The organism is Nocardia sp. NPDC057440, assembly GCF_042802915.1.
Taxonomy (GTDB): Bacteria; Actinomycetota; Actinomycetes; order Mycobacteriales; family Mycobacteriaceae; genus Nocardia.
In genome coordinates this window covers 1-42,827 of sequence record NZ_JBHVDF010000003.1, presented here as the reverse complement: position 1 = coordinate 42,827, position 42,827 = coordinate 1, and the positions used below count along the sequence as shown (strand labels likewise).

Sequence of the window (42,827 nt, the reverse complement as noted above, 5' to 3'; positions counted from 1 at the left end):
CACACCGCCCCCGTCGGCTTCAAACACCAGCGTATTTCGGGGGGGCCGACGCACCAAGCGCGCGCGCCGCCCGCTTTTATGCCCGTACCGCGCCTCGACGTCGTCTCCTTCCGGAAGTGCGTCAGAACCCATGGACGCGAACCTAGTCATCTACGGGCGTCCGCGTCATCCGCGCTGTTCGCGGCGGGCGTGTCAGGTCTCGTTCGGTGCGGCAACGGCCTTGGCCCTGTCCAGGAAAGGTGGTAGAACTTGTTCTAATTCGGCGATGGGAGCGCGTACGGTGCGGTACGGAATTGTGTTGTTCACCAGTGACCGGGGCATTACGCCCGCCGAGGCGGCAGCAGCCGCCGAACAGGCCGGCTTCGACGCCTTCTACGTGCCGGAGCACACCCATATCCCGGTGGTCCGTGCCGCGGCGCATCCCCGCACCGGCGATGCGAGCCTGCCCGACGACCGTTACCTGCGCACGCTCGATCCGTGGGTCGCTCTGGCCACCGCCGCCGCCGTCACCAGCAGGATCACCCTGTCGACCGCGGTGGCGCTGCCCGCCGAGCACCATCCGATCACCCTCGCCAAAACCCTCGCCTCGCTGGACCACCTGTCCGGCGGCCGGGTCAGCCTCGGCGTCGGATTCGGTTGGAACACCGACGAACTCGCCCATCACGGGGTGCCGGCCGGGAAACGCAGGACGGTGTTGCGCGAGCATCTGGACGCCATGCGGGCCATCTGGTCGGAGGAGGAGGCGAGCTTCGCCGGACAGTTCGTGAACTTCGGTCCGAGCTGGTCGTGGCCGAAGCCGGTGCAGAAGCGCATTCCGGTCATCCTGGGTGCGGCGGGCACCGAACAGTCCTTCACCTGGCTGGCGAAGAATGCCGACGGCTGGCTCACCACGCCGACCGAGGACGGTCTGGATACCAAGATAGAACTGTTGCACCGGGTCTGGCGTGAACACGAACGAACGGGGACTCCGGAGATCATCGCGCTCGCCGGACGCCACGATGCCGCCCAGCTCGCGCATTGGGCCGAACTCGGGGTCACCGAAGCGGTATTCGGAGTGCCGGACCGCGACGCTGAGGAAGTGCGTGGGTACCTGACGCGGCTGGCTGGAAAGCTCGGCATCGAAGCTGCTCGCTGATCTGATCAGCGGTTCTGTCGCACAGATTTTCCGCCCGCCGCACCAGGGTCGCAGACCCGGTGCCGCGGGCGGAATCTCTTCTGAGTGCTAACCGCGCCGCCTCCGTGCGAACAGCCAGCCACCGATCGCGCCGAGCACACCGATGCCCGCGCCGCCGACAATGGACACCACGATCAACGCCGAGGATTTCGATTCGGTCGCGCCCGCCGCACTCGCGGCCGCGCCGGGGGTGCCTGCCCCCGTAGACTTTCCGCCGCCCGCCGGGGTGTTCTCACCGAAGACGCCGTCGGTGGCCGAGGTCGAATACTTCGGCCCGCCCTCCTGAGCGCCGGAGACGGTGAGATCGAGGCGAATCGGAACCGGGGTGCTTCCGCGGTCCGCGGAGGTGGAGCCGAGTTTGACCGCGATGTAGTACCAGCCCGCGACGGCCTGCGTGCGAATGTCGTGGTCGTCGGCATTGCGATTGTTGTACCGGATCGGCACGGTCGCCATCGCGGGGTCGTTGGACGGCAGCACCTGGTCGGAACCGGTGTACACCATGGTGTCATTGTCGATTCTCTCGCGGATGGGGGAGTACAGGGTGGTGGTGATATTCGAGAAGTTTTCGCTTTGGTGGTTGCCGGTCGCGCCGAAGTGCACCCGATACGCCAAACCCTGTCCCCAGTTCAGTCGAACTCGGTAGAAGACGAACTCGCCGGGCCGCACGGTGTCGGTGTAAGTGCCGCTGGCAGGCAACTCAGCGGCGACATTGAAGGACCCACCGCCCGTTGCCGCGGTACGCGCGCCGGTCGGCTCGATGAAGGTCGAAGCGGGTCGCACGGCGACCGGGCCGGGATCGGTCGCGGCGGGTTCGATGCCGACGAGCAATTCGATCGGCAGTCGCTCCGGCACCCCGGTCGAGACGTGATCCCAGGTCAGCGCGAAGTAGTACCGGCCGCCGCCCCTGCATTTGTCGGCGCTTGTGTCGCCCTTGCGTTCCTTGGTCGCGCCGTCGAAGGCCCGGGCGACGGTGAGCGCCACGCCGTCGCTGGAACTGGTCGTCATTTCGGATTCGGATACGTTGCAGTCCCTGCCATCCCTCCCGTAGACGTGCATCCGGAGGGTGTTGATGTCGTCGGTGGAGGAGATGTTCGGCAGCCGAGGGAAGGACACGGTGCCGCTGAAGTAGGCGGTGGCGCCTGCGGGCACGTCGACGGACCAGTAGCGCTTTTCCTTCTGGCCGATGGTGTCCAGGTATTGGCCCGGTGTCGCCACCGGCGCGGTGTTATAGGTGGCGGTGCCGGTGATCGGCGCCCCTGCCGCCTTGTAGTTGCGCAATGCGGCCGAGGTGACTCGTGGCAGCGTCCGCTCGAGCGCGGGGCCGTCGGCGGCGTCGGTGTAGGTGCCGCCGGTGGCCTGGGCCATACAGGTGAGCTGGGCGCGGGCCTTGGCATCCACCGCGAAGCCGATCGCGTGCATGACCAGGTCGAGGCCCTGCTGCTTCAATTCCCTTGCGACCTCACACGGGTCGGGCGGTGAACAGGTGTCGTCGCCGTCGGAGACCAGCACGATCGAGCGCGGCCCCGACTTGGGCAGGGTGGCCGCGGCCTCGCGCAGCGCGGTGCCCATCGGCGTCCAGCCGCTTGCCTTGATGCCGTCGACCGCGCTGGTGAGCGCGGCCTTATCGAGCGTGTCCGGCTTGTGCAGCACCTGCACGTCCCGGCACCCGGCCGGCTTGTCGGTCTCGGCGTTGCCGGTGCTTGTGCCGTAGACAGTCAGCCCCACCTTGGATTCGGCGGGCGCGGAACCGACGAAGGTCCGTACGGCGTTCTTGGCGGCATCCATCATGGTGCCCGCCGGGTCGGGACGCTGCATGGAACCTGATGCGTCCAGGATGAGCATGGTCGGCGCGTATTGCGGGGCCTGCTCGGGGCTCTCGTCGGCGTGTGCGGGTAGCGCGGCAACGGACAGGCTTGTCAGCACGATAGCTATCGCGGCGGTGAGCTCGGTCAGTCGCTTGGTAACTGTGGACATAGTCCTCGTCTGCTTGTGTCGCCTGCGGTATTGCGAGTCGGACAGTACAGACGGCAACCAGTCGGTTCCCTTGTTCAAAAGCTGACCGGCATGACAAATCTTCTATTGCTGCTGGTTATCGCACCAGGTCGGTGCGTGCGCGACGACCCACCAGGAGTGGGAACCCCTGGCGGGTCGCTTCGCGCTCAGCGCAGGTCGCGGCGACGGAAGGCGAGGATGCCCACCGTCAGCAATATGGCCGCGATCCCGAGCAGCCACAGCACCGGGGCCAGGTGGAAGGCCGCACCGGGCAGCTTCGGCGGATGGACGAACGGCACCAGGTCGACCAGCCACTGCGGCAGCCCGTCGAGCGAGCCGAGGAAGAAGATCACCAGCATGACGCTCAGCACGCCCCAGGCGACCGGCGTGAATCGCGGCGTGATGCCGTAGATCGCCACCGCGATTCCCGTGACCACCCACACCGCGGGCAGCTGGACCGCCGCCGCGCCGAGTCCGTCGCCCAGCTTGGCGGCCAGGTCGCCGTCCATCGCGCCGTAGACGATGCCGATCGCCGCGCCGGCGACCATCAGGACCACCACCGGACCGAGCAGTGCGAAACCGATGTGGCTCACCGCGTACCGCACTTTGCTCACCGACCCGGCCAAGGTCGCCTCCGCACGCTGACTGGATTCCTCCTCGTGCAGGCGCAGCACCGCCGAGATGGAGTAGGCGGCTGCCGCGACGGCGAGCATGGCGATCGCGAAGGTGATGAAGGAATTCTGCAGGACGTCCGTGCCGCCGACGCGGGCGAGCATGTCGCGGATCTGCTGGCTGTTGTCGAGCATGTTGCCGACGGAGTCGAGGGCGCCGCCCATCAGCATGCCGTAGAGTAGGAAGCCGATGGACCAGGCCAGCAGTGAGCCGCGCTGCAACCGCCATGCCAGCCCGGTCGGTCCGGACAGTGTCGGCGCCGCGACGGGTGGGCCGGGGCGCTCCGCAAGCAACCCCGAGCCGGTGTCGCGACGGCTCAGCAGAATATAGGCGGCCGCGGTGGTGGCCACGGCAACCGCCGCGAGCGGGATCAGCACCCACCACCGTTCATCCGCGAACGGCCGCATCTGGATGCACCAGCCGAGCGGCGAGATCCAGGACAGCACACCGTTTCCCGCGTCGCCGACCGCGCGCAGCGCGAACGCGGCACCGAGCGCGCCGAACGCGACGCCGCGTGCGATTCGCGCGCCGGTGCTGACCTGGGCCGCGACCGCGGCGACACCGGCCCAGGCCAGACCCGATGCGGCCATCGCCGACCCGAAGGCCAGCGACCCGGTGGCGGGCAGGTCGTTGGCGGTCAGCAGTAGCGTGCACAGGATTCCGGCGACCAGGCAGCCTGCCGCGGTCATCAGCATGGCCGCGGTGAGTCCGGCATAGCGGCCGATGCTGGTCGCGCCGACCAGCTCGGCGCGTCCGGTTTCCTCTTCGACCCTGGTGTGCCGGATGATCGTGAGGATCGTCGCGATCGCGATGATCGCGAAGTAGGGTCCAGCTTTCCACAGAGCGATAGAGCCGATTTCGGTGCTGAACACCGGCCCGTACATGGCGACGAGCGCCGGGCTCTCGGTGATGGACCTGGCGTAGTTGTCGAGCTCGGCTTGGGTGTCATAGACGCTCTTGGTGCTCGCGACGTAGGAGGCGGGCAACACGCCGAAGGCGAGTACCCACAGCGGCAACACGATTCGGTCCCTGCGCAGGTAGAGACGAAGCAGCTGAGCGGTCCCCGCGAAATCTGCCGAGCCGCGTACGGCCGGGGCCGCATGGCGCCTGCCCGCGACGGCGGTGGTCATGCCCGCACCTTCTCTCCGGAATGCGTGGCGGCGGGCTGCGCACCGTTGCCGTCGACGTGGTAGTGCCGCATGAACAGTTCTTCCAGCGTCGGCGGCGCGCTGACGAGGCTGCGCACGCCGGTGTCGCCGAGCACTCGGATCAACTCGCCGAGGTGCTCACCCTCCACCTGGCAGCGCAGTGTCCTACCGTCGAGTTCGAGGTCCTCGATGCCGGGGATGCGGGTGAGATCGCCTGGGTCGCCGAGCAATTCGGCGGTGATAGAGGTGCGCGAGAGGTGTCGCATATCCGCCAGCGAGCCGCTCTCCACGGTGCGGCCGGCCCGGATGATGGTCACCCGGTCGCACAGCACCTCGACCTCGGACAGGATGTGGCTCGACAACAGGACAGTGGTGCCGCGCTGGTTGGCTTCCTCGACGCATTCACGAAATACTTGCTCCATCAACGGATCCAGGCCCGAGGTCGGCTCGTCGAGCAGCAGCAGGCGCACGTCGGAGGCGAGCGCCGAGATCAACGCGACCTTCTGCCGGTTGCCCTTCGAATAGGTCCGCGCCTTCTTGCGGGGATCCAGGTCGAACCGTTCGATCAGCTCGGTGCGCCGCGGTGTGTTGATGCCGCCGCGCATTCTGGCGAGCAGGTCGATGGTCTCGCCGCCGGACAGCGACGGCCATAGTGTGACATCCCCTGGTACATAAGCGATTTCGCTATGTAGGGCGACCGCATCGGCCCATGGGTCGCGGCCGAGCAGCGCGACTTTCCCCGAGCTGGCTCGCAGAATGCCGAGCAGGATGCGGATCGTGGTCGACTTGCCTGCCCCGTTGGGGCCGAGGAAGCCGTGGATTTCACCTGCTCTGACGGTGAGATCGAGTCCGTCGAGCGCGGTGAAGTGGCCGAAGTTCTTGTGCAGATCATGAACTTCGATGATGTCGGACATCAGGTCTCCTTGGTGAGTGTGTCCAAAATCGAGGGGTCGGTGAGCAGGCCCTGGGTGTAGAACTCCAGGGCGGGTGGCGTGAGCTCTTCGGTGAGCTCACGGGTGATCTTGCGGAAGTCGAGCTTCTCGCCTCGTCGTTGACGCATCTGCACGTAGAGCAGGGTCGCGCCGAGGTTGAGCGTCATCAGATATCTGGCGCGCGCGGCCGGGTCTCGGCTCGGCTTGATGCTGCCCGCGTCGACTCCGGCCTGGATGTACACCTCGGCATCGGAAACCATGTGCTCGAAAAGGGATTCGGCCAGCGGGCCGCCCGATTGCAGGCTGCGCACCATGTAGGCGACCAGCGGTCCGTATTCCTCGATATCGGCCAGCGCGGCGAGCATGCCTTTCGCGAGGCTCGGTGCGGTGATCGCCTTGGCCTTCTCATCCCTGGTCAGCTCCAGCACCCGCTCGTCGCAGGCGGCCCGCAGGCCGTCTTTGGAGCCGAAGTGATGGTTCACCAATCCGGGGGAGACGCCGGCGGCGGCGGCGATGACGCGGACTCCGACCTGGAATCCGTGCTCACCGAACACCTCGATCGCGGCATCGCGAATTCGGGCGGCGGTCGTGAGATCTGAGAAAGGTGTCACGGCGAATTCTATCTCGGCGGGTCTTTGCGGTAGGGCTCTTCGGTTAAACGCATGTTCAATATATTAAACGCCCGTTCAGTCGTGGGCAAGAGTTTGGTGCGGGATGTCGTGTCAACTGTCACGGTTTGCCGGGGCCGGGGCGGGCTAATGTCGAGTCATGACTACCGGCACCACATCGACGGCAGATCACCTTCGCGCAGCACTCGACGGATCGTGGGGCGCGTTCCGGGAAGAAGCCCGCGTCCAGCTCGCCGACGAGAAATTCGCCGGGGACCCCTCTCTCGACTACAAGGCAGCGCGGGCGCGGGTCCTCGACCAGATGCGGGCCATCGCGACCATGGGGATCGCCGAGCGTGGCTTCCGGCTGGAGAACGGCGGTACCGGAGAACCCGGCGCGGCCGTCGTCGCCTTGGAGATGCTGGCCTATGCGGACCTGTCACTCTGGGTGAAATCGGGTGTGCAGTGGGGCTTGTTCGGCGGTGCCGTGGAGAACCTCGGCACCGAGCGCCACCGCGACGTGGTCAAGGCCCTACTGTCGCTGGATCTGCTCGGTTGTTTCGCGATGACCGAATCCGGGCACGGCAGCGACGTCGCCAACCTGGAAACCACCGCCACCTATGACCCGAAAACCCAGGAATTCGTGGTGCACAGTCCCACGCCGTCGGCGCGCAAGGACTACATCGGCGGCGCCGCCGAACATGCCAGGATGGCGGCGGTTTTCGCACAGCTGATCACCGAGGGCAAAAGCCAGGGTGTGCATTGCCTGCTGGTGCCCATCCGCGACGAGCGCGGCGTCGATCTGCCCGGTGTGACCACCTTCGACGACGGGCTCAAGGGCGGCCTGCCCGGTGTCGACAACGGCCGCATCGTGTTCGACAACGTCCGGATTCCGCGTGAGAACCTGCTCAACCGCTACGCCGACGTCGCACCGGACGGCACCTACAGCTCCGATATCGAGAACCCGAGCCGCCGGTTCTTCACCACCCTCGGCACCCTGGTGCGCGGACGGGTCAGCGTGGGCGGCGCGGCGGCGGCAGGCGCGCGGGTCGCGCTGAGTATCGCCACGCGCTATGCCTTGAAGCGCCGCCAGTTCGCGGACCCGGACGACGGCAGCGAAACGCTGTTGCTGGACTATCGCAGCCATCAGCGCAGGCTGCTGCCGCTGATCGCCCGCTCCTACGCTCTTGCCTTCGCGCAGAACGATCTGGTGCGCCGGATGCATCTGGTGCAGACGGGCCAAGATCTCGATCCCAGCGCGCAGCGGGCGCTGGAGAAGCGGGCAGCCGGTCTGAAGGTCGCCCAGACCCGGCACGCCACCCGGGCCATCCAGGAATGTCGCGAAGCCTGCGGCGGCGCAGGTTATCTCACCGAGAACCGGATCGTCACGCTCAAGGCCGACACCGACGTGTTCACCACCTTCGAGGGCGACAATGTGGTGCTCACCCAGTTGGTCGCCAAGGAGCTGCTGACCTCGTACTCCGACGAGATCCGCGACCTGGACGCGCTGGGCTGGGTGCGTTTCGCCGCGACCATGGCCGGTGACGTGGTGCGCAAGCGATCCGGCGTGCGCCAGATGATTCAGACCCTGCGCGACCGCAGCGACGATTCGTTCGACGAGGGCGACCTGTCCCGGCGCGAGGTGCAGCTGCAACTGTTCGCCGATCGCGAGGACTACCTGGTTCGCACCGCGGGCCACCGGCTGCGCGCCCGCGCCAAGGAGACCGGACCGTTCGAGGCCTTCAACAACGCCCAGGATCACATTCTCGCCGCGGGTTCGGCGCATATCGATCGGCTGGTGCTGGAGGAATTCATCGAAGGCATCGCGGGCATCGCGGACCCGCAGGCGCGTGCGCTCGCTGAGACGGTGTGCGACCTGTTCGTCTACTCCTCGCTGGAGGAGAACCTGTCCTGGTTCATCATGCACCGGTTCATGTCGGTCGAACGCGCCAAGGCGGTTCGGCGCGGGGTGAACGAGCTCGTCGACCGACTGCGCCCGGATGCGCTCACTCTGGTCGAGGGGATGGGTGTGCCCGAGACGATGCTGCGCGCCGCGCTGCTCGAGGACGCGAGTGTGTACGAGCGCCCCATCCCGGCGTCGCCAAGCACAACGCCGTGACCATCGCGATGGCGGCGGCGGTGCCGCCGACAATGTCGGTCGGCAGGTGGTAGCCGAGGCCGATCATGCCGATGGCGGCGGCGAACAGCGACACGGCGGCGAGTGCGAGCACCACCGCCCGCGCTCGCGGCGCATCGGTCAGCGCGAGGAAAGTGGCGGCGATCGCGACGAGATGCACGGTGTGGCCGCTGGGGTAGGCGAGGTAGTCGTGCAGCGGCCGCTCCCAGAGTGGCTTGAGTAACCAGCTGTTGATCGCCACGGCGAGTTCGGGAACCACGACCATCATTGCCGCACGCCACCATTCACCGCGATAGCCGAACCAGCATGCGGCCGCCAGCAGCAGTGGTATCAGGATGTACCCGTTGCTCGGGATCACCAGGGCTCGGTAAACGTCGGGATGGCCGTCCAGCGCCGTGTGGATCGGTTCGGCGAGGTCGCGGTCGAGTTCGGTCGGCCCCTTGTCGCGCGGAAATGTGAGCGGCAGCCCCGACGTGACGGCAGCGCAGAACACGACAAGGCCGAGCCGGAGCGCGACCAGTGAACCGAGGAGCTGCCGTGCGGTCATCACGCCGACGACGATAGCCACCGGTCGTGGTGGATCAGCCGGGCCCGTAGGTCAGGATCGCGGTGACGACGAACCAGAGGACCCAGGCGAAGCCGATGACCATGCCGATCGCCAGCGTGATCCGCATGAACGCCCTGCCGAGGTCCATATCGCCCGCCTCTCGCGGGTACAGCTTCCACGGGCTGTACCACGGCGCTTCGATCACCAGGGCGGGCGAGTGCGCTTCCCGCTCGGCCATCGCCAGTTCCTCGGCGTAGGCCTCGGCTTGCGCCTGCTGGGGGCCGCCGTGCCAGAGCGTGATGTCGATCGGGCCGATGAACCCCTCGTTCAGCAATTCCTGCGGCGCGGGCAGATACGGCAGGATACCCAGGCTGCGGAAGGCCACCGCGACATCATTGGCCGTCCACAGCTGCTGCTCGCTCTCGGCCAGGGTGTCGAAATAGTGGCGCAGCCTGCCGGGGTCGGTACCGAGGATGACATCGAAGCTCGGGTCGCTCCACGCCTGCTGGACCTTCAGCTCCGCACCGCGCAACGGGACGATCAGCGCGACGCCGTGCACCGCCCGCTGGCCGAGGCCGCGCGCGGCCAGCCAGGTCTGCAGGGCGAAGGTGTGCTCGCGCGACTTCTCCAGCGGGGTGCGCCGATCCCGGCCTTCCATGGCGACCGGCTCACCCGAGATCGTCCATGCGCCGTTGAGCGGGATTTCCAGCACACCGTCCTGGCGGGCGACCAGCGCCTCGGCCTCGATCACCACGCAACTGGTGGGCGTCCAGACCACGGCGTCGAACTGGTGCAGCCGATCCTTGTGGAACAGACTGCAGTTGATTGTCGCGACACCGTGCGGGCTTGCCGGGTCTTTCCAGGTGCGCAGCCAGTCGATCAACGCCCGTTCGGCGTTGGTGCCTGCCGGATTCTGCACTCGCACGAGCATTCACGACCGCCCTTCACGTCGACACTCGATGGTGGAAAGGATACGAGCACCCGAGCCCGGTTCGCTGCGCCTGCGGCCAGACACGGCGTGTTGGGCACGAGATCTACTGCGGCTGTTCGGCGACGACCTTTCCGGCGTGCACCGCGGCGACCAATGCGCTGTGGTCGGCCTCGGTGCGGTCGGCGTAGCGGACCGCGAAGCGGGCGACCGCGTCGTCGAAACGATCGTCACCGTCCAGATAGCCCGCGACCAGCCGCGGATCGAGCGACCGCGAATGTGCGCGAGCGAGCAGTGCGCCCGCGAGCCTGCCGTAGTCGTCGAGATCGCTCGACGGCAGACTCGCCGGATCGATATCGCCTTTGAGGTTACGGAATTGGCGCACGATGAACGGTAGCGCACCCGTGGGCAGCTCGAGTGTGGTCCAACCGAGCAGGATGTCACTCTCGGACTGAACAAGTCTGGCGCCCTGCACAATTCGTTCCCCCTCGTGTCGCGGCGTCGGTGCGTCCAGGAATGGGGCGAGTGCGGACGGGTTCGCCTGCTTCACCTGGAGCACCAGTGCCTCTCCATCATTGCCGTGCAGCAGCGCGACATAGCTGTGCAACCCGACACTACCGGTGCCGACGATCCGAAAGGCGATGTCGGACACGGCAAATCGGGCGATGAGATTCCGGCGGGACTCGCGCAACGTGTCGGTGTAGCGTTCCAGGCCGTCGGTGACAGCTGCGGCGACCGCGGCCTCCACGTGCGTGAGAATCGGTGGGTCGCTGACGAATCGGTGCTTGCTGATGCCGGTCTCGTGGTCCTCCAAGTGCTCGGTCCACTTCGCCACCACCTTGGCGCTGTTGTTTTTGCGTGCCTTCTTCGCGGCCTTCTTGAAGTCGTCGAGCAGATCGTCGGCTCTGGCCTTGCTGATCACCGATTCGTCGGGCAGCGCGGTCCACGATTCCATGAACGGCAACCGCGCCAACTGGGTGACGGCGAGCCGGTAAGAGGTCGCCGCGTCGCGTGCCGCCTGGTAGCAGTTGTCCTCGTCGGCCCCGCCCTCGCGGCCCGCGAGCACCAGACTCGCCGCGAGCCGTTCCAGGTCCCACTCCCACGGCCCGACGACGGTTTCGTCGAAATCGTTGATGTCCATGATGATTTCGCCGCGCGGCGTGCCGTACAGGCCGAAGTTCGCGGCATGCGCGTCGCCGCAGATCTGCGCGGCCAGCCCGCTGTCGGGGCTGCCTGCCAGATCGGCGGCCATCAGCCCGGCCGCGCCACGGTAGAAGGTGAACGGCGTGGCGAGCATGCGGCCGACGCGCAACGGAGTCAGATGCGGCAGCCTGCCCGCGTTGCTGGCTTCGATGAATTCGAGCACGCTCGGACGCGTAGCCCAAGTGGCCGCGCGATCACGCGCGGTGACCGGAACCCGCTGGCGTTGCGCACGGCCGCGGGCCAGCACCTCGTCGGCGGGCACGTAGGTGCGAAGGTCGATACCACTGTTGGACACAACATCCCACGCTAGCCGGTATGGAACCGCCTGGTCTTGTTGGATTCGCCACGTCGGGCACCGCCTCGTCGCCCGCCACGTGCCGGGGGAGCCGAGCGACGGGACGGCTGCTCAGTTGGCGGGAACGACCGGGTCGACCGGAGTGATCGGCAGACGCAGTGCGCCGGGCGCCGCGCCGGGGACGGTCGGATGGTTCGGCGCGATCGGGGTGATTCGCCGGTAGGCGGTGCCCAGTGCCGGGCGGGGGTCCGCTTCGTCCTTGTTGGGCCAGAACGCCATTGCCCGCTCGGCCTGTGCGGTGATGGTCAGCGACGGGTTGACACCGAGATTGGCCGTCACCGCCGAACCATCCGCGACATGCAGCCCGGGATGCCCGTACACCCGCTGATACGGGTCGACCACGCCGGTGTCGGCGCTCTCGCCGATCACGCAACCGCCGATGTAGTGCGCGGTCGCCGGGATGTTGAGCACGTCCATGACCAGGCCGTGGGTGTCGCCGTTCACCTTCGCGCCGAAGCGGCGGCCGACATCGTGGGCCAAGGGAATCCAGGTCGGGTTCGGTTCGCCGGTGCCCGCCTTGGTCTTGAGCTGCCCGCGCTTGCGGAAGGAGGTCAGCGAGTTGTCCAGCGACTGCATCACCAGCAGGATCACCGACTTCTCCGAGGCGTGCCTGGCATTGAGACTGCGCAGGAAGACCAAGGGATGCAACACGATGGCCAGCAAGAAACGCAGGAACCGGAACGCGCCGCCGTCGACGATCGGCACCGACAGCGGGAACAGGGCGTTCTGCCCCTTGCCGTAGTGGCACACCTCGATATGGGTGTCGGCCTCCGGATGGATCGAGGAGGTGATCGCGATGCCCTCGGCGAAATCGCGGCGCGAGCGACTGACCACATTGAGGATGGCCTCGGAATTACTGCGGGTCAGTTCGCCAAGGCGCGGCGAGAGGTTGGGTAGCACGCGCTCGTCGCGCATCTTGTGCAGCAGCTTCTGGGTGCCGAGCGCGGCGCCGGCGAAGACGACCTGTTCGGCGGTGAAGGTTGTGCGCTGCTTGCGGATCCAGCGGTCGGAACGTTCGGTGTCGATCGCGTAGCCGCCCTCCGGAAGCGGCCGCACCGCGGTGGCCGTGGTGAGTGGGCGGACCTCGGCGCCGGCCTGTTCGGCCAGGTAGAGGTAGTTCGTCGGCGTGGTGTTCTTCGCGTTGTTGGGGCAGCCGGTGAAACACTGCGCGCAGTGCACGCAGCCGCGCCGCCGTGGGCCCGCGCCGCCGAAATACGGGTCGTCCACTTCGGTGCCCGGGTCGTCCTCGTTGAAGAACACCCCCACATCGGTCGGATGGAAGGTGTGTCCGACGCCGAGGTCGTCGGCGATCTCCTTGATCACGTCGTCGGCCGGGGTCATTCGTGGGTTGGGCGCCACGCCGAGCATCCGCTGTGCCTGGTCGTAGTACGGCGCGAGCTCGGATTTCCAGTCGGTGATGTGCGACCACTGCTTATCGGTGTAGAAGTTCGGCAGCGGCTCGTAGAGGGTGTTGCCGTAAATCAGCGAGCCGCCACCCACCCCGGCGCCGGAGAACACCGCGCACTTGCCGAGGATGCTGATCCGCTGCGGACCGGTCAGTCCGAGCCGCGGCGCCCAGATCGAGTTGCGCACATCCCAATTCGTCTTCGGGATGTCTTCGGCATTCCAGCGTCTGCCCGCTTCGAGCACACCGACCCGATACCCCTTCTCGGTCAGCCGCAGCGCGCTCACACTGCCGCCGAACCCGGAACCGATCACCACCACGTCGTAGTCGAATGCGGGCATGACTTCCTCTCACTGACCGAATAACGGATGAGATGCTTTCACAGTCATTCTGTCACCGGGTCGGATGCGACGGAATCCATAGCATGCCGCCGTGCCGATGTGGTCGCAACCGGCGTGCCCGGATGGCGCAAGCGGGGGTCGGTGCGGTATGCACGGGCTGTGACAACCGAATCGGGGACCACGGAGCCGGGCGAGCGCGCCGACTCCGGCAATGACGGCGCCGCGGGCGGCATTTTTGCCGACCGCATCCTCACCGTCCCCAATGCGCTGAGCGTGCTGCGCCTCATGGGGGTGCCGCTGTTCCTGTGGTTGCTGCTGGTCGAGCGGGCCGACGGCTGGGCATTCGCACTGCTGGTCGCCAGCGGCGTCACCGACTTCCTCGACGGGAAGCTGGCCAGGCTGCTCGACCAGTCCTCGCGCCTCGGTGCGCTCCTCGACCCGTTCGTGGACCGCCTCTACCTGGTGACGACACTGGCCGCTTTCGTGATCCGCGGGCTGATCCCGTGGTGGGTCGCCGTGGTCTTGGTCGGTCGTGATCTGCTGCTCACGCTGACGCTTTCGGTGTACAAACGCCGCGAACTCGACCCGCCGGAGGTGATCTACCTGGGCAAAGCGGCCACCTTCGCGTTGATGTCCGCATTGCCCTGGTTGCTTGCGGGTCAGATGGATTGGGCGCTGGCAGGTTTCGGCCGGGCCTTCGGCGGGGCATTCCTGGTCTGGGGTACGGCGGTGTATGTGTGGACCGGTGTCCTCTACACCGGGAAGGCCGTCGCCGTCGCGCGAGCGATACCGTCTGTGCCGCACCGGTCCACATAGCGATTAGAGTTTGCGTGAAGGTTCCCGACGGAAAGGATGGCCTGTGACCCAGACCCCCGAGGATCTGCGCTACACCGAAGAGCACGAGTGGGTGCAACGGATCAGCCCGACGCGGGTTCGGGTGGGCATCACCGATTACGCCCAGTCTCAACTCGGTGACGTCGTGTTCGTGCAGCTGCCGGAGGCAGACAGGGATGCGGCCGCAGGCGAGAGTATCGCCGAGGTCGAGTCGACCAAGAGCGTGTCCGATATCTATGCCCCCTTGGCCGCGAAAGTTGTTGCGGTGAACGAGGATCTGGTGCAGACGCCGGAGACGCTGAACACCGATCCGTTCGGCGACGGGTGGCTGTTCGAGCTCGAACTGGCCGACCCCGCAACCCTGGATGCTGCACTTGGCGGGCTGCTGGATGCCGCAGGTTATCAAGGAGTTATCGGGGGCTGATGTAGCCTTCCCGGTTCTACCTGCACGGGTACGCCCTGGCAGGGTACGGTCAATGCCAACAGATGTACCGGTGAGCTGATCCGGTGTTCTAGCGTCAACGATCTCAGGTCGTGGCGGTGAAGGCAGCACCTGCTTGCACGGAAAATCAGGTTCGAGGAGGAGAGAAACGGTGAGCGAGAACAAAGACCCGGGTTACGGGGAGACCGCGGCCGAGACGACGTCGGTCTTCCGCGCGGATTTCCTGAACGAGGTCGACGCGTCGCGCTCCGGGGAGCCGACCGGCGAACAGCCGGTCCAAGGGGTCGAGGGTTTGCCGGTTGGTGCGGCCCTCCTGGTTGTCAAGCGCGGACCGAATGCCGGCTCGCGGTTCCTGCTGGATCAGCCGACCACGTCGGCAGGTCGCCATCCCGACAGTGACATCTTTCTCGACGACGTCACCGTCAGCCGTCGGCACGCCGAGTTCCGGCAGGACGACGATTCCTTCCAGGTGGTCGACGTGGGCAGTCTCAACGGCACCTACGTCAACCGGGAGCCTGTGGACTCCTCGGAGCTGCAGAACGGTGACGAGGTGCAGATCGGAAAGTTCCGTCTCGTCTTCCTCACCGGCCCGCGCGCGCAGGTGAACGAGTCGTCTGCGGGTGCTGGCAGTCTATGACGCACACAGCACGGGTCCTCGTGACGGCCGTGTTGGCAGGGAAGAACGCGGCTTCATGAAAGACTCGATGCTATGACGGGCGCGGCGCAGTGGGCGCGCGGAGGCATGTCGATCGGCTCCGTGCTGGACCTGCTGCGGCCGGACTTCCCGGACATCACCATCTCGAAGATCCGTTTCCTCGAGGCCGAGGGTCTGATCCGTCCGGAGCGCACTCCGTCCGGATACCGCAGATTCTCGATTGCCGACTGTGAACGGCTCAGGTTCGTACTGACCGCACAACGCGACCAGTACCTGCCGTTGAAGGTGATCAAAGAGCAGCTCGAAGCGATCGACAGCGGTGCGGCGACGCTCGGTGTGCGGGAAGCCCGCGCCCGGGCGCACGCCGTCCGCGACAACGAGCTCGCCACACCTTCCGAGAATGGTCGGGCCCCGCGCGGCGCGAATGTCAGCGTGCCGCGCAGGCTGGGTGTCGTACCCGGTGAGGTCTCGCCGGACGAGCTGCGATTCGATCACGAAATCCGGCTCACCCGTGCCGATCTGCTGACGCAGGCCGACATCGACGAGAAGTTCTTGAACGACCTGATCCGCGCGAATCTGATCACCCCTGGCGCCGCCGGTTTCTTCGACGCCGAGGCGGTGACGCTCGCACGGACCGCCAAGGCGATGGCGGAATTCGGTCTGGAGGCGCGGCACTTGCGCGCCTTCAAGCTCGCCGCGGACCGGGAAGCGGCGCTGGTCGCCCAGATCGCCGCACCGATCGCCAAGAGTCGCGATGCGGGCGCACGCGCCCGCGCCGAGGAGACCGTGCGCGAGCTTGCCGCGTTGTCGCTGACCCTGCACACCTGCCTGGTGAAAGCGTCGGTGCGGAACTCGCTCGGCGGCTGAGTCTTCGGTGCGTCGTCGCTCGTCACGGCCGCGGTGGGTTCCACTCCGACAACACGGAGATTTCGGCTGTGCACACGGATCGCTCGACTCCTTCCCGTTCGCTTAGACTCGGTGGTACGGCGAGCTCTGCGGTAGTCATGCCGGGTGGCCGGCGGAGGTATTGGGAGGCAGTGCGATGAGTGAGCGCAGCGAGCGAATCATGTCACAGGGTGCTTCGCGCATGCCGGAGCTGAGCGTTAGCGAGGCGCAGGCATGAGTGAAATGCGCGTGATCGGCATTCGTGTCGAGCAGCCACAGAACCAGCCCGTGCTGTTGCTCCGTGAGGCGTCCGGCGATCGGTATCTACCGATCTGGATCGGACAGGCCGAGGCGACTGCGATCGTGCTCGAGCAGGAGGGGGTGACCCCGATTCGTCCATTGACCCACGATCTGATCAAGATCCTGATTACCGACCTCGGGCACACCCTGAAGGAAGTACGGATCGTGGATCTGCAAGAGGGCACGTTCTACGCGGATCTGGTCTTCGAGAACGATCTGCGGGTTTCGGCGCGGCCCTCGGATTCGGTAGCGATCGCGTTGCGGGTCGGTTGCCCGATCTATGCCGAGGAACCGGTGCTCGAGGAAGCCGGATTGGTCATGCCGGACGAGCGCGAGGACGAGGTCGAGAAGTTCAAGGAGTTCCTCGAGTCGGTTTCGCCCGATGACTTCAAAGCCACGGACAGCTGAGGGATTTCGAACTTTCTTTTAGACCTCAACTACAGGTCGAGACTCTTACCGCGCGTCGCGTTTGGTCGGACGATGCCGCTCCCGGGACAATCAGAGGGAGTAACCTCGATAGTTGGGCCACGTCCGTTATGACTGGGTGTATGTGGTCAACGGAGCCGGGACATTGATGAGGCCAAGGCGTCGGCGAAGTAAGGGAGTGGTCAGTGGCAGAGCAATCGCAGGGAGTGGTACAGCCAGGCCTGTTCCCGGATGATTCGGTACCTGACGATCTTGTCGGCTACCGTGTTCCCAGCGCATGCCAGGTAGCCGGGATCACCTATCGGCAGCTCGACTATTGGGCGCGCACCGGTCTGGTCGTGCCGTCCATCCGGAGCGCCGCGGGTTCGGGCAGTCAGCGGCTGTACTCGTTCAAGGACATTCTGGTCCTGAAGATCGTGAAGCGACTATTGGACGCGGGGATCTCGCTGCAGAACATCCGCATCGCGGTCGACCATTTACGCAGTCGCGGCGTGCAGGACTTGGCGGGCATCACACTGTTCTCCGACGGCACCTCGGTGTACGAATGCACCTCGGCCGAGGAGGTAGTTGATTTACTGCAGGGTGGGCAGGGCGTTTTCGGCATCGCGGTGAGCGGTGCAATGCGTGAGTTGACCGGCGCAATCGCCAACTTCCCAGCCGAACGGGCCGTCAGCGGCAGCGCGAGTGAGCGCCCCGAGGATGAACTGTCGTTCCGGCGCAAGGCGCGGATGAATCAGAAGACCGGCTAGAGATTCCTGGGAGTGCCCGTCGCATGCGGCGGGCACTTTGCTTTGTGTGGGAAGTGACGAGGGCGACACCGCCATCTGGGGTCCGGTGGCGCGGTTCGTTGCGCACGCGGCATAAACTAGCGGTGCGTCGCCGCCGTGCGGGAGAGTCCCGGTCTTCAGAAGAGTCCGGGCGCCGAAGGAGCAGCACCTCCCCGTCAATCTCTCAGGCAACAGGGACCGTACGGGCTTCGACGCCTCTGGAAAGTGGTGACCGCTGCAGACAGCGCACGGTCGCCCGCCCATGGGGAAAGGGGTCGCACCCCGAATCTCTCAGGCTCCACGACAGAGGGGGAGGGCTGGTATCCGTCGACCGCGTCGGTCGACCCGCCCGACCTTGGGAGCTGCTGCCGTGACTCGATCATTCGCCGACCGCCATATCGGACCCGACCGGGATGAACTCGCCCGGATCCTGGACGTCGTCGGCGTCGGTTCGCTGGACGAGCTCGCCACCGCCGCTTTGCCCGCGAGCATTCTCGACGGCTCCGGCCTCGACGTGCTCCCGCCCGCGGCCACCGAGCACGAAGTGCTGACCGAACTGGCCGAGCTCGCCCATTCGAACACCGTCGCCACCTCGATGATCGGCCTCGGCTACTACGACACGCTGACCCCGCCGGTGCTGGTGCGCAGCTTGCTGGAGAATCCGGCTTGGTACACCGCCTACACGCCCTACCAGCCCGAGATCAGCCAGGGTCGCCTCGAAGCGCTGCTCAACTTCCAGACCATGGTGTCGGACCTGACCGGCATGGAGGTCGCCAACTCCTCCATGCTCGACGAGGCGACCGCGGCTGCGGAGGCGATGACGCTGCTGCGGAGGGCGGGCCGATCGAAGTCCGAGCGGCTGCTCATCGACACCGATCTCTTTCCGCAGACCAAGACCGTGTTGTACACCAGGGCCGAGCCGCTCGGCATCGAGATCGTCGAGGCCGACCTCGCCTCCGGTCTGCCCGATGGCGAGTTCTTCGGTGTGCTGGTGCAGATTCCGGGTGCGTCTGGCCGGGTGGTGGACTGGGCGCCGCTGATCGAGGCGGCGCACGAGCGCGGTGCGCTGGTCGCCGTCGGCGCCGATCTTCTTGCGCTCACGCTGATCACGCCGCCGGGGGAGCAGGGCGCGGACGCGTGCTTCGGCACCACACAGCGGTTCGGCGTGCCGATGGGCTTCGGCGGACCGCACGCCGGATACCTGTCGGTGCACTCCAAGCATGCGCGGCAGTTGCCGGGCAGGCTGGTCGGCGTTTCGGTCGACGCGGACGGCTCGGTCGCCTACCGGCTCGCACTGCAGACCCGTGAACAGCATATTCGCCGTGAGAAGGCGACCTCCAACATCTGTACCGCCCAGGTGCTGCTCGCCATCCTGGCCGCGATGTACGCCAGCTATCACGGCCCCGACGGGTTGCGGGAGATCGCGCGGCGGGTGCACGGCCACGCGCGCGCCATCGCCGCCGGACTCGACGGCGCGGTCGTGCACGATAATTTCTTCGACACCGTGCTGGCGCGTGTGCCCGGCGGCGCGGAAGCCGTCGTGGCGAAGGCGAAGTCGCGTGGTATCAACCTGCGACCGGTGGACGCCGATCACGTCGGCATCGCCTGCGACGAGGCCACCACCGCGGCGCATGTCGCCGCCGTGCTCGAATCCTTCGGTACCGCACTGTCTTCCGAGGCGTCAGCCCCGGCCGCCTCGGTCGGATCGATCGAGACCCGCGCCTCCGAATACCTCACACACCCGGCCTTCACCAGCTACCACACCGAGACCGCGATGTTGCGCTACCTGCGGCGGCTGTCGGACAAGGATATCGCCCTGGACCGCAGCATGATTCCGCTCGGTTCCTGCACCATGAAGCTGAACGCGACCGCCGAGATGGAGGCCATCACCTGGCCCGGCTTCGCGCGGGTGCATCCGTACGCACCAGTCGAAGATGCGCCGGGGCTGTTGCGGGTGATCCACGATCTGGAGAGCTGGCTCTCGGCGATCACCGGGTACGACTCGGTGAGCCTGCAGCCGAACGCGGGCAGTCAGGGCGAATACGCCGGGTTGCTAGCCATCCGGCGCTATCACTTGGATCGTGGTGACACGCACCGGGATACGTGCCTGATCCCGTCCAGCGCGCACGGCACCAACGCGGCGTCCGCGGCGATGGCCGGGCTGCGCGTCGAGATGGTGAGGTGCCGTAACAACGGTGACGTCGATCTGGACGACCTACGGGCCAAGATCGCCGACCACGCCGACCGGCTGGCCTGCATCATGATCACCTACCCGTCCACGCACGGCGTGTACGAGCACGAGGTCGCCGAGCTGTGCGCACTGGTGCACGACGCGGGCGGTCAGGTGTACGTCGACGGCGCGAACCTGAATGCGCTTGTCGGACTTGCCCGCCCGGGTCGCTTCGGCGGCGATGTGAGCCACCTGAACCTGCACAAGACCTTCTGCATCCCGCACGGCGGCGGTGGTCCCGGCGTCGGCCCGGTGGCGGTGCGCTCGCACCTGGCGCCGTACCTGCCCGGCGATCCGCTCGAAACCGGTTCGCACGCGGTGTCGGCCGCCAAGTACGGCTCGGCCTCGATCCTGCCGATTACCTGGGCCTACATCCGGATGATGGGCGCCGACGGCCTGCGCAAGGCCACGCTGACCGCGATCGCCTCGGCCAACTACATCGCCCGCCGCCTCGACGAGCACTTCCCGGTGCTCTACACCGGCGAGCACGGCATGGTCGCCCACGAGTGCATCCTGGATCTGCGCGAGATCACCAAGCAGACCGGCGTCACCGTCGATGATGTCGCAAAGCGGCTGGCGGACTATGGTTTCCACGCCCCGACCATGAGCTTCCCGGTCGCCGGCACCCTGATGGTGGAACCGACCGAAAGCGAGAACCTGGCCGAACTCGACGAGTTCATCCTCGCGATGACCTCGATCCGCGATGAGATCGACAAGGTGGCCGCCGGTGTGTGGCCGGTGGAGGACAACCCCTTGCGTGGCGCACCGCACACCGCGGCGTGCCTCGTCGGCGAATGGGATCATCCCTACAGCCGGGAGGTCGCGGTGTTCCCGCACGGTCTGACCCCCGACCGTGGCAAGGTCTGGCCGTCGGTTCGCCGTATCGACGGCGCTTATGGTGACCGCAACCTGGTCTGCTCCTGCCCGCCGCTGGAGGCGTACGCCGACTGACCGCAGCCACACCGGCCCGCCTCCGCTGCTCGGGGTCGGGCCGGTGTTGCGTGAGCATCTGTTCGTTTGTTGTGCCGCAACGGTTTCGGCCGCTGTCCGGAGCCGGGCGGCGTCATCGATCGAACATCCTGCGGCAGCGGAGGTCGCCGCGCGGGCGCCCGAACCGATCGTCGGCGGTCTGCGCGCTCAGCGATGAGGAGAGAGTTGAGCCGGCCTCAGGGGGTGGTCAGCGCGTGCACCATGGCGGTGCCGAAGCTGATGTCGTCGGAGCTGGCCAGGCGGGTGTAGGTACCGCCGGTGCGCTGGGCGGCGGTCTGCAGGGTTTCGGTGCCGCTGCCGCCGATGACGATGACGTCAATGCGGACCGGGCGGGTTTTGTCCGTGGCATTACTGAGGTCGGTGAGCAGTTTGGTGCCGGTGACCGTCGAGTCTTCGTCGGGGCCGTCGGTGATCAGGAGGACCGAATTGGTGCGGCCCGCGGTGTAGCCCTGGACCGCGGCGCGATAGGCGGCCAGCAGCGACGGGTACGCCTGATCGGTGCGGGATTCGGTGGGGCGCAGGGTATTCAGCGCTGTGGTCAGTGCGGTTCGCTGGTCGTTGGTGAGTGGTGCGGTGACCGCCTCGACTTTGTACGGAGTGGCACCGTCGAGATTCTTGCCGAAGGTCCAGACACCGAGGCCGAAGTCCGGCGGCATGACATTCATCGTCGAGGTGAGTGCGCCGAGCACATTCGTGAGCCGGGTGACCGAGCCGTCGGTGTTGCCCATCGAGGCGGAGACATCGAGCAGCACCGTCGACTGCACACCGAGAACCGGGTTGGCGAGGGTCGCGCGCACCTTGTCCAGCGCGGCGCGGGATGGCACGGCGTTCGCGGTGGCCGGCGCGGCGGCGAAGCCGGCGGCGGCGAAGGTCTGCGCCTGCTGCGGGGTGCGCAGGTAGTCGGCGAATATGCCTGCGATCAGGTTCTGGGTCTTGTCCACCCAGGGTCCCGACATCAATGCGGCCGGGTGGTCGGCCACCGGTGCCGCACCGGCGGGGCTGAACGTTGCGAGTCCGCCCTGCGCCTCGACCTGCTGCGCGGTGGCGGCCACCGCATGAACGGGCGTGCCTGCCGGTTGGGCCGCGCCCGCGACCGCGGCCAGTGCCATCGTAGTGTCCTGAGCTTCAGGTGCTTCGGCGGCGAGCAGGGAGATCGCGGACACCACCTGCCCGGACTGCGCTGCCTGATCGGAGAGCGGATCGGTGCCCGACACGGTCGAGCCGACCGCGGCGGCCGCGGCCAGCGTCGCGTCGCCCGGCGGCAGCGCCATGCGCAGTCCGGCCCAGTCGGGCAGGCCGATCTCGGCAAGCGAACCCTGTTGCAGGCGTGGCAGATCTGACCAGGTGACCTCGGCCTCGTCGAGCGCCCGGCGTAGGTCTTCCGGGACGGCGAGCACGATCGGGCTGACCGCGACCGGCGCTGGATTGCCCTCGATCAGACCTGGCGTCCGCATGGATTCGATGGAGCGCAGCGAATCGGCGATCCACAGCGCGGGCTGCTGTCCGAGCTGCTGGTTCCAGGGTACGTTCGCGGTGAAGGCCGCCACCATCGCCGCGGACGGCTGGGAGGTCACCTCGACCTTCGCGCAGTGATCACGGATGCGCGGATTGGTCGTGTTGAAGCCGTCGGCGATCGTGCGTATCGAGGGCGCGATGTCCGGGTCGGCTGTGACGTACAGCGTCGAGGGCCCTTCCACACACTCCGCTGCGGCGGCGCTGTCCCGATCGGCGGCTCGGTTGCTCAGCTTGTTCCAGGCGAACACCCCCGCGACTAGCAGCACGACTGCCGCCACTGCGATAACCGGACCTTTGCTGACCCCCCGTGATCGGGTTCCGCTGCGATGAGTGCCCACGAGATCAAGTGTATGTTCACGTGAGATTCGCCGAGCGAGTGTGGCATCGATCGAGACTTCCGACACCAAACCCGCCCGTCAACCGGTGTAAGCCCGACTGCGGGTCCCGGCTTACACCGGCTGGTGACGCCGCCGGCGTTCGGCTACTCGCGGATCATCCGCCCACGGTCGAATTCATGGCCGCCCCAGACACCGGATTGGTTGGTGCGAGCGGCGAATTCACCGCAGGCCACCCGGATCGGGCAGCCCGCGCAGACCGCGCGGGCATAGTCGAAATCCTGCGACGGATACGGGAACCACGCTTCGTGATTCGGGTCGCCGCGGCAGGCCGCGCGGTGCCAGCCCTGGCTGTCCGAGAGCGGAAGCAGGTCGGTCAGTGTCGATTCGGCGGGCGCGGTTGTCTCCAGTCGGACGTTCATGGCGATCCTTCTCCTTTCTCTCGCGGCTCAAGTGCCTGCCAGTTGCTTCCAGATCTGTCTCTGCCGCTTTTTCAGATGATGCGGCGCCTTCGGCTCCCACAGCAGCCGCATGCCCGCCTCCTCGGGGGTGCGGTCGGCCTTGATCGTGTTGCACGGCGCGCAGCAGGCGATCAGGTTGCTCCACGTATTCGGCCCGCCGCGGCTGCGCGGGCGGATGTGATCGACGGTGCGGGCCCACGCGGCGCAGTAGCCGCACCGGTGGCTGTCGCGCCGCAGCACCCCGGCCAGCGTCGCGCGGCTCTCGTCCTGCACTCGGACCACATGCTCGAGGTACACGTAGTGCAGCAGTCGGATAGTCTCCGGCAGTGCGATCTCGAGGTGCTTGGACCGGATCGGGAAGTGCGGTTCCCGGTCGGCGACAGACTCGGCGATTCCGTCCATGAGCAGCACGACGGCTCGCTCGGCAGTGATCTCGTCGAGCGCCTCGTAGCTGGCGTTGAGCACCAGCACGCGGGTGCGTATCCAATTGTCGACAGTCAACGCCACCGGATCGGTGGCACGGTGGAACATCATGGGAATCACCATGTTTCGAGAAGAGAGCGAGCGAATTCGAAGGAGGGTGGCGGGCGGTCAGGCGCCGGCCGGGAGGCGGCCGAGATCCGATCCACTGCTGGTCGCGCACTGGCGCATATTGATCAAAGCCACCTCCTCCTTTCGTGGTGCTCTTGATCACCCTCGGAATCGGGTGATCGTCGTCGAATCACATGGTGGCACACCGCACCCGCCGTTGTCGGGTCATTTTTCGTCGGCCTCTCGCGCTGCCGGGGCGGAGTTCCAGCCACAGGGAATACGCAAAGGCGGTCGTGTGTAAAGGCATTGACATACTGAGCCGCGTCGAGTTTCGGCCGTCGGCGGTCCGGGTCTTCCGTCGGATGGCATGGCGCATCGTTCTCGAGGTGGACTGCTCACCGATCGAGTCGCGGACCGTGGGAACGAGGGAAATGATTGCGGTCGAAGTGCTGCTGTGGGGACTTGTCGCGGGACTTATTCATTTCATCGCGATAGTGGTCCTGTACGGAAGTCCGTTGGTGAAGCGGATTTATGCCGCCGATAGCGAGACGAGCACGCCCGCGCGGATCGGATCGGCCAGGCCTCGCGCTATGTCCACTCGTTTGCTGGGCACGCAAATCGAGGTGTACATCATGACCATCGGGTTTGCCTGGCTGCATCCATTGCTCCCTGTGCACGGTCTGGCCGGAGCGATGTTGCTGGCCGTGTTGTTCGCCGCGCTGCGGGTGTATCCGCCGGTCTGGGCCCTGTGGATGCAAGGCGCCTACTCCAACGGATACCTCTTCGTCGAAGTTGTGAGCGGCGTCATCGGTACCGTTGCCGTCCTGCTCGCGCTGTATTTTCTGATGTGAGGGCAGGCCCCAGGGGGCCTACCCTCCTCCGAGCTGTCACCGGCTCATGTCTGCTCGACCAACCACTGGCGCAGCCATGAGGTGGCGGTGGCGCCCGACGGGTCGACGACGTACGCGGGATAGTTCTGGTGGACGAAGGAGTTGTAGAACTCCTCGAGTTTCTGCTTGCGCTCGTCCATGCCCGGATCGGCGAGCTGGTTCTGCAACATCGGGACGATGCCGACACTCATCAGGTCGTTGAAGATCGCGACGGCTTCCTGCTGGTATCGCCACAGCTGCGCCGGGTTCGGATCGGAAACCTGGGCGAGGAAGCCCGCGAACCGGGCCGCGAAGTCGGTGGGCGGGGTCGAGCAGTACAGGTCGCCGTCCGCGCAGAAGGTCCGAGTCTTGTGACTGAGGAGGCCGAAGCCGCCGATTCGCGGACCACCGGCACCCGCACCCTGCACCGGCGGACCGACGAGCGCGTCGTTGGGGGAGCGGCGCGGATCCGAGACGAGGCCGACGGCGGCGATCCGCTCCGGTTCGATCGGACCGAAGCCGGTGCCGATTTCCGCGGCCAGGTCACCGGCGGCGTCGGCGCCCTGGCTGTACCCGATCAGCGCGATCTTCGTGGCGGCGCACCGCCGAGCCATCGCGGTGACCAGGCCGCGGGCGTTGTCGGTGGCCTGCTTCTTGGAGCGGCCGTAGACGTCGGCCTCCCACGGGAATGCGGTGGCGGCGTAGCTCACGTAGTCGGTCTGCACGTCGGAGGGCAGATTGTCGGTGACGCTCGCGAGCATGCCCTCGCCGGGCTTGCTGTCGGAGGTCTCCCAGGTACCGGGTATCGCGACGACGTAGAGATCAGGGCACTCGGGTGCGGCAGGCGCGATGCCTGCTCCGCCGACGGCGCCTGCCGCGCCGATCGTGACGGTGGCGACCGTGGCGCCGATTATCCTGCGAATCATCATGTTCATACCCCGGTGTGCTGGTTCCGAAGCCGGCTGGTTGCCGGTGGCGACTCCTGTGGTCCCCACACGGACAACCGTACGGTCTGTTCGGGGAGTTCGACGGGAATCGCGGCCGACAAAGAGTAGACATTTTCCGCCGACCATCCCGCGCAGGCTTCTCATCAGGGGGAATGATCCGATTCCGGCTCTGTGGCATTCGAATTGGGCGGCCGACCAGCTCCGTGTATGGGCCGCCCTGTGCGGCAAGAGGTTTGCCGCCGCGTCAGCCCTGCTGGAGTCGAGCCGCGCCGAAAGACACATTGAAGCGATCGCACCAGATGCTGACGCTGGTCAACGTCGTCAGATCGGCGTCGGCGGGGACGGAGTAGTTCTGGCTGCCCTTGTTCCCCTTCAGACTGCCGAGGTCGACGTGCTCGCCGTCGTCGAAAACGCCCCAGCCGTCGCGCCCCTCGAGCACCGGCGCATCGGTGAGCCACACGTGCAGGTCCGGGCCATCGGAAGTGTCGAGGTCCGCCAGTCGTAGCACCCGGCTGCCGTCGGGCAGTTGCAGGAGCTGCACTGTCCCGGACGTCGAATGCTCGTGGGAGATCAGGGTGCCGGAGGCGAGCGTGCGTGGCCGCGGCGCGATGGCGCCGGGGGAGGCAGCGGCGACCGACGGCGCCGCCTCGTTCACTGCCGTGTCGGTGAACAATCGCCACGGTTCGAATAGGGCGAGCCCGACGCCGACACCGATCACCAGCAGCCCGGTCAGCACCCAGGTGATCGGAGAACGCGCTAACTTGCGGACCATCATTCTCCTTCGGATGTGATGACCATGGTCACGACCAGTCAACCTCGTTGTGGCGGATTTCGCCCCCGACTTCGTCATCCAGAGTGCTCGGCGCGACGTTGATGCCGGTGTGTTGTTTCCATCGACCGGCGAACTGCCGTAATCGGGGTGTTTCGAGCGGCCCGCAAGCGGTGTTCAGCCGATCGGGGAGTGCCCCAGCAGCACGCGTCCGCTGAACCGAGTCTGCTTGGCCCGCGGAAGCGGGTGGAACAGACTGCCGTGTACGTCGCGATAGCGCATTTCGATATCACAGGTCCGGGAATAGCCCAGACCACCGACGGTTTCGATGGCGAGGCGGACGGCGGAGATGAGAGCCTCGGCGGCCACCGTCTTGCGGCTGAGGGTGCGGGCGGCGTAGGCGTCGGTGTTGTCGAAGCGCAGATCGCCGGAGTCGGTGAACATGGCCCCGATCAGGTCCTCGGCGGTGGTGTGAGCGTTGGTCATCTCGCCCGCCAGCTGGAAGGTGTGCGGGTCGGTGCGGTCGGCCACCAGCAGGGCGGCCGATTCGACGGCGCTGTCGGCGATGCCGAGGTAGGCGGCCATCACGAGCGGCATGGCCGCGCCGATCACGACGTTCAGCACCGGTGGCCAGACGCCGACCGGGCGGATCATCGATACCGCGGCATCGGGCACGAAGACCTCGTCGAAGACCACGGTGTGTGATCCGCTCGCTCGCAAACCGAGTGTGTCCCAGGTCTTTTCGATCCGCACGCCATCCGCGGAGCGCGGGATCGCGCAATGCAGCACCTGCGGCCCTTCGGGTGCGTCGTCCCATCGGATGCTGGTGACGAGCACCGTGCCGACCTCACAACCGCTGGCGGGAGCCTTGCGTGCGCTGACGCGGTAGCCGCCCTCGACCCGCGAGGCCCGGCCATTGGAGTCCACCCAGTCCGAGGCGCCGGTGCTGACCAGGATCGCGCCCGCCGCCACCTTGGTGAAGACCGGTGTGGCGTCGATGCCGTGGTGATGCCGCCACACTTGCGCCGCAACCAGATGCGAATGCATGGCGAAGGCGACCGCCGTGGACGGGTCGTGACGGCCGAGTTCGCGCAGGATCGCACCCATCTCCTGGTGGGTGGCTCCGCCGCCGCCGAACTCGGTGGGCACGAGCGCGGCGGTGAGTCCGGTGGTGCGCAGGAGGTCATAGGCGTCCTCGGCGATATCGCCGGTCCGGTCGCGTTCGGCGACACCTGGGCTCAGGTTTTGGCCGACCTGCCGCGCGAGGGCGATCCAGTCGGTAGCGGTCCGGGTGGTTTCTACGGCGGTAGTTGTCATGTTTCGAAGTTAGGAACGGCCGCGATAAACAGATAGTCCAGAAAGTGGACTCTCCCGGTTCAGGAATAGGACCCATCGCGAGGTGATCATGATCCACCACCCATCGACTGCGGGGTACGGCCAGTACTGCCCGATCTCGCGGGCCCTCGACGTGCTCGGTGAGCGCTGGTCGTTGCTCATCCTGCGCGACCTGCTCATCGGCACATCCCGATTCAACGACCTGGCCCGCGGGCTGCCCGGTCTGTCGCGCAGCCTGCTCACCAAACGGCTGCGCCAGTTCGAGCGTGCCGGTCTCGTCGAGAAGGCCGGCGGCAACTACCTGCTCACCGCGGCCGGGCAGGAGCTGGAACCGATCCTCTTCGGCCTCGGTGAATGGGGCGCGCGCTGGACCTTCGGTGAACCGCGGCAAGAGGAACTCGATCCGGGTCTGCTGGTCTGGTGGATGCACTCGCGGCTGGACACCTCGTCCTTCCCCGGCAAACGGCACGTGTTCGCGGTCCGCTTCCGCGACGAGGTGCGCCGCTACTGGATCGTCGTCGAATCCGGCATCGCCTCGGTCTGCGACGGCGACCCCGGCTACCCGGTCGACGTCACCATCACCGCGGATGTGGCCTCGCTCTACCAGGTCTGGCTCGGCCGCATGCCCCTGTCGCACGCCGTGCGAACGGGCCGCGTCGAATTCGCGGGCCCGGCCGCACTGACCCGCCGGATGCCCTCGGTGCTGAAACTGAGCCCGGTCGCGCCGTACTCGGATCCGCTACCCACCCTCGATCCCGTCACCCGCGCCTCGTAGCGGCGCCGCGAATCGCCGGTAAGGCGGGGCGACATGGTGCGGCGTCAGAGGTTCCCGACGAGGTGCTCGAGACGGCGCGCCACCAGTTCGCGTGCCTGTTCGCGCAGCGCGGGGCGGTAGCCGCTCGGATAGACCGGATCGCCGGGGGCATAGTCCTTCAGGACCTCCTTGGCCAGCGTGATCTTGTGGACCTCGGTCGGTCCGTCGGCAATGGCCATGACCTCGGCGTAGTTCATCATGTCGACGAACGGGAGATCGGTGCTGACGCCGATGGCACCGTGCAGATGCAGTGCGCGCTGCGCGATGTCGTGCATCACCTTGGGCATCGCGACCTTGATGGCGGCGATGTCCTTGCGCACCTTCAAGTAGTCCTGTTCCTGATCGATGCGCCACGCGGTGCGCAGCACGAGCAGCCGGAACTGCTCCATCTCGATCCAGCTGTCGGCGATGCGTTCCTGCGTCATCTGCAGTCCGGCCAGCGGCCCTTTGCGCATCGGCCGGGAGACGGCGCGCTCGGCCATCATGTCGAAGGCCTTGCGCACCAACGCGACCGTGCGCATGGCGTGATGCACGCGGCCGCCGCCCAGCCGGGTCTGGGCCACGACGAAACCTTGACCTTCGGCGCCGAGTAGATGGTCGGCGGGGACCCGGACGTCGGTGAAGCGCAGGTGGCCCTCGTGCTCGCTGAAGCCGTGGACGTGGAAGTTCTTGACGATCTCGAGGCCGGGGGTGTCGGCGGGCACGATGAACATCGACATGCCCTGGTATGCGCTGACTTCGGTATCGGTGACCACCATGACGATGTGGAAACTCGCGAACTGCGCGTTCGAGTTGAACCACTTCTCGCCGTTGATCACCCAGGAGTCGCCGTCGCGCACGGCCGTCGTCTTGAATGTCGTCGGGTCGGAGCCGCCGGTCGGCTCGGTCATCACATAGCAGGAGCCGATCTCACCGGACAGCAGCGGCTCGAGGTATTTCGCCTTCTGCTCCGGCGTGCCGTAGTGCGCGAGAATTTCAGCGTTGCCGGAATCCGGTGCCTGACAACCGAATACCGAGGGCGCCCACATCGAGGTGCCGAGCACCTCGTTGAGCAGCGCGAGCTTCATCTGTCCGTAGCCGGGGCCGCCGAGTTCGGGACCTAGGTGGCAGGCCCACATGCCCTGCGCCTTCACCTGGTCCTTGAGCGGCCGCATCAGCGCCATGGCTTCGGTGTTGGTGCGGTCGTAGGGATTCGGGTAGAGCAGATCCAGCGGCTCCACCTCGGTGCGGACGAATTCCGCTGCCCAGTCCAGTTTCTTCTGATACTCCGGGTCGGTTTCGAAATCCCAAGCCATGGTCAGCCTTTCGTCTGTTCGGTCGGGTGCACAATGCCGTCGAGGAAGGTGGTCGCGAGGATGTCGGCGATCTCTTCCGGTGTGTGACCGCCGTGCGGGCGGTACCAGAAGGTCACCATGTTCAGCATGCCGAGCACACTGTTGGTGACGACATGGTCGTCGGTGCGCAACAGTCCGGCCGCGCGGCCCGCGTCGATGACGCGCTGCCAGCAGTGCTGCACCTGATCACGCAGGTCTTGTAGATGGGTGCCGCGTTCGCCGGTCAAGGCCGTCACGTCGCGCAATTGGATGGCGACCTCGCGACGGTGCCGGACGATCAGGTCGACGTGACTGTGGATCAGCTTGCGCAGCTTGGTGATCGGATCGTCGTCGCTATCGGCGATCTGTCGGGCATCGATGAGCATCAGTTGGATGTAGTCCCGCAGGATCTGCCACAGCAGTTCTTCTTTGGACCCGATGTGGTAATAGAGCGCGCCGCGCTGTACCCCGGCCCGATCACCGATCTCTGCCACACCGGTGCCGTGGAAACCCTTCTCCGCGAACAGCTCCACGGCGGCATCCACGATGCGCTTGCGGGTCGCCTCGGCCGTCGTTTCCGTAGCGGGCGGGCGACCGCGGCGGCGTGGCGCAGCGGCGATATCGGTCATCGTCGTGGGTCCAGTACGACCTTGGAGACCCCGTCGGCTCGCTCGGCGAACATCCGATAGGCACTCGGTCCCTCGGACATCGGGAGTCGATGCGAGACAACCGTTTCCGGAGTCAGCCGCCCGGCTGCCGTCAGACGAAGCAGTGCGGGCAATTCGTATTGGATCGAACACAGCCCGATGTGGAACTCGAGCTCCTTGACCTGCGCCAGCTGCATATGAAAAGGGAACGCTCGATTCTGGCTCACTCCGACCACGCTGACCCGGCCCCGATGACCGACCGCGCTGATGGCGAGCTTGATCGTCGCGTCGGCGCCGACCGCCTCCAGCGCGACGTCCGCACCGCCGCCGAGCATGTCTCGGATGGCGGCCTTGGGATCATCGGACTCGATGGGCTCTGCGCCCAATTCGGCGGCCCGCTTGCGGCGCTCGCCGACCAGATCGACGCCGAGCACCCGCGCGGCGCCCATCGCGAACGCCGACTGGACCGCCATCAGCCCCACCGGCCCGAGCCCGATGACCACCACGGTGTCACCGGGCGCGATGCGGGCCCGGCGCGCTCCGTACCAGGCGGTGGGGGCGTTGTCGGTCAGCACGACCGCGGCCTCGTCGCCGACCGCGTCGGGTAGGCGTACCAAGTTTCCTTCGGCATGGGGGACCGCGAGTAGTTCGGCCTGCGTGCCAGCCAGTGACCCGCCCAGCCCGTAGCAGGCGTCGATCGGCAGGGGATGGCGTTCGCAGGCGGCGACGATGCCCCGCTTGCACTGCGCGCACCGATCGCAGCCGACCGAGGCGGAGGCCAGCACCCGGTCGCCGATCGCGAAACCTTCGACATCGGGGCCGAGTTCGATGATCTCGCCGACCGCTTCATGGCCGACGGTGTACCCGGTGCCGTCGGTGAAACCGTGTCCGGCATAGATGTGCAGGTCGCTACCGCAGATGCCGGCCGCGGTGACGCGGATGATCGCCCCGTCGGGTCCCGGCAGTGCCGGATCGGGCACCTCGGTGTACGAAATCTGTTGCGGGCCTGCGTAGGTCAATGCCTTCATCGGATGCTGCCCTTCACATGGTCTAGCGCTGTGTTGCGCGAAATATGCTGGGTGACTTCATATTCAGGTTCTTTCATCGCCAGCCGCCATCCAGGGCGAGGGTGGCTCCGGTGCAGAATGCCGAAGCCTCGGTGGCGAAGAAGAGTGCGGCGCCGACGATCTCGTTCGGTTCGCCCACCCGGGCCAGCGCGTTGTGTCTGGTCATCTCGGCCCGTAGCTCGTCGGGCCACGACTTGGCGATATCGGTGGCGAAGGCGCCGCACTGAATGGTGTTGACGCGCACTGTCGGCCCGAATGTCTGCGCAAGACCACCGGTCAGATTGGACAACCCGGCCTTCGCCGCCGCGTAGGGAACCGCGAGCGGCTCCGGCCGTGCCGCCTCGATCGAGGAGATATTGATGATCGCACCGCCGCCGGCGGCCGCCATGCGCGTGCCGATCAAGGTGGACAGGCGGAACGGACCCTTGAGGTTCACGCCGATCACCTTGTCGAACATCGCTTCGGTCACCTGGTCCAGACTCGGATACAGCAGTGACATTCCCGCGTTGTTGACCAGCACGTCGACCGTGCCGAATTCGGTGTAGACGGTCTGGACCAGCGCATCGCACTGCGTCCAATCGCTGACATTGCACGCCACGGGCAACGCCCGGCGACCGTAGGTGCTTCGCACCTCGTCGGCGAGCGCGATGCACCCGTCGAGCTTGCGGCTGGCGATCACCACATCGGCGCCCGCTGCGGCGAACGCGAGCACCATCTCCCTGCCGAGGCCCCGGCTTCCTCCGGTGACCAGCACGACCTTGTTCGACAACGACTGTCCCGGCAACGACACCCTGCACTCCATTGATCTAGGCACACGAACCTGTAGTAAATGTTCCAGTCAGTACATTAAATGTACCGGCCGATACAATCAAGGGTGTGCACGGCCTTGCGTCGCACCCCTTCGACGCGCAGACGAATGGGTGCCCGATGGTCGGCGTGGCGGAATGCTGTGGCAGAAGGCGTCGGGAGCGCGACGCGTCGACCCGACGCACCGAGGTGTCACTACCGACGGGTAACATTGGCGGCGATTTTCCTACCCGGCTTTCTCAAAAGTGAGGCAGTAGATGACAGAGCGGATTCAGGTCGGCGGGCTCCAGGTGGCCAGCGTTCTCCACGAGTTCATCGAGAACGAGGCGCTCCCCGGTACCGGCGTAGATTCCGCCGCGTTCTGGGCCGGCGCCGAGCAGGTCATCAATGACCTCGCTCCTCGCAACCGTGTCCTGCTGGCCGAACGCGACGAGATCCAAGGCAAACTCGACGCCTGGCACACCGAGCATTCCGGCGCGAATTACGACAAGGCCGCCTACAAGAGCTTCCTCGGCGAGATCGGCTACCTGCGACCGGAACCGGCCGACTTCGCGATCGCCACCGAGAATGTGGACACCGAGATCGCCGTCACCGCGGGTCCGCAGCTCGTGGTGCCGGTCATGAACGCGCGCTTCGCGATCAATGCCGCCAACGCGCGCTGGGGCTCGCTCTACGACGCGCTCTACGGTACCGACGCCATCTCGGAAGCCGACGGCGCGGAAAAGGGCACCAGCTACAACCCGGTCCGCGGCGCCCGCGTGATCGAGTTCGCCCGCGCTTTCCTCGACACCGCGGCACCGCTGGCCAACGGCTCGCACCGCAGCTCGACGCACTACGCCATCGAGAACGGCGCGCTGGCCGTCACGCTGGCCAACGACGAGGTGACCACGCTGGCCGCCGACGGCGCCGAGTTGGTCGGCTACCTGGGTGACCCGGCCTCGCCGACCTCGGTGCTGCTGAAGCACAACGGATTGCACGCCGAGATCCAGATCGACGACTCCTCGCCGATCGGCAAGACCGACCCGGCGGGTGTCAAGGACGTGGTGCTGGAGTCCGCCATCACCACGATCATGGACTTCGAGGATTCGGTCGCAGCGGTGGACGCTGAGGACAAGGTCCTCTGCTACCACAACTGGCTCGGTCTGATGAAGGGCGATCTGGCGGAGAAGGTCAGCAAGGGCGAGAAGACCTTCACGCGCACCATGAACCCGGACCGCGTCTACACCGCCCTCGACGGCGGCGAGCTGGTGCTGCACGGCCGTTCGCTGCTGTTCGTGCGCAATGTCGGTCATCTGATGACCAGCGACGCGATCATCGACTCCGACGGCTACGAGGTGCCGGAAGGCATCATGGACGGCCTGATCACCTCGCTGATCGCCACCCACAGCCTCGAGGACGACACCGAGCTGAAGAACAGCCGCACGGGCTCGGTCTACATCGTGAAGCCGAAGATGCACGGCCCCGACGAGGTCGCCTTCACCAACGAGCTGTTCGGCCGGATCGAGGACGTGCTCGGCCTGCCCCGCAACACCCTGAAGGTCGGCATCATGGACGAGGAGCGCCGCACCACGGTGAACCTGAAGGCGTGTATCGCCGCCGCGCGCGAGCGGGTCGTGTTCATCAACACCGGCTTCCTCGACCGCACCGGCGACGAGATCCACACCTCCATGGAGGCCGGGCCGATGGTCCGCAAGGCCGAAATGAAGCAGCAGCAGTGGATCCTGTCCTACGAGGACTGGAACGTCGATACCGGCTTGGCCACCGGCCTGCCCGGCAAGGCGCAGATCGGCAAGGGCATGTGGGCGATGCCGGATCTGATGCACGACATGCTCGAGCAGAAGATCGGCCATCCGCGCGCGGGCGCGAACACCGCATGGGTGCCCTCGCCTACCGCGGCCACTTTGCACGCCACTCACTACCACCAGGTGAATGTCTTCGAGCGGCAGCAGGAGATCGCCGCGGGCGGCCGCCGCGCCACGGTCGACCAGATCCTGGAGATCCCGCTGGCCGCGAACCCGAACTGGTCGGCCGAGGAGAAGCAGCAGGAGCTGGACAACAACTCGCAGGGCATCCTCGGCTACGTGGTGCGCTGGATCGACCAGGGAGTCGGCTGCTCCAAGGTGCCCGACATCCGCGACGTCGGCCTCATGGAAGACCGTGCGACGCTGCGCATTTCGAGCCAGCTGATGGCGAACTGGCTGCGCCACGGCGTCGTCACCGCCGACGAGGTGCTGGCCAGTTTGGAGCGGATGGCTCCGGTGGTGGACAAGCAGAACGTGGGCGACCCGAGCTACCGGCCGATGGCGCCGGACTTCGCGGGCAGCATCGCCTTCCAGGCCGCCAAGGAACTTGTCCTCGAGGGCACCAGGCAGCCCAACGGCTACACCGAGCCGATCCTGCACCGCCGTCGCCGCGAGGCAAAGGCGCTGGCCTGCCTCTGAGTTCTCGACGGTGAACCCCCTGGTCGGCGCAATGTCGACCAGGGGGTTCGGCTATCACCCGAAGGTCGCTGTCTGGTGGCCGGGGGAATTTCGGGCCCGATGCCTATCCGTTACCCTTGGCCTGCACTGCAGATGTCCGATGTGAGGAAGTTTTATGGGAAGCGTTGTCCTTGATGTGATCGCCCTGGTCGCCAACCGCGCCGCGTCGTTCTGGAATTGGGCTGTCACCGGCTCGGCCGGTTTCCCGCCGCTGTGACGCCGAGCTGATCGTCTAGCATTCGCCCCTGGCTCGTGGCCGTCGTTCTTGACGGCCACGGCCAGGGGTTTTCTTTATCCGGCGGGTGTTTGCTCGTTGGATGCCGCCCCTGCTCGGCGCGTATAGCGCTCGAGGACACGCGATTGCGGCTCGGGCGGCCGCTCTGCGCCGTATCTTGTTGGCATGAGCAGTGTCGGCACCGCCCGCGCGCGTTCGGGCGCGCCGCGCTGGTTCGTTCTGTGGATGGGCTTCCTCACCTGTGTGGTCGCGGTCGTGTGCGCCGCCCTGTGCTGGGAGTTGGCGTCTTTCGGCAGTCAATTCACCAAAGTGCTGCTGTGGGTGGGGCTTTCGGTGGTCAGTTTCGTCGCGCTCTTCTTCGGCCTTATCGGTCTGGTTCGGTATCACACCATTCAGCTCACCCTCGCGGTGCCCTTGTTGATCACTGTGCTCGCCGCGCTGGTCTGGTTCGAGGTCCCGCAGGAAGCGGGCTGGCAGGTGTCACGAGGCATCCTCGAAGACCAGTCGATCGATTGTGCCAACCCCGGCCCTCGCACCAGACTCGGTGTCTACACCATCATCGCCGTCACTCCGCGTGACGGCGGCTGTCTGTTCTATGTCCAAGGGACATCGAAAGTTTCGGAAGGCTTCGCCTACTTCCCGCCCGAAAGTGCGCCGCCGAGTCTGGGTCCACCGGCCGAACGAGGTGTCGAATATCGGCCCTACGATGGGCGCTGGTACCGGTTCGTCGACTCGTCCTGAGGACCTCGGGTCGAGCTACGGCATATCTCGTCCCTGATCATGATCGATGATGTGTGACTTACTCGCCGAACGCTTCCTTCAGCGAGCAGGCGCTGCGCGTGCGATCCGTTCCGTGAGTTGGGCGCAGCCGGCGTCTCGGTTCGCTGCTGTGGACTGTGCGGCGGCGTCAGGGGATGGGGCGGGCGCCGAGTTGGGCCAGGAGAACGCTGATTACACCCGTTTCTTGGCTTTGGGATTGGAACATGGAGCGGGCGGATTCTTTGACCGGGCCGGCGGGGAGCAGCCGGTCGGCGACCTGGGACATGGTGAGGCCGCCCTGGTGGTGGCGGAACATGAGTTGTAAGAAGAGGATTGCTGCGTCTCGGCCGCGAGCGGTGGCCAGGGCGTCGAGTTCGGCCGTGGTTGCCATGCCGGGCATCGCGGCGTCCGGCGGTGCCTGCGGGTTGTTGGGCGCGGCCACCGAATGTTGGTGTGGCGCGGGCTTTTCGGTGTGCATCCAGGCCATGGGGTGCGCGGACAATGGGGTCTCGTTCGCGAGGCGGAGCCAGCCGAGCATGGTGCCGATTTCGATGCGTTGGGCGTCGGCGAGCTGTTGCGCAAGGCGCACAACGGTGGGGTCCGCGCCGCGGTCCAGGCGCTGCGCCATGATCAGGGCCTGCTGATGGTGCGCGGTCATGTCCTGGGCGAAGCCGACCTCGACCGATGTCAGAACCGGTGCGACGGTGTGGTGTTCAGGCAGGACGAGTGGGCGCAGGGCTGCCCCGATCACCAGCAGCGCGAAGGAAAGCGAGGTGATCGCGGCGACCTGCATCCCCCCGGTGCGCCAGATCGCTGTGCGTGAGCCGACCCGGTGCGAGTCGCGCTCGTCGACCACGTCAGGGCGGATTGCGTCGGAGTGAGTTCGGGGGTTCCCGCTGGGCACTGCCTATGACCCGACGATCGATTGCTGATCGGAGGGCGGGCTGTACACATCGTTGTCGAGTTGCAGCACCATGAATCCGTTGTCGGAGCAGGCCACGTAGAGCTGATCGCCGCGCCACTCCGGCGGGGAGAAGCACCAGTCGGTGGAGACGTCGCCGAAGGCGAGGTTGCCGGTGCGCGGAGTGAAGGCGTCCCAGGGGTTGAACTGTCCTTCGAGCACCGCGCGTGCCGCAGGCGGCGCTGTCATCAGCGGTACGCCGATGATCGAGGCCAAGGCGTGCGGAGAGTTCCATAGCGACAGGTTCTGGCCGGTGCGGGCAGGCGGGTTGAAGTAGGCGATTTCGCGAATGTCGTGCGGGTTGCGGATATCGAAGACGCGGATACCGGAGGAGATCCAGCCGCAGGCCAGTGCGGTGGGATCGGTCGGGCGGTCGGCGGCGCAGTAGTGCGATTCGTAGGCGAACACCGAACCGCCCATGGACGATCCGATATTGGCGTCGATGTGCTGCGGCAGGTTGATCTCCAGCTTGATCTTGCCCGCGACCTTCGGGGCGGTGTCATCGGAGATGTCGATGAGTTTCACGCCGCCGGAACCACCTTCGTCGACGGTGTAGAGGTAGGGCTTGCCGTCGTAGGTGACCGGGATGCTGTGCTGGGTGGCCCAGCCGTCGGTCCAGAACGTCCTGCCGATGTGCTGCACCTGGGGATTCGGGTCGCGGCGCTGGACTGCGCTGATGTCGAGCACGGTGAAGCCGCCGAGTGCCGACAGGTACATCCGATTGCCGTCGGCACTGATGCCGAAGCCGTGCGCCTCGATACCGGTCAAGCCCTGCCAGATGACGCGCGGGCCGGCCGGATCGGTGAGGTCGATGGCGCTGACGAAGCCGGGGGCGACACCGGAAGCCCAATAGGTGTTGCCGTCGGGGGAGAAGCCGCCCTCGTGGGTGGTGATCGGTAGTGGCATCAGTAGATTCGTGCCTGCGCCTGGATTGAGCAGGCGCGGATGCGCGCAATCGGAAATGTCGTAGACCGACAGGTAGCCGACGCCCTCACCGACGGGAACGCCGGTGCCGACCAGCAACTTGCGTGCGGCATTGACCTTCAGGCTCTCCCAGGTGCCCGCGAGCATGGCGGGTTCGGTCAGAGTGGCCGTCGGGTGCGGGTTCGCGGGATCGGACACGTCGAGCACCTGGACGCCGCGGCCCTCGCTGATCAGGTCGCCAGGGAAGAACGAGCCCATGTAGGCGCAGTTCTCGTAGCTGGTCGAGGTGATGCCGGCGCCGCGACCCGCGAAGCCGCCGAGCATGCTGATATTGCAGTGGTAGCCCAGAGTGCTGCGCCGGCTATTGCGATCGGCGGCCGGAACGTCGCCCTGCAGGCCGGTTTCCGGCATCGACCCCGGCCCGCAGTCCGCACGGGGTACCGAGGTGCGGCCCACATCGAGGAATTCCTGCACGAAGGTTGCGATATCGGATTGCAGATCGGCCGAGGCGCTGCTCGGCACCATCATCGCGGCAACCACCGCGGTGGCGACCAACGCCAGCGAGCGGGCGCGGCGAATCCTCACCAATGGGCGCATCGTTGCATCCCCCAACTTTCTTCGATGTCGAACCAAGCAGGCCGCGCTGACTCAGTCAGTAAGTCGCGAACTGACTGAATAGTAGTAATTGTCAGTAACTTATGGCAGAGGTTTCGGGATAAATCCCGTATGCGTCGGCTGACGCCGTCGCCGGCTGTTTGACCTGACGGATCACGGGAGCGGTCTCGACATGCTGGATACCGTCGAGCACCGGGACACGACGGGTCAGGTACGTGTACAGAGCGTCGGCGCTGGAACAGTCCACTGCCACAACGAGATTGGTGGACCCGTGGTGGCGGCGGCGAAGGCGACTTCCGCGTGCTCGGCAAGCTCGGGACCGATTCGAGCGCGACAGGCATGGTGGTCAGCCAAGCAGGCCGATCATGCGATAGCCGAGCAGGCCATGGTCGAGCTGCAGGTCGAAGTACAGCGCGCCGGTGGCGCACAGGCGGTCGAGCCGTCGCCGCACGCTTGGTTCGGACAGCCGCGTTGCGGCGGGTCAGCGGCACCGATGTCACGATTGCCGCGTTCGAACGAGCGGTCCGCGTGACCGATCATGTTCGCGCAGTGCGGTAGCCGGACGGCCGGAAGCTCGAGACAGTGGATGGTCAGCAACAGTGGCCAGGTCTCGGTCTCAGGACGACGCGGGATGAGTGAACGTACGAGCGCCTCGCAGCGCAGTTGTGAGGTCGGACAATGTGTGACTGCACTACGACGTTGACCGCGCTGGCCGGCCGGGGGCTGGTTGCCGCACGTCGGGCGCACGCGCAAGCAGTTCCAGGCACGCCTCGAGTAGGCGTGCCCGCAGGGTACAGGCACGTTCCGCGATCTCGGACTGGCGGCGAACGTACTCGGCACGTCCGGACGGCGTCTCGATGCGTACCGGGTCGTAGCCGTATCGGGACAGATCATATGGGCTGGCCCGCATATCGAGTTCCCGAGCGCTGTATGCAAGTTCGAAGCAGTCGAGCAGAAGTTCGGAGCGTATGAGCGGGGTTGTCGCAAAACCCCACTTGTAGAGGTCCATGTTGGCGTGCAAACAACCGGGCTGTTCGCGCGACACCTGATCCGCGCGGGTCAGCGGTTCTATATTGCGGCCGACCGCGTCCGGCGTGAAGAAGCGGAAGGCGTCGTAGTGGGTGCAGCGCAATGACATCGACTCGACGACCTCGTCGGTGCCCGCCCGCCCGAGCCGTAGCGGTACCTGCTGGTGGCGGACGTCGTCGGTGCGATAGACCATCGCCCACTCGTGCAATCCGAAACATGACAACTGAGCAGGCCGAGATGCGGTAGCGCGCAACAGGGTCACGATGAACTCGATTGTTTCGCGACGCCGCGCCAAATATGCGGGGTCGGCAGTGAACGCGCCGGGGCCGGATGCGGAATCCCGGTCTCCGGCAGGTGAATCGTGGTCTGCGCCGGGCTCGACGGTGCTCGGGTTCGCGTCGAGATCGCCGGGCAGCGCGACGCGGTGGTATCCACGAGCGCCTTCGTACTCGGCCGCGCCGGCGAGGGCCACCCCGTAACCGGGATGCCAGCGTCGCAACTGTGCGGGCTTGTGCCCGTAATAGGTGAACAGGAAGTCGATCACCGGATGCGACGAACCCGCTGCCCGCCGTTCGAGATACGGCCCGACCAGTTCGTCCAGCCGCGCCCGATGCGCAGCGGCGTCGGCTCGCCACTGCGCCTCGGGCAGTACGCGCAGACTCATTCGAACGGGACCTGCCTCATTCGATCACCCGGTGTGTGTTGTCACGGACCGTACCGACGAACTCCTCTACCAGATCCTCGAGCGCGACGATGCCGGTGGTGTTGCCGCGACTGTCCACCACCCGGCCGAGGTGGCTGTTGGTGCGGCGCAGCCGAGCAAGCGCCTCGTACAGCGTGGTGCCCATGCTCACCGTCGGCAGCGGCCGAATATCGGTGCGCGGGATAGGGGTGCCCGGTCCGGCCGTCTCATCGGCGACCTTGTCGAGCACATCCTTCACGTGCAGATAACCGACCAGCGAACCATCGACGGCGCGGACCGGATAGCGGGAGAAGCCGGTCTCCGCGACGGCGGACTCGATGTCGCCGAGCGTGGTTCCGTTGCCGCGCAACGGCACCGACCTGGTTGTTTCCAGTGGCACCATGACATCGGCGACTACGCGATCGGAAGTGCCGAGCGCCTGGGTCAAGCGCCGGTGCTCCTCCTCGTCGAGCAGTCCCTCCGACCGGGATTCACCGATCATCTCGGCCAGTTCGACGCTGGACACGGTGGCATTGAGCTCGTCCTTCGGCTCGATCCGCAGCAGCCGCAACGATAGGTTCGCGGCCATGTTGTAGATCGCGATGAGCGGGCGGGCCAACCGCAGCCACGCCAGGTGGATCGGAACCAGCAGCAGCGCACTGCGTTCCGGACCCGCCAGCGCGATGTTCTTCGGGATCATCTCGCCGAACAGGATGTGCAGGATCACCACGATCGTCAGCGCGACGGCGAAGGCCACCGGATGCAGCAGCTGATCCGGCATGCCGACCAGCTCGAACGGGCCCTCCAGCAGATGCGCCACCGCGGGCTCGCCGACCCGGCCGAGCAGGATCGAGCAGATAGTGATGCCGAGCTGTGCCGCGGCGAGCATCATCGACAGATTTTCACCCGCCCGGATCACCGTGTTCGCGTTGCGCTTGCCCTGTGCCGCAAGTGCTTCCAGACGGTCCCGGCGGGCCGAGATCAGCGCGAATTCGGCGGCGACGAAGAAGGCATTGCCCGCGAGCAGCACCACCGTGAGCAGCACTCCGAACAGATCACCCACGACTGTGCTCCTGGTCTGCGTGGTGCACACGGGAGTGCAGCACCTCGGCGGAGACCGGGATCAACCGCACGCGGTCGATGCGCCGCCCGTCCATCCGTTCGATCTTGGCGATCCAGCCGCCTTCCTCCGAGTCGTTCGACGGTTGGTGTTGCGAACCAGGATTCGGCAGCACCACCTCGTCACCGGTCACCGGAATGCGGCCGAGCCGGGTGAGCACGAGGCCACCGAGCGTCTCGTACTCACCTTCGGGTGCGTCGTATCCGGTCGCGCGCGACACCTCGTCGATGCGTAGCAGGCCCGAGCAGTCCCAGCCGTCGGAGACCCGGCGGACGTCGCGCTCCTCTTCGTCGTGCTCGTCGCGCACATCACCGAGGATCTCTTCGATGATGTCCTCCATGGTGACGATGCCCGCGGTGCCGCCGTATTCGTCGACGACCAGCGCCACCTGCATACCGTCGCGGCGCACTCGTTCGAGCACCTCGTCACCGTCGAGACTGGCGGGCACGATCGGCACCGGCCGCGCGAGCAACTGCAGCGGGACCGTGCTCCGGACGTTCGCCGCATGGGTGAACGCCTGCTTCACGTGCACAACGCCGAGGGTGTTGTCGAGATCCCCGTCGATCACCGGGAAGCGGGAATACCCGGTGCGGCTGGCGGCTGCGATGAGATCGGCGATGGTGTCGGACTTGTCCAGCGATTCGATCTTGACGCGCGGGGTCATCAGCTCCTCGGCGCTGCGCTCGCCGAACTGCAGCGAGCGGTCGATCACCACTGCGGTGCGCTGATCGAGCGCACCGCGCAGTGCGGACGTGCGCACCAGCGAGCCGAGCTCCTGTGGCGAACGCGCCGAGCGCAATTCCTCCGCGGGTTCCACCCCGAAGCGGCGGACCACCCAGTTCGCGGTGCCGTTGAGGAAGCGGATCATCCACTTGAACACCACCGAGAACGCGATCATCGGACCCGCGGTGAGTCGCGCGGTGCCGAGCGGCATCGCGATCGCAATGTTTTTGGGCACCAGCTCGCCGTATATCATCGACAGCGAGGTGGCCAGCACCAGCGCCAGCGCCAGCGAGATGCCGTGCGCGGCACCCGCGCTCACGCCGAGCGCGGTGAACGGCGGGGAAAGCAGCCTGGCCAGCACCGGTTCGGCAATGTAGCCGGTGATCAGCGTGGTGATGGTGATACCCAGCTGGGCGCCGGAGAGCTGGAACGACAGCGTGCGGTGCGCCTGGCGGACCATCCGCGAGCGTGCGTCACCGGTGCGCGCATGCGCCTCGACGGTGCTGCGTTCGAGTGCGGTCAGAGAGAATTCGGCGGCGACGAACAGCGCGGTGCCTGCGGTGAGTGCGATGAAACCGATGAGGCTGAGCGCGGTGAGCACGACGGACATCGTCAGCACCGCCCGCAGGACGCGGCACGGTCGACCGCGGGGAATCGAACTGAATCGAAGTGGACTGCTGCGGGAAGGAGGGCGCCGGGTTTGTCACCCGGCTCGGTAGAGGAGCCCTCCTTTGCGGCGCCCTCGGACGCGGGTGACAACTTGTTCCTTTCGCGAATGGGAGCTGTAATGCCGGAGACCGGCAACCCTCATGCTACCGGCTCGGTCTTTTGGCCGCGCCTGCGGCGCGGCGTGTTCGCGGCCCCGAAGGCTCGCGTCCGAGCGGCCGAGACTCGTGCCTGCGGCACATGCGCTTCGGC

The 42,827-nt window shown here is 66.5% G+C and carries 35 protein-coding genes, 1 pseudogene and 1 riboswitch; of the genes and pseudogenes, 13 read left to right on the top strand and 23 right to left on the bottom strand.

The window, feature by feature from the left end:
* Nucleotides 1–280: 280 nt before the first annotated feature.
* A complete protein-coding gene (locus ACFU4Z_RS06800; protein ID WP_379060877.1) occupies nt 281–1,135 on the top strand; it encodes a TIGR03619 family F420-dependent LLM class oxidoreductase in 855 nt (284 codons plus the stop codon).
* A gap of 87 nt (nt 1,136–1,222) precedes the next feature.
* On the opposite strand, the gene ACFU4Z_RS06795 is transcribed toward ACFU4Z_RS06800, so the two are convergent.
* From ACFU4Z_RS06795 to ACFU4Z_RS06780, 4 genes are all read right to left on the bottom strand, one after another.
* A complete protein-coding gene (locus ACFU4Z_RS06795) occupies nt 1,223–3,148 on the bottom strand; it encodes a VWA domain-containing protein (protein WP_379060417.1) in 1,926 nt (641 codons plus the stop codon).
* Between the two features lie 185 nt (nt 3,149–3,333).
* On the bottom strand, nt 3,334–4,968 hold the full coding sequence (locus tag ACFU4Z_RS06790; protein WP_379060416.1) for an ABC transporter permease: 1,635 nt from the start codon (nt 4,966–4,968) through the stop codon (nt 3,334–3,336).
* Nucleotides 4,965–5,900: an ATP-binding cassette domain-containing protein gene (locus tag ACFU4Z_RS06785; RefSeq protein ID WP_379060415.1), complete on the bottom strand. Its 936-nt coding sequence runs from the start codon at nt 5,898–5,900 to the stop codon at nt 4,965–4,967. The genes ACFU4Z_RS06790 and ACFU4Z_RS06785 overlap by 4 nt, the downstream gene beginning before the upstream one ends.
* The gene (locus tag ACFU4Z_RS06780) at nt 5,900–6,529 is read right to left on the bottom strand and encodes a TetR family transcriptional regulator (protein ID WP_379060413.1); all 630 of its coding nucleotides are present in this window, start codon (nt 6,527–6,529) and stop codon (nt 5,900–5,902) included. The genes ACFU4Z_RS06785 and ACFU4Z_RS06780 overlap by 1 nt, the downstream gene beginning before the upstream one ends.
* 157 nt (nt 6,530–6,686) lie before the next feature.
* Here ACFU4Z_RS06780 and ACFU4Z_RS06775 point away from each other — a divergent pair, with 157 nt between their 5' ends.
* A complete protein-coding gene (locus tag ACFU4Z_RS06775) occupies nt 6,687–8,645 on the top strand; it encodes an acyl-CoA dehydrogenase (protein WP_379060412.1) in 1,959 nt (652 codons plus the stop codon).
* On the opposite strand, the gene ACFU4Z_RS06770 is transcribed toward ACFU4Z_RS06775, so the two are convergent.
* The 4 genes from ACFU4Z_RS06770 to ACFU4Z_RS06755 all read right to left on the bottom strand — a co-directional run bounded on the left by ACFU4Z_RS06770 (nt 8,533) and on the right by ACFU4Z_RS06755 (nt 13,442).
* Nucleotides 8,533–9,210, bottom strand: a complete 678-nt coding sequence (locus tag ACFU4Z_RS06770; protein WP_379060876.1) for a phosphatase PAP2 family protein — start codon at nt 9,208–9,210, stop codon at nt 8,533–8,535. The genes ACFU4Z_RS06775 and ACFU4Z_RS06770 overlap by 113 nt on opposite strands.
* A gap of 34 nt (nt 9,211–9,244) precedes the next feature.
* Nucleotides 9,245–10,141: a nuclease-related domain-containing protein gene (locus ACFU4Z_RS06765; RefSeq protein WP_379060411.1), complete on the bottom strand. Its 897-nt coding sequence runs from the start codon at nt 10,139–10,141 to the stop codon at nt 9,245–9,247.
* Nucleotides 10,142–10,244: 103 nt separating this feature from the next.
* Nucleotides 10,245–11,636: a DUF2252 domain-containing protein gene (locus tag ACFU4Z_RS06760; protein ID WP_379060410.1), complete on the bottom strand. Its 1,392-nt coding sequence runs from the start codon at nt 11,634–11,636 to the stop codon at nt 10,245–10,247.
* A 111-nt stretch (nt 11,637–11,747) separates the two neighbouring features.
* On the bottom strand, nt 11,748–13,442 hold the full coding sequence (locus ACFU4Z_RS06755) for a GMC oxidoreductase (RefSeq protein WP_379060409.1): 1,695 nt from the start codon (nt 13,440–13,442) through the stop codon (nt 11,748–11,750).
* Between the two features lie 159 nt (nt 13,443–13,601).
* On the opposite strand from ACFU4Z_RS06755, the gene ACFU4Z_RS06750 reads away from it, so the two are divergent.
* From ACFU4Z_RS06750 to gcvP, 7 genes and pseudogenes are all read left to right on the top strand, one after another.
* Complete coding sequence (locus tag ACFU4Z_RS06750; RefSeq protein ID WP_379060408.1) at nt 13,602–14,258, top strand: CDP-alcohol phosphatidyltransferase family protein; 657 nt, start codon at nt 13,602–13,604, stop codon at nt 14,256–14,258.
* Between the two features lie 43 nt (nt 14,259–14,301).
* Entirely contained in the window at nt 14,302–14,700 is a 399-nt protein-coding gene (gene gcvH / locus ACFU4Z_RS06745) for a glycine cleavage system protein GcvH (protein WP_379060407.1), read from the top strand.
* Nucleotides 14,701–14,869: 169 nt separating this feature from the next.
* Nucleotides 14,870–15,355, top strand: coding sequence for an FHA domain-containing protein (locus tag ACFU4Z_RS06740; RefSeq protein WP_328400107.1), 486 nt, complete (start codon nt 14,870–14,872; stop codon nt 15,353–15,355).
* Between the two features lie 72 nt (nt 15,356–15,427).
* Nucleotides 15,428–16,240: a MerR family transcriptional regulator gene (locus ACFU4Z_RS06735; protein ID WP_379060406.1), complete on the top strand. Its 813-nt coding sequence runs from the start codon at nt 15,428–15,430 to the stop codon at nt 16,238–16,240.
* Between the two features lie 252 nt (nt 16,241–16,492).
* The gene (locus ACFU4Z_RS06730) at nt 16,493–16,966 is read left to right on the top strand and encodes a bifunctional nuclease family protein (RefSeq protein WP_328400111.1); all 474 of its coding nucleotides are present in this window, start codon (nt 16,493–16,495) and stop codon (nt 16,964–16,966) included.
* Nucleotides 16,967–17,181: 215 nt separating this feature from the next.
* A pseudogene (locus tag ACFU4Z_RS06725) lies at nt 17,182–17,733 on the top strand (MerR family transcriptional regulator); the annotation flags it as partial.
* 128 nt (nt 17,734–17,861) lie between these two features.
* Nucleotides 17,862–17,962, top strand: a riboswitch (glycine riboswitch).
* A gap of 159 nt (nt 17,963–18,121) precedes the next feature.
* Nucleotides 18,122–20,932 (top strand): aminomethyl-transferring glycine dehydrogenase, encoded by a 2,811-nt coding sequence (gene gcvP, locus ACFU4Z_RS06720; RefSeq protein ID WP_379060405.1) that lies wholly within the window; start codon nt 18,122–18,124, stop codon nt 20,930–20,932.
* A 215-nt stretch (nt 20,933–21,147) separates the two neighbouring features.
* On the opposite strand, the gene ACFU4Z_RS06715 is transcribed toward gcvP, so the two are convergent.
* From ACFU4Z_RS06715 to ACFU4Z_RS06705, 3 genes are all read right to left on the bottom strand, one after another.
* The gene (locus ACFU4Z_RS06715; protein WP_379060403.1) at nt 21,148–22,824 is read right to left on the bottom strand and encodes a VWA domain-containing protein; all 1,677 of its coding nucleotides are present in this window, start codon (nt 22,822–22,824) and stop codon (nt 21,148–21,150) included.
* Between the two features lie 143 nt (nt 22,825–22,967).
* Entirely contained in the window at nt 22,968–23,243 is a 276-nt protein-coding gene (locus tag ACFU4Z_RS06710) for a WhiB family transcriptional regulator (RefSeq protein ID WP_379060401.1), read from the bottom strand.
* Between the two features lie 27 nt (nt 23,244–23,270).
* On the bottom strand, nt 23,271–23,816 hold the full coding sequence (locus ACFU4Z_RS06705) for an HNH endonuclease (RefSeq protein ID WP_379060875.1): 546 nt from the start codon (nt 23,814–23,816) through the stop codon (nt 23,271–23,273).
* 428 nt (nt 23,817–24,244) lie between these two features.
* Here ACFU4Z_RS06705 and ACFU4Z_RS06700 point away from each other — a divergent pair, with 428 nt between their 5' ends.
* A complete protein-coding gene (locus ACFU4Z_RS06700) occupies nt 24,245–24,664 on the top strand; it encodes a hypothetical protein (protein WP_379060399.1) in 420 nt (139 codons plus the stop codon).
* Between the two features lie 44 nt (nt 24,665–24,708).
* Here ACFU4Z_RS06700 and ACFU4Z_RS06695 read toward each other — a convergent pair whose 3' ends face one another.
* The 3 genes from ACFU4Z_RS06695 to ACFU4Z_RS06685 form a co-directional block, all read right to left on the bottom strand.
* Nucleotides 24,709–25,611: a cutinase family protein gene (locus tag ACFU4Z_RS06695; RefSeq protein WP_379060874.1), complete on the bottom strand. Its 903-nt coding sequence runs from the start codon at nt 25,609–25,611 to the stop codon at nt 24,709–24,711.
* Between the two features lie 262 nt (nt 25,612–25,873).
* Nucleotides 25,874–26,401 (bottom strand): DM13 domain-containing protein, encoded by a 528-nt coding sequence (locus ACFU4Z_RS06690; protein WP_379060397.1) that lies wholly within the window; start codon nt 26,399–26,401, stop codon nt 25,874–25,876.
* Nucleotides 26,402–26,575: 174 nt separating this feature from the next.
* Nucleotides 26,576–27,715 carry an acyl-CoA dehydrogenase family protein gene (locus ACFU4Z_RS06685; protein ID WP_379060395.1) on the bottom strand — a complete coding sequence of 380 codons (1,140 nt, stop codon included), beginning with the start codon at nt 27,713–27,715 and terminating at the stop codon, nt 26,576–26,578.
* Nucleotides 27,716–27,803: 88 nt separating this feature from the next.
* Between ACFU4Z_RS06685 and ACFU4Z_RS06680 the strand changes: the two genes are divergently transcribed.
* Nucleotides 27,804–28,508, top strand: coding sequence for a winged helix-turn-helix transcriptional regulator (locus ACFU4Z_RS06680; protein ID WP_379060393.1), 705 nt, complete (start codon nt 27,804–27,806; stop codon nt 28,506–28,508).
* 44 nt (nt 28,509–28,552) lie between these two features.
* On the opposite strand, the gene ACFU4Z_RS06675 is transcribed toward ACFU4Z_RS06680, so the two are convergent.
* The 4 genes from ACFU4Z_RS06675 to ACFU4Z_RS06660 all read right to left on the bottom strand — a co-directional run bounded on the left by ACFU4Z_RS06675 (nt 28,553) and on the right by ACFU4Z_RS06660 (nt 32,358).
* Nucleotides 28,553–29,842: an acyl-CoA dehydrogenase family protein gene (locus ACFU4Z_RS06675; protein WP_379060391.1), complete on the bottom strand. Its 1,290-nt coding sequence runs from the start codon at nt 29,840–29,842 to the stop codon at nt 28,553–28,555.
* 2 nt (nt 29,843–29,844) lie between these two features.
* Nucleotides 29,845–30,489 carry a TetR/AcrR family transcriptional regulator gene (locus ACFU4Z_RS06670; protein ID WP_379060390.1) on the bottom strand — a complete coding sequence of 215 codons (645 nt, stop codon included), beginning with the start codon at nt 30,487–30,489 and terminating at the stop codon, nt 29,845–29,847.
* Nucleotides 30,486–31,535 (bottom strand): alcohol dehydrogenase catalytic domain-containing protein, encoded by a 1,050-nt coding sequence (locus tag ACFU4Z_RS06665; protein WP_379060388.1) that lies wholly within the window; start codon nt 31,533–31,535, stop codon nt 30,486–30,488. The genes ACFU4Z_RS06670 and ACFU4Z_RS06665 overlap by 4 nt, the downstream gene beginning before the upstream one ends.
* A gap of 73 nt (nt 31,536–31,608) precedes the next feature.
* Complete coding sequence (locus tag ACFU4Z_RS06660; RefSeq protein ID WP_379060873.1) at nt 31,609–32,358, bottom strand: SDR family NAD(P)-dependent oxidoreductase; 750 nt, start codon at nt 32,356–32,358, stop codon at nt 31,609–31,611.
* Nucleotides 32,359–32,638: 280 nt separating this feature from the next.
* On the opposite strand from ACFU4Z_RS06660, the gene ACFU4Z_RS06655 reads away from it, so the two are divergent.
* Together ACFU4Z_RS06655 and ACFU4Z_RS06650 are read left to right on the top strand one after the other, a co-directional pair.
* Nucleotides 32,639–34,822: a malate synthase G gene (locus ACFU4Z_RS06655; protein WP_379060386.1), complete on the top strand. Its 2,184-nt coding sequence runs from the start codon at nt 32,639–32,641 to the stop codon at nt 34,820–34,822.
* A gap of 439 nt (nt 34,823–35,261) precedes the next feature.
* A complete protein-coding gene (locus tag ACFU4Z_RS06650; RefSeq protein WP_379060385.1) occupies nt 35,262–35,837 on the top strand; it encodes a hypothetical protein in 576 nt (191 codons plus the stop codon).
* Nucleotides 35,838–36,003: 166 nt separating this feature from the next.
* Here the strand turns inward: ACFU4Z_RS06650 and ACFU4Z_RS06645 are convergent, their stop codons facing one another.
* The 5 genes from ACFU4Z_RS06645 to ACFU4Z_RS06625 form a co-directional block, all read right to left on the bottom strand.
* The gene (locus ACFU4Z_RS06645) at nt 36,004–36,711 is read right to left on the bottom strand and encodes a DUF305 domain-containing protein (protein WP_379060384.1); all 708 of its coding nucleotides are present in this window, start codon (nt 36,709–36,711) and stop codon (nt 36,004–36,006) included.
* Nucleotides 36,712–36,762: 51 nt separating this feature from the next.
* Nucleotides 36,763–38,337 carry an LVIVD repeat-containing protein gene (locus tag ACFU4Z_RS06640; protein ID WP_379060382.1) on the bottom strand — a complete coding sequence of 525 codons (1,575 nt, stop codon included), beginning with the start codon at nt 38,335–38,337 and terminating at the stop codon, nt 36,763–36,765.
* Between the two features lie 709 nt (nt 38,338–39,046).
* On the bottom strand, nt 39,047–40,048 hold the full coding sequence (locus tag ACFU4Z_RS06635) for a 3-methyladenine DNA glycosylase (RefSeq protein WP_379060380.1): 1,002 nt from the start codon (nt 40,046–40,048) through the stop codon (nt 39,047–39,049).
* 16 nt (nt 40,049–40,064) lie between these two features.
* Nucleotides 40,065–41,129, bottom strand: coding sequence for a hemolysin family protein (locus tag ACFU4Z_RS06630; protein WP_379060378.1), 1,065 nt, complete (start codon nt 41,127–41,129; stop codon nt 40,065–40,067).
* A complete protein-coding gene (locus tag ACFU4Z_RS06625) occupies nt 41,122–42,519 on the bottom strand; it encodes a hemolysin family protein (RefSeq protein ID WP_379060375.1) in 1,398 nt (465 codons plus the stop codon). Before ACFU4Z_RS06625 ends, ACFU4Z_RS06630 begins: the two co-directional genes overlap by 8 nt.
* Between the last annotated feature and the right edge of the window lie 308 nt (nt 42,520–42,827).

Coding starts and splice junctions, on each gene's coding strand:
- ACFU4Z_RS06795 (WP_379060417.1), bottom strand. CDS start 3,148: ATGTCCACAGTTACCAAGCGACTGACCGAGCTCACCGCCGCGATAGCT.
- ACFU4Z_RS06790 (WP_379060416.1), bottom strand. CDS start 4,968: ATGACCACCGCCGTCGCGGGCAGGCGCCATGCGGCCCCGGCCGTACGC.
- ACFU4Z_RS06785 (WP_379060415.1), bottom strand. CDS start 5,900: ATGTCCGACATCATCGAAGTTCATGATCTGCACAAGAACTTCGGCCAC.
- ACFU4Z_RS06775 (WP_379060412.1), top strand. CDS start 6,687: ATGACTACCGGCACCACATCGACGGCAGATCACCTTCGCGCAGCACTC.
- ACFU4Z_RS06770 (WP_379060876.1), bottom strand. CDS start 9,210: ATGACCGCACGGCAGCTCCTCGGTTCACTGGTCGCGCTCCGGCTCGGC.
- ACFU4Z_RS06765 (WP_379060411.1), bottom strand. CDS start 10,141: ATGCTCGTGCGAGTGCAGAATCCGGCAGGCACCAACGCCGAACGGGCG.
- ACFU4Z_RS06755 (WP_379060409.1), bottom strand. CDS start 13,442: ATGCCCGCATTCGACTACGACGTGGTGGTGATCGGTTCCGGGTTCGGC.
- ACFU4Z_RS06735 (WP_379060406.1), top strand. CDS start 15,428: ATGACGGGCGCGGCGCAGTGGGCGCGCGGAGGCATGTCGATCGGCTCC.
- ACFU4Z_RS06730 (WP_328400111.1), top strand. CDS start 16,493: ATGAGTGAAATGCGCGTGATCGGCATTCGTGTCGAGCAGCCACAGAAC.
- ACFU4Z_RS06710 (WP_379060401.1), bottom strand. CDS start 23,243: ATGAACGTCCGACTGGAGACAACCGCGCCCGCCGAATCGACACTGACC.
- ACFU4Z_RS06705 (WP_379060875.1), bottom strand. CDS start 23,816: ATGATGTTCCACCGTGCCACCGATCCGGTGGCGTTGACTGTCGACAAT.
- ACFU4Z_RS06700 (WP_379060399.1), top strand. CDS start 24,245: ATGATTGCGGTCGAAGTGCTGCTGTGGGGACTTGTCGCGGGACTTATT.
- ACFU4Z_RS06695 (WP_379060874.1), bottom strand. CDS start 25,611: ATGATGATTCGCAGGATAATCGGCGCCACGGTCGCCACCGTCACGATC.
- ACFU4Z_RS06690 (WP_379060397.1), bottom strand. CDS start 26,401: ATGGTCCGCAAGTTAGCGCGTTCTCCGATCACCTGGGTGCTGACCGGG.
- ACFU4Z_RS06685 (WP_379060395.1), bottom strand. CDS start 27,715: ATGACAACTACCGCCGTAGAAACCACCCGGACCGCTACCGACTGGATC.
- ACFU4Z_RS06680 (WP_379060393.1), top strand. CDS start 27,804: ATGATCCACCACCCATCGACTGCGGGGTACGGCCAGTACTGCCCGATC.
- ACFU4Z_RS06675 (WP_379060391.1), bottom strand. CDS start 29,842: ATGGCTTGGGATTTCGAAACCGACCCGGAGTATCAGAAGAAACTGGAC.
- ACFU4Z_RS06670 (WP_379060390.1), bottom strand. CDS start 30,489: ATGACCGATATCGCCGCTGCGCCACGCCGCCGCGGTCGCCCGCCCGCT.
- ACFU4Z_RS06665 (WP_379060388.1), bottom strand. CDS start 31,535: ATGAAGGCATTGACCTACGCAGGCCCGCAACAGATTTCGTACACCGAG.
- ACFU4Z_RS06655 (WP_379060386.1), top strand. CDS start 32,639: ATGACAGAGCGGATTCAGGTCGGCGGGCTCCAGGTGGCCAGCGTTCTC.
- ACFU4Z_RS06650 (WP_379060385.1), top strand. CDS start 35,262: ATGAGCAGTGTCGGCACCGCCCGCGCGCGTTCGGGCGCGCCGCGCTGG.
- ACFU4Z_RS06640 (WP_379060382.1), bottom strand. CDS start 38,337: ATGCGCCCATTGGTGAGGATTCGCCGCGCCCGCTCGCTGGCGTTGGTC.
- ACFU4Z_RS06635 (WP_379060380.1), bottom strand. CDS start 40,048: ATGAGTCTGCGCGTACTGCCCGAGGCGCAGTGGCGAGCCGACGCCGCT.
- ACFU4Z_RS06625 (WP_379060375.1), bottom strand. CDS start 42,519: ATGTCCGTCGTGCTCACCGCGCTCAGCCTCATCGGTTTCATCGCACTC.